This window comes from Burkholderia aenigmatica, assembly GCF_902499175.1.
Classification (GTDB): Bacteria; Pseudomonadota; Gammaproteobacteria; order Burkholderiales; family Burkholderiaceae; genus Burkholderia; species Burkholderia aenigmatica.
In genome coordinates this window covers 1-48,393 of the sequence record NZ_CABVQC010000070.1, presented here as the reverse complement: position 1 = coordinate 48,393, position 48,393 = coordinate 1, and the positions used below count along the sequence as shown (strand labels likewise).

Sequence of the window (48,393 nt, the reverse complement as noted above, 5' to 3'; positions counted from 1 at the left end):
CGCGCGACATCTTGCAGAAGGTCATTCGCGCCAACAGTCGCTTAAGTTCCAAACAGAACGGAACACTGCACTAGGCGGCAAGAACAAGCTCGCGTTCCAGTACGGCGCCGGTCCGGGCACGGGCCTCGGCTACACGGGAACGCTGACCAACGACAACCGCTACAAGAGCCTGCGCGTCCTCGACGCGTTCGACTGGCAGGCGACGCGAGACTTCGGCGGACAGGTGGTCGGCATCTACCAGCGCGACATCGCGCCGTCGGGCGGGTCGCAGACCTGGGTATCGGTGGGCGTGCGGCCGGTGTATGCGTTCACGCAGCACATCAAGCTGCAGGGCGACCTCGGGCACGATCGCGTGACGCCGTCCGGCGGCCCGACGCGCACGCTGCTGAAGGCGAGCGTCGCGCTGACGCTCGCGATGGACCGCTCGTTCTGGTCGCGGCCCGAATTCCGCGTGTTCTACACGTATGCGCGCTGGAACCAGGCCGCGCAGGATGCGGCGGCGCCCGGGGATCCGCTGTCGACGACGGGTATCTTCGGCACGTCGCGTACGGGTTCGACGGTCGGTGCGCAGGTCGAATGGTGGTGGTGAGCGCGATGACGGAACGTTGTACGACGATATCGATGGGTGCCGATGCCGCGCCGTTCTCGCGCATCGTGTTCGGGATGTGGCGGATCGGCGACTGGGCGTTGTCGGTCTGCGAGCGTCGCGCGCTGATCGAGGCAGCGCTGGAACTCGGCGTGACGAGTTTCGACCATGCGGACATCTATGGCGACTATACGGCCGAGGGCCTGTTCGGCGACGTGCTGGCCGATGCGCCGCACCTGCGCGAACGGATGCGGATCATCACGAAGTGCGGGATCCGGCTCGTGTCCGCGCGCCGGCCCACGCACGGGATCAAGCACTACGACACGCGGGCCGCGCATGTCGTCGCGTCGGTCGAGCAGTCGCTGCGCGCGCTGCGCACCGACCGGCTCGACTTGCTGCTGCTGCATCGTCCCGATCCGCTGATGGATGCCGACGAAGTCGCGACGACCTTTGCCGCGCTCCGGCGTGACGGAAAGGTGAGGGAATTCGGGATATCGAACTTTACGGCGGCACAGGCAGCGTTGCTGCAGGACCGGATGGCGGCGCACGGGATGTCGCTCGCGACGAACCAGGTCGAATGTTCGCTGCTGCATCTCGCGCCGCTCGACGACGGCACGTTCGATCAGGCGCAACGCTGGCGCTGTCCGCCGATGCTGTGGTCGCCGCTCGCGGGCGGACGCCTGTTGACCGATGCATCGCCCGTCGCGACGCGCGTGCGCGCGACCGCGGCGCGGATCGGCGACGCGCTTGGCGTGTCCGCGACGACGGTGCTGTTCGCGTGGCTGCTCGCGCTGCCATGCCGGCCGTTACCGATCGTCGGGTCGGGCCGGATCGCGGCGCTGCGCGAAGCGGTGGAGGCAACCCGCATCCCGCTCGGGCGAGAGCAGTGGTTCGAGCTGCTAAGCGCGGCGCGCGGCGTAGAGGTGCCATGACCGTTGCGATCGACACACGATGACAACTCGGGAGATACGATGAGCGAAGCGATCATGAATGGCCATCCGGTTGAGCCGGGCGGCGTGCGCGCCGACGAACCCCGCTTGCTGGCGGACATCGGCGGCACGCACGCGCGCTTCGCGCTGGAGACCGCGCTCGGCGGGATCGGCGACGTGCGCGTCTATCGATGCCGCGCCCATGCAGGTGTGGACGACGCGGTGCGCGCGTTCCTGCGCGACGCGGGTGGCGTGCGGGTGCGCGACGCGGCGATCGCGATCGCCAATCCCGTGGACGGCGACATGGTCAGCATGACCAATCATGACTGGCGTTTCTCGATCGACGCGACGCGCCGCGCGCTCGGATTCGACACGCTGCGCGTCTTCAACGACTTCGCGGCGCTGGCGATGGCCGTGCCGCATCTGTCCGCGGGACAACGGCGGCAGGTCGGCGGCGGGCACGCGGCGCCCGCGGGTACGATCGGCGTGCTCGGCGCCGGAACGGGGCTGGGCGTCTCGGCACTCGTGCGCGCGGGCGACGCATGGGTGCCGTTGTCCGGCGAGGGCGGGCATGTGTCGTTTGCGCCTGCCGACGCACGCGAGGCCGACGTGCTGCACTACGCGCGGGCGCGCTGGCCGCACGTATCGTTCGAGCGGCTGGTCGCCGGGCCTGGCATCGCGGTGATTCACGCGGCGCTCGCGGCGCGCGACGGCTACGACGCGCCCGGGGCCGACGCGACCGATACGGCCGCCATCATCGATCGTGCGCTCGACGGCGACGCACGCAGCGTGGCGACGCTCGAGTGCTTCTGCGGCATGCTCGGTACGTTCGCGGGCAATTTGGCTCTGACCCTCGGCGCGACCGGCGGCATTCATATCGGTGGAGGCGTCGTGCCGCGCCTCGGTGCATGGTTCGATGCGTCGCCGTTTCGTGACCGCTTCGAGGCGAAGGGGCGCTTTGCCGGTTATCTCGCGAAGATTCCGACCTTCGTGATCACCGCACCGCATCCGGCCTTCGTCGGCGTGTCGCGCCTGCTCGCCCGCGCGTTGGGCGAGGCCGGCTGACGCGTTGCACGGGCCGCCGAGCTTTGCGCGAAGGTTGCCTTCCCGACGCCCATCGATCGGATGGACGCGCGCGTTGCCACGCATGCTCGTCCTGTTGCACGTCGATCGACCGTGCCACCGCCGCGGGCAACACGCGCGTGCCGTGGCCGCACCGTCATGTCCGGCCTGTGTTGCTGTCACTCGACTGTCTGAAACGTGTCGGTGTGCTGAAAGCAATCCCGCCGCGCGCGACGCCGGCTTATGGAATACGCCGACTGGAACTTGTCCCGGAACTCATTTACTTTTAGAACAGTGTCGCCTATGCGTCGGGCGTTCCGGAGGAGTCGTGACCGCATTTCAGAAAGTGTGGCAGTTGCTCGTCGGAAAGCCGCTCGACCCGCTCGATCCGCGCACGCGGCATGCGATCGCCGTGACGCCGCTGCTCGCCTGGGTCGGGCTCGGTGCCGACGGCCTGTCGTCGTCGTGCTACGGCCCGGAAGAAGCGTTCCTCGCGCTGGCGCACCACACGCCGCTCGCGCTGTTCCTCGCGCTCGCGACGGCGGCGACCGTGTTCATCATCGCGCTCGGCTACAACCAGGTGATCGAGCTGTTCCCGACGGGCGGCGGCGGCTACCGCGTCGCGACTTCGTTGCTCGGGTCGAAGCCGGGGCTCGTGTCGGGCGCGGCGCTGCTGGTCGACTACGTGCTGACCGTGGCGACCTCGCTCGCAAGCGGTGTCGACGCGTTCTTCAGCCTGCTGCCGGTGAGCGCGCAGGCGTTCAAGCTCACGACCGAGATCGTGCTGATCCTGATGATGACGGGGCTCAATTTCCGCGGGATGCGCGAATCGATCATGGTGCTGCTGCCGATCTTCATCGGCTTCGTGATCCTGCACTTCGCGCTGATCGTGTATGGCGTCGCCGTGCACGGCAGCAACCTCGCGATGATCGTGCCCGATGCGGTGCACGAGGCGCACGGCATGTCGCAGTCGCTCGGCGTATTCGTAATGCTCGCATTGCTGATGCGCGCGTTCTCGCTCGGCGGCGGCACCTATACGGGCCTCGAGGCCGTGTCGAATAACGTGAACATGCTCGCCGATCCGCGCGTGCCGAACGGCAAGGTGACGATGTGGTACATGTCGACGTCGCTCGCGTTCACGGCCGGCGGCATCATCCTGCTGTACATGCTGTGGCATGCGCGGCCCGTCGAAGGCGAGACGCTGAACGCGGTCGTGTTCGGCAGCGTGATCGACCATCTCGGACTCGGTTCGGCGTTCGCGCGCCACGCGTTGCTCGCGGCCGTGCTCGCGTTCGAGGCCGGGCTGCTGCTGGTCGGCGCGCAGACGGGCTTCCTCGACGGCCCGGCCGTGCTGTCGAACATGGCGTCGGATTCGTGGGTGCCGCGCCATTTTCGCGACCTGTCGGGGCGCCTCGTGCGGCAGAACGGCATCATCGTCGTCGGGCTGTCGAGCCTGCTGATCCTGTTGTGGACGCACGGCAACGTCGACGTGCTCGTCGTGCTGTACAGCATCAACGTGTTCCTCACGTTCAGCATGTCGCTGCTCGGGCTGTGCACTTACTGGTGGCATCATCGCAGCCAGCAGGGCTGGTTCAAGCATTTCTTCCTGTCGGCGCTCGGGTTGAGCGTGACGGCGACCGTGCTCGTCATCACGCTGATCGAGAAGTTCACGGCGGGCGGCTGGCTCACGGTGCTCGTGACGAGCGCGGTGATCGCGCTGTGCTTCATGATCAACCGCCACTACGCCTATACGCGCGTGCAGCTCGCCAAGGAGGACGAACTGTTCTCGGGCAAGGCGCCCGAAATTGACGAGGCCACCGCGCCGGGCAAGCCCGATCCTTCGCAGCCGACCGCCGTGCTGCTGGTCGGCAAGCATCGCGGCGCGAGCATGCACGCGCTGCTGTGGGTCAACCGGCTGTTTCCCGGGCACTTCCGCAACGTGATCTTCCTCGCGGTCGGCGAAGTGGACGCGAAGGCGTACGACGGTCACGAGCATCTCGAGCGGCTGCGCCACGCGATCACCGAATCGCTCGACTACTATGTCGCGCACTGCCGCCGCAACGGCATCGCGGCCGACTACCGGATCGCGTTCGGTACGAACCCTGTCGTCGAATTCATGAACCTCGCGTCGTCGACGCTCGACGAGTATCCGAACTCGGTGTGCTTCGCGAGCAAACTGATCTTCCGGCGCGTGAATTTCCTCACGGCCTGGCTGCACAACCAGACGCCCGTCGAGCTGCAGGCGCGCCTGCATGTCGAAGGCAAGCAGATGGTGTTGTTGCCGATGAACGTCGGGTAGCGGCGCACGTCGCGCGCGGTCATCGCATCGCCGCGCGATGATGTGCGATTCAGGGCCCGTACGCTTGAATACATCACAATGTGATATAAAATCAAATCAGGCCTACGTGCCATCCGGCCTCCACGCCACCAACGAACCCGGCCGCGCGACGCGCGCATCGTGCCGGGCGAACGTCCGGTTCAGAAGAACGGGCGGCGCTCACGCGCAGCGGGATGGCCACGGGGCCTCGCCGCGACCGGCGGCACGATGCGCCGTACGGTTCGCGGCGACGACATGGGGAAATGACGATGCTGATCACGTTTCGCTCCTCCGCCGCACCCGACATCGTGATGTTGCGCGATCTGGCGCAGTATCTGCTGGGGCTGGTCGGCAAGGGGCTCGACGTCCGCGGCGTGATTTCCACCGACGAGCTGCCGGGTGCGATCGCGCGGCTCGAACAGGCCATCAGGGACGATGCGGCGCGCGAGCGCGCCCACGAGCATTCGACGCAGGCGCTGCGCGACGACGTGTCGCCGCATGCGGGCGGGCTCGCGCAGCGCGCGTGGCCGTTGCTGGACATGATGCGTGCGGCCCGCGAACAGGGCCGGCACGTGATGTGGGGCGTGTAGGCGCCATCGCGCGTGCCGCCCGCGGTACCGGACCTCCGCTGGAAGGCCGGCAGCAAGCGCGTCGTTCGACGCGCGGCCGCCGGCCGATTTTTTTGCGCGGCGCGCCAACGCGACTACGGATGATGATGCGTATGCGAGCGTGACGAGCGTCGCGCGGGCCGGTGCAGCAGCCTGTCGCGCGTGCGGTCGCGGCCGCGCCCGGCCGTGAAGAACAGCACCGCGAACACGAGGAGCGCGAGCAGCAAGAGCGCCTGGACGAGACCGTTTTCCATGTCGCCTCCAGCATGACGAGGGATCAAGGGCGCCGCGACCGGCCGTCAGCCGGCAGGCATGAACGGGCCGGCGAGCATCGTGTCGATGAAGCGCTTGGCCAGCGCGATCGAGATCCTGACCGCATCCGCGTCGTTGCGGAATACGTGATGCTTCGGGTCGAGCAGGTGCGCCTCATGGCATCCGCGGGCGTCGTGCCAGACCACGACGGCGAGCGGCTCGTACAGCGCGCCGAGTTCGAGCCCTTCGCCGGCTACCGGGTCGACGAGCGCGATCGCGCGAATCCCGCACTGACGATAGGTCAGGCAGAGCGGCGAAGCCATGACGGCCTCCGTGGCAGACGCCGGTCGTTCCGACCCCGCGCGGCGCGTGATCGGACGAATGGGCGCCGCGCCGTATTCACGTCAGCATCGGTATCGCTTCGATCAGCGCGATGCCGAGCAACGCACCGATCGCGGCACCGACCAGTCTCGGATGCCACCGTAGATGTAGCGCCGTCAGCAGTGCGCCAAACAGGACCAGGCCCAGCAGCGTGAACGCGATCACGAGGTAACCCATCTCGAAGTCGCTATTGATGATTGGCATGATGCCTCCTTCCCCATGTCGGCGTGTCGTGTCCGGCAGCGTGTCATTCCGTCGACGTCGCACGCATGGAGGATCTACTAAATTATATGTCGCACCGTGATACAAAAAAGCCCTCTCGTCCGGGACAGCGCGCACGGGGGCGGCATACCGGCGTGGCGAAGCGGGCGATGCACGCGCGGCCGGCTCGCCGCCGCGCGGCTTGACGCTCGCCGGCACGTCACCCACACTGGTTCGCACGACGGGCACGCGGCGCGCGAGCCGTCATGTGCGCGTCATGCGGATCGAACCGTCCGCGCCGGCGCGTGACCCTGGCGCCCGGCAACGAACGCGCGGAGAGCTTCGACGTGGTGCTTTTTCCTTCCCGCTGGACCGGCCGCCTGCTTGCCTGCGCGATCGCGATCGGCGCCGGCGCAGGCGCTGCCGTGGCCGATGTACGCGACCCAGGCAACGCACTCGATACGGGCACCGACGCGCCCGTCACGATCGTCAGCGATGTCCACGAATTCGTGATCCAGCACGACGGTTCGCTCGACGAGCACGACGACTCGACGCTGCGCGCGAACAACGCGAGCGGCATCGACGCGGTCGCGCAGCGCTACGTGTGGTTCGACAAGAATCTCGAGAAGGTGGACCTGCTGGCGGCCGAGACGATCGACCGCGACGGTGTCGCGCATCCGGTCGGCGCGGACGGCATCCGCGACGTGCAGGAACCGCGCTCGGCCGGCGCGCCGACGTTCCAGGACGGGCTGTTGCGCACCGTCGTGTTCCCCGGCGTCGAAGCCGGGTCCAGCACGCGCGTGGCGTTCCGCAAGACCCGCACGAAGCCGGTCAACCGCGGCTACTTCGGCTACACCGTCGAGCCGTCGCGCGAGCCGGTCGGCAGCCAGCGGCTGATCTTCGACGTGCCGGCCGACATGCCGCTGTACGCGGATGCGCGCGGCTACGTCGCGCTGCCGCCGGTCACTGCGAACGGCCGCACGCGCTACGAATTCGACTACCGGCACGGCCCGTACGACCGCATCGAGAACGGCGCGGTCGGCTACGCGACCTACGGCGACCGGCTCGTCGTGTCGACGCTGCCCGACTATGCGGCGTTCGCCGTGCGCTACCGAAACGCGGCCGTCGATCCGGGCACGGACGATCCGGCCGTCGCGCAACTGGCGCATACGCTTACCGCGGATGCCGCCGATCCGCGCGACAAGGCGCGCATCCTGTACGACTGGGTGCAGGCGAACATCCGCTACGTCGGGCTGTTTCTCGGCGAAACGGCCGCCGCGCCGCATCGCGTCACGGACATCCTGCGCAATCGCTACGGCGACTGCAAGGATCATGTCGCGCTGTTCGGCGCGCTGCTCGCGGCGGTCGGCATCCGCAGCGAACCGGTGCTGCTCAATCTCGGGTCGGTCTACACGCTGCCGTCGGTACCCGGTTACGGCAGCGGCGCGATCAACCACGCGATCACGTGGCTGCCCGATCTCGCACTGTATGCGGACACGACGACGGCCGGCATCGCGTTCGGCTATCTGCCGCCGATCGTGATGGATCGTCCCGCGTTGCTCGTCGACACGGGCGTGCTGTCGCGCACGCCGGCCACGCAGCCGCGCGGCCGCATCGCGCGGGTCGAGATCGATGCGGCCGGGCCCGGCGCCACGCGTTTTCATGCGTACGTCGAAGACGACGGCTGGACGGCCGAACTCGAACGCAACCTGTTTCGCCGCGCGACGCCCGACCTCATCGCGCAGCTCGCGAACGACCGCCTGCGGCAAAGCGGCTTGCGCGGCCGCGCGCAACTGTCGACCAGCGACCGGCGCGTGACCGACGGGCCGTTCGACGTGACGGTCTCGGGCACCCTCGATCATTTCGTGTGGCCCGACGGCACGACCGCGTTGCCCGCGCTGTCGAGCCTGACGGGCGGCATCGCGACGCAGGTCGAGCGCTGGCTGGCCGAACCGGTGCGCACGCAACCGTGGGGCTGCATCGGCGGCACGTTCGACGAAACCGGTCAGATCGCGCTGCCGGCCGACGTCGCGGTGACCGACCTGCCGGCCGATACGGCCGTGCACGACCGCTTCATCGACTTCACGTCGCATTACGTATTCGACGCGGCCGCGCGCGTCGTGCAGGTCACGCGGCGGATGACCGCGGATTTCGGCCGTCAGGTGTGTACGCCGGACGAATTCACGGCGCTGCGCGCGTCGCTCGAACACATCGAACGCGACACGCAGGCGCAGATCGTCGTGCGGGCGAAAGGGCGTTGAACGGGCAGGGGACGTGCGCGCGTCGAGGCCATCGATCGACGTGCAGGAGGGACATCATGACGGAACGGGACTACGAGATCGCCGATCTCTCGAAAGATTTGCTGGGCCGGATCGTGCAGGGTACCGTCGCGAGCGGCGCAGTCGTGGATGCGGAGCAGTGCGCGGCGCTTGCGGTGCAGTGCGCGACGGCGCTGGTCGACCGGCTGGAAGCGCGCAGCGGCTGACGGCTGCCATCATGCGCGGCGGTGACTTGAGCGACGCCTAGCGGCCGCCGCGAGCCTCACGCGCGACGCATTACGCTTCGACACGCACCTCGCCGTCCGCGCGCACCGCGCCCGGCGGCTTGCCCACCACGCGCTTGAACGCGCGGCTGAACGCGGCGAGCGAGCCGTAGCCGAGCCGGTATGCGACGGCCTCGATCGCCTCGTGATCGCGCGTGATCCATTGCGCGGCGAGCCGCATCCGCAGTTCGGTCAGGTAGCGCACGGGCGTCATCCCGGTGGCCGCGAGAAAGCGCTCGGCGAACACCGAGCGTGACACGCCTGCTTCGGTGGCGAGTTCCGCCACGCTCCAGTTGCGGCCCGGGTCGCGATGCAGCGCGACGATCGCGCGGCCGAGCTTCGGCTCGCGCAGCGCCTGCACCCAGCCCGTCGCGTCGCCACATCCGCACTCGACCCAGCCGCGCACGATGAAGGCTGCGACCACGTCCGCGAGCCGCGCGAGGATGCCCGCGAAGCCCGCGCGCGCCGAGCATGCTTCGCGTTCCATCGCGTCGAGCATCGGGCGGATTTCCGGGTAGCGCGCGAGCAGCGTGCCGACGTGCATGAACTCGGGCATCGTGCCGACCAGCGGCTGCATGCCGCCGAGGTCGAGCTCCATGCACGCGCTGAAGATCAGCGCATCGCCGGCGCCCGGCTCGGTCGTCGCGCAACTGGCCGGCGACACGCCGGCCGACGCGACCGACGCCACCGTATCGCAGATCTTCGCGACCTCGAAACCGTTGATCTCGCGGCACGGTGCATCGGGGTCCGACACCAGCGCGTGCATGCCGCCATGCGGCAGCAGGATTGCGTCGCCGGCCTCGAGCCGCATCGTGTTGCCCGACGCGTCGCGCAGCAGCACCGGCCCGCGCCCGACGAAATGGAACTGCGCGCGGCCCGTCACATGGCCGAAATTCAGCCCGAACGGCCGCGCGACCTGGATGCGGCGGTACTGCACGCCGCTCAGGCGCATCCCCAGCAGCAGCTCGCTGACGAGGTCGTGCACGTCGGGGATGGGTGGCAGCAGGGGCTCGGACATTTCGAGATTCGGACGATCGATCAACAAGAGCGGATTGTATGTCATAGACCGTCCTGGCGTGGTTCCTTACGATACGCCCTCATCAGTACTTTCCCTAACCGACACGGAACCACGCATGAATCCCGGAATCTCCACGGCCGCCTCGACGGCGGCCCCCCGCGAACCGGCCTGGGGCGCGGTATTCTCGATGACGCTCGGCGTCTTCGGGCTCGTCACGGCCGAATTCCTGCCCGCCAGTCTGCTGACGCCGATGGCCGACAGCCTTGGCGTGACCGAAGGCGTGGCCGGGCAGGCCGTTACGGCCACCGCAACGGTCGCGCTCGTCACGAGCCTCTTGATCTCGGCGCTGACGCGCACGATCGACCGGCGGCGCGTGCTGCTCGTGTTCTCGGTGCTGCTCGTCGCATCGAACCTGGCGGTCGCGTTCGCGCCGAACCTGGCGATGCTGCTGGTCGGCCGCGTCGTGCTCGGCATCGCGCTCGGCGGCTTCTGGACGATGGCGACGGCCACCGCGATGCGGCTCGTGCCGACCGCGATGGTGCCGCGCGCGCTGTCGATCATCTTCAGCGGCGTGGCGGTCGCGACGATCGCGTCCGCGCCGATGGGCAGCTACTTCGGTCACCTGATCGGCTGGCGCAACGTGTTCCTGATCGCCGCCGTGCTCGGCGCCGTTTCGTTCGTGTCGCAGGTCATCACGCTGCCGTCGATGCCGCCGAGCGGCACGACGCGGCTGCGCACGCTGATCGACGTGCTGCGCCGGCCGACCGTCGGCCTTGGGATGTTCGCGACGATCCTCGTGTTCACTGGGCACTTTGCGTTCTTCACGTACCTGCGGCCGTTCCTCGAACAGGTCGCGGGCGTCGGCGTGAACGGGCTGTCGGCGATCCTGCTCGGCTACGGCATCGCGAACTTCGTCGGCACGTCGCTTGCCGGCCGCGTGCTCGAACACCGGTTGCGGCCGATGCTGATCGGGATGCCTGCGTTGATGGTCGTGCTCGGCGTCGCGCTCGTCGCGCTGGGCCGTGCGCCGATGATCGACGCGGTGCTCGTCGCGTTGTGGGGGATGGCGTTCGGCGGCGTGCCCGTCGCCTGGTCGACGTGGGTCACGCGTACCGTGCCCGATGAGGCCGAGAGCGCAGGCGGGCTGATCGTCGCGGCGATCCAGCTTGCGATCGCGACGGGCGCGGCAGCCGGCGGTGTCGTATTCGACGCGAACGGCGCGGCCGGCGTGTTCGTTGCGGCAGCCGTCGTGCTGGCCGTCGCGGTTGCGACGATCGTGACCGGCGTGCCGAAGCGCGTCGGCGTGGTGTCCGTGCCGCTGGCGGAGTGAGTCGCACCGGCGGGCCGCTCGGCCCGCCGCTCAGCGCACCGGTGCGTGCGCGTCGAGCAACTGCCGGTGGCGCGCTTCGGTCGCGTCGTCGGCGGGGAACATGCACTCCATGCGCAGTTCCTGCGCGGCGGCGCTTTGGGGCGTACCCACCGTCGTGACCAGCGAGAAGTAACGCAGCACGACGCCTTCGTGCACGAAGCCGATCGGGATGACCGGCAGCGACGGCGCGGCGGCTGGCGCCAGCGGTGTTTTCCAGTCGCGCGGCGCATCGGGGCTGGCGAGCAGGTCGTCGAGCAGCCGCCGTGTGTCGTCGTCGATCACGCGGCCGACCGATTCGCGCTGCACGCGCTGCAGCAGGCTGCGCGACACGGTATCCCAGTCGGCCAGGAACGGCCGCATGCCGTGCGGATCGAACATCAGGCGCAGCAGGTTGCGCGGGCCGTCGCGCGCGGCCATGTCGATGAAGCAGCCGAAAAAGCGCGGCGCCGCGTCGTTGGTCATCAGCACGTTCCAGTGACGGTCCATCACGATCGCCGGAAACGGATCGTGCTGGCGCACGACCCGTTCCAGCGCGCCGATCACGCCCTGCATCTCCTGCGCGTCCCACGGCGCTTCCGAATATACGGGCGCATAGCCGGCCGCGAGCAGCAGCGCGTTGCGCTCGCGCAGCGGCACGTCCAGCGTCTGCGCGAGCGTCAGCAGCGTGTCGCGGCCCGGCACGCTGCGCCCGCTTTCGATGAAACTGATCTGGCGCTGCGAAATGCCCGCATCGAGCGACAGGTCGAGCTGGCTCACGCCGCGCACGTCGCGCCAGTAGCGCAGCAACTGGCCCAGTTCATGCGGCGGCGCGTGCCGATCGCGACGGCTGGCGTGCATCGTGCCTCCCTCGGCATTCCATGAGCGACCGATCGACTATATCGGACTCACGCGGCGTTCGCATGCCACGCGAATGCGTCGAACGGCGCTTCGAGCATGGGCCGCGTGACGCTGCCGACGTAGTTCGTGATCGTCGAGGCGGCGACTACCGCGATCACTTCCAGCAACTGTTCGGCGCTGAAGCCGGCGTCGAGGAACGACTGCCGGTCGGCATCGGCCAGGCGGCCGCGGGTGTCGATCAGCTTGCGCGCCAGGGCCGACAGCGCGGCCAGTGTCGCGTCGCCGGGCAGGCCGCCGCGGCGGATCGCATCGACGTCGGCGTGGGTCACACCCTGTTTCAGCGCAAGCGCGGTATGGAAGGCGACCGGCCACTCGCTCGCGTTCGTGACCGCGTTGGTGAGCAGGAGCGTCTGGATCTGCGGCTCGGTGAGGCTGCTGGCGTGCACGCGCTCGAACAGGCCGATGAAGCCGTTGATCAGCACCGGCGATGCGGCCATGGCCGCCGCGATGTTCGGGACGATGCCGAAGGTTTGCTGGAGCTGCTGGAGGACGGGCTTCGATTCGGCCGGCGCGGAGTCGATGGTGTGAAGCGGATAGGCGGACATGATGTCTCCCGGGCGATGAGCGCCGCCGGAATGGCGGCGCGACACCCGAAGCGTAGGAGCGGTCGTGTCGTGCGCCAATTACATGCGATGTAATCACCCGGCGTGATGGGGCGGCGAACGGCGCGCATCGATCGCGCGGCACACCCGGGTCCAGCGGGCCGATTCGCGTGGCGCGCGCATGCGATCGTATGATGTGCGAGCATCCGTGGCGCGATGCTGGCGCCGGTGGCCGGAAAGGGCGGGCGATCGTTGGCCGGTGCTGGGGGAGGGCGCGGTCGCGTTGGCCGTTCGCATGCGCGGCGTGATGGGCTTCCCGGATTTTTCCACGCAACAACTGCATTCTTGAAGCGCTTGGCTCAATGAAGACGGTAATCAACTTCAACTATCTGTCGCCGCTGTACACGTGCTTGTTCATCATGACCGATGACGAGCTGGACGATTTCACCATCAACTCCGATGACGGGCGGGCGTGGCTGCTCCAGCAGATGAAGACCCGATTCGAGCGATACGGTGCCGAATCCCGGTCCCGCGTCGTCGACGCACTGGAGTATGTGCTGGTGTCGGGTTCATGGCTGGCGCACTGGCGTGGCATCGTGCCGCACGAGATTCCGCTGGACGACGTGACCGACAAGGAGAAATATGTTCGCGATGTTTTTCACGTGCTGGCCGGCAGGGCACCCGATCCCGCATTCGACGTTCGCGAGATCGAATTCGACCACACCGTCGGGCGCGACGGTATCGACGTCCGGAAATAGCGAGGCAATCGACGCATGCGCGCGACGGAACGCGAGATGAAGAAGGATAACGAAACGATCGAACTGTCCGGTGAGGAGGCATTGCGTGTGCTCGCGGAGATCGAGTACATCCTCATCTCGTTGCGCAATATCGGCCGCTACTATCACGCTGGCCCGGCAGCCGCTGCCGGCCCGGATCCGGACTATGCGCAGGAAACCAACCGGTTCATCGACGAGGGCCGCGTGACCCGGCGGCTGGCGGAGGTGAGAAAGATCATCACCGCAAAATTCGATCGGTCGCTCGGCGCCGACGACATGGACGACGTCGAGCGGGCAATGGAGCACGTCAAGGTCTGGGAGAGGCCGGGCGATCTGTGACGGCCGGTGCGGCGTGCGGCCGGCATCGCGATGCCGGCCGGCCCTGGATCACGATGAAACGCGCGTCAGCCGCCTTGCCTGACCATCTCCGCCAGCGTCTTCATCGCCTGCAGGTACGGATACGGCCCGTGGCTGATGCGGGCCACGCCGTATGCCGCGAATTCGGCGAGCGTCGGCGTGGCCGTGACGCGCATCACGTTCACCGGCAGCGGCGAGGCGGCCGTCAGCGCACGAATGAGCGCCGGCGAGCGCAGCCCCGGCACGAACAGCCCGTCGGCACCGGCCGCTGCGTACGCGCGTGCGCGGGCCAGCGTGGCATCGAGCAGGCGCTCGTCGTGCGTGTCGGCCGGCGCCTTGAAGAACACGTCGGTACGCGCGTTGATGAAGTAGTCGGCGCCCGCGCGATCCGCAGCCTGGCGAGCCGCCGCGAGACGGGTCGCCGCCGCATCGACGTCACGCAATTCACCCGTTGCCGGGAAGCTGTCCTCGAGGTTGCAGCCGATCGCGCCGGCTTTGATGCTGAGCGCGATCGTTTCGGCGACATCGTCCGGCCGCTCGCCGTACCCGCTTTCGAGATCGACGGTGACGGGCAGGTCCGTCGCACGCGTGATCCGCTCGAGCACCTCCATCATCAGCGCACGCGGCATCTGCTCGCCGTCGACGAAACCGTTGGCCGCCGCGACCGACCAGCTGCCGGTTGCCAGCGCGACAGCGCCCGCGTCGGCCGCCGTGCGCGCGCTGCCGGCGTCCCATACGTTGAACAGCGCCAGCGGCTGGCCCGCGCGGTGAAGCGAACGGAAATATGCGCCTTTCTCATTGCTGCTCATGCCTGTGTCTCCTTGTGGAAAACCGGGTCGGTTGTCGTGCCGAACGATACTGCCACCGAATCGAGCGTCGCGAGAAAATCGCGCGCGTCGAACAGCTCGCCGAGACTACGCACGCCGCCTGACGTCACGGTGTCGCCAGCGATCAGGCGCACGGCTGCCTCGACGATGATCGGTGCGCTGACCGCGTAGATGTCGCGGCCGGACGCCGTCGCGCGGTGCGTCGTGCTGCCCTGCACGACGATTGCGTCCATCGCGAACTGCTGTGCCGAGCGGCCGAGTGAGTCGGTCGCCTCGGGCGGCGGCGTGGCGGCATCGCGCACGTCGCGCAGCGCGAGGGTGGCGAGCCACGATTCGATCGTATCGATGCGAAGGTGACGCGACAGCGTCATCACTTCCGAAAACGGCAGCAGCGTCACGTCGACGCGGCCGATCGGCGGCGGGAACGGCCATGCGCGTTCGCGCGCGGTCGACGGCACCGGCGTCGGCTTGCCGGCCTTCTGCACGAGCCGCACCGCGCGATTGCGTTCGCCGGTCACGCGCGTACCGCGCGTCGGGTGCCAGCGGTCGAGCCCGGTTGCGATGTCGACGCGCTCGATCGGCTGGTTCTTGTCCACGACGGCCGTGACGAGCAGGTCGGCCAGGCCACCGTAGAACGCCGCGGCCGGCACGACGGTCACGCCTGCGGCGCGCGCCCGCGCATCGCAGTGTTCGGCCAGTAGCCGCACCGACGGCTGCTCGGCGGTCAGGTCGAGATAGGGGATGCCGGCCCGCAGCGCGGCATCGGCCAGCGGCAGCGCGGTATCGAGGTACGGGCCCGCGCAGTTGATCACCGCGGCCGCGCCGCGCAATGCGGCGTCGAGCGCGACCGGATCGTCGATCGCGGCGACGCGCGCGAGCGTCGTGTCGCCGCCGTCTTCGGCGAGCCGCGCGGCATCGCGGCCGATGCGGATCGCGCGCAGGCCCCGCCGCGCCAGTTCGGCGACCACAAACCGCCCGGTATGACCCGTGGCGCCATAGACTGCAACCGTCATTCGATCGTCCATGATCAACTCCGCTACAGAACGGTCTGTTTTATAGTACAGACCTGTAGCGTCGTCAAGCGCGCGGTGCTATGATCCGATCACTGTTGCGGTAGGGGCGGCCAGCACGGCCGGGTCGGGATGAAAAAGGAAACAGGGTCATCAGCGAACGCGCCCGATACGCGCGAGCGCATTCTGCAAACGGCCAGTGAGCTGTTCTACCGGGAGGGCACGCGCGCGGTCGGCGTGGACCTGATCGTCGCGCAGGCAGGCGTCGCGAAGACGAGCCTCTATCGCCACTTCGCGACGAAGGACGATTTGATCGAAGCGTTCCTGCTGCGCGAGGACGCCGATTTCTGGGCGCATTGGGATGCGGTGGCCGCGCAATACCGGCGCACGCCGCGCGAGGAACTGGATGCGCAGCTGCAATGGCTCGGTGAACGCATTGCGCGCCCCGGTTATCGCGGCTGCCCGCAGATCAACATCGCCGCCGAATATGCGGACGGCAACCATCCGGCCCGCAAGGTGGCCGTCGCGCACAAGCAGGAGCTACGGCGCCGGCTGACCGAGCTGGCGGGGGCGATCGGCGTCGGCGAACCGGAAACTTTCGCATTGCGGCTCGCGACCGTCATCGACGGTGCGCTGAGCAGCGGGCAGGCGCTGCATGCGCACGGGCCCGTGGCCTTTCTGCAGGAGTTCGCGCAACTGCTGCTGCCGAAGAAGGGCCGGAAGTAAGCGTCCTTGCCGCAGCGATCCGCGCGCCGGTTCGGTTCAGTCGCGCGCGGCCGGATCGACCGACAGCGTGCGCAACTGGCCGCGCAACTGATCGACTTCCTCCGGCGCGAACGGCCGTTCGATCTCGGTGTGCGCTTGCTGCCACAGCGGAAACGCTTCGGCCAGCAGGTCGTTCCCGGCCGACGTCAGTTCGAGCAGGCGGCTGCGCCGGTCGTCCGGATCCTGCGCGATCGTGACGAGGCCGCGCCGCTCGAGCGGCTTGAGCGCGGCCGTGAGCGTGGTGCGGTCCATCGCAAGCAGCGACGCGACCGATTTCATCGGCGCCGGCTGGGGCCGGTTCAGCGACATCAGCAGCGAAAACTGGCCGTTGGTGAGATCCAGCGGGCGCAGCACATCGTCGAAAATCCGCGCAAGATTACGCGCCGCGCGCTGCATGTGCAGGCACAGGCAGCAATCGCGCACCATCAGCGTCGTTTCGAAAGGGAGCTTTTCTTTTCGTGCCATGTTGCAATTGTGTTGATATCAACCTATCTTGTCAAGGTCGAGGCGCGGCAGCCCGTCGCGTCCGTCACCGGAGGAGACAGCATGAGTGCTCAACAGCAGTTGTATCTCGCGGTATTTCTCGGGACCAAGGATAGCCCGGCCATGAAGGCCTGGATGGCGCTGCCGGAGGACGCGCGGCGCACGCGCGAGCGCGACGGCATCGCCGCATGGCATGCGTGGGTCGACCGGCATCGCGACGCGATCGTCGAGATGGGCGGGCCGCTCGGCAAGACCAAGACCGTCGATGCGGCCGGCGTCGCGGACACGGTGAACGCGATGAGCGGCTTCACCATCGTGCGGGCCGCGTCGCACGACGCCGCGGCCGCGCTGTTCGAAGGCCATCCGCATTTCACGCTGTTCCCGGGCGTGGCGATCGACGTGATGCCGGTGCTGGCGATTCCCGGCGCGTGAACGACGGGCGAGGCCGCGCATCGCGTATCGGCGATGCGCCGTGGCCGGCAAGTGGAGATTTTCCCGACATTCTGGATGGAGACTGGCGATGAAGCTTTACGGATTTGCCGGCACCCGCTCGCAACGCGCGCTGTGGGGGCTGAAAGAACTGGATGCCGATTTCGAGTTCATCTCGGTGAACCTGCTCCAGGGCGAGCACAAGCGGCCCGAATTCCTGCGCCTCAATCCGGCCGGCAAGGTGCCCGTGCTGGTGGACGGCGACCTCGTGATTCCCGAGTCGGCCGCGATCGTGCTGTATCTCGCGGACAAGTACCCGGAGAAGGCGCTGCTGCCGGTCGATCCGGCGCTGCGGGCCGAGGCTTACCGGTGGGTGATGTTCGCGGTGACGGAGCTCGAGCAGCCGCTGTGGCGGATCACGCGGCATTCGTTCATCTATCCGCCGGAGAAGCGCTCGCCGGCCGATATCGAACTGGCGCGCGAGGATTTCAAGACGATGGCCGCGATCCTCGACAAGCATCTCGAAGGGCGCGCGTTCATCGTCGGGGACACGCTGACGGTGGCCGATTGCGTGACGGCCTACCTGATCGATTGGGCCGGCGAGTGCAACCTGATCGAATCGTTCCCGCAGCTGCGCGCGTATCTCGAACGGCTGTATGCGCGGCCGAAGGCGCCGCAACGGATCGCGGACGCGCGCAAGGCGGCGTGAATGGGCGGCGGCCGGTCATGCGCCGCATCGGCGTGGCCGGTCGTTCCATTTGCGTCATCGGTGAACGGTGGTCAGCCGCGTGTCATGGCGGGGAAGCGTGCGTCGCGAGTGTGACGCACGCAGGCGCTCACGCTACGGTGTCAGGCCCGCCGAGCGCGCGACACAGCATCGACAGGTCGCTGAGTGTGAGGTGCGGCGTCGCGGCCTGCTGCCGAACACGCTCCGTTTCCGGATGCGTATCGCGCACCACCCACGCTGCCTGAAGTCCCGCGTTCAATGCGCCGACGATATCGAGGTGATAGTCGTCGCCGACATGCAGCAATTCCGCCGGCCGCACATCGAGCGTTTGCGCCGCCGCATGGAAGATCCCGGGCTCCGGCTTCGCGACTCCGAACGCCTGCGCGCTGAGCGTCGTACGAAAGAATTCGCCGCCGCCGGTCAGCTGAAGATCCGCGTTGCCGTTGGTCACCGCGATCAACGGGAAGCGCGCGCTCAACCACGCGAGTGCCGGCAGCGCATCTTCATAGAATTCGACCCGGTTGCGTGCGGCATAGAAGGCGGCGTACGCATGCTCGGTGAGCGCGATATCTTCGTTCGCACGCTCCAGCGCCAGCCTGATCGAGCCGATTCTCATCGCGCGGAAGTCGCCGGCGAGCCCGGGGCACAATCGTTCGTATTCCTCACGTAGCGCGCTCAGCGCCTGCTGCGTGGTCAGCACGCTTGCGGTACCGGGCGCATGCTCGATCAGCCACGCGCGGAGGGCGGCTTCGGCCCGTACGACGGCCGGCCCGAACGGCCACAGGGTGTCGTCCAGGTCGAACGAGAGGGCGGAAACTTGGGTGAGACGCATGGCGATTGACGGGGAATTTCGTTTACCAGGGCCACGGAATGGCGATTCCGGTGCCGTTTTCGAGGGCCTGCTGATACAGGAAGCGTGCGACGGTCAGGTCCTGAAGCGCGAGCCCGGTCATGTCGAAGACGGTGATCTCGTGCGGTGCGCGCTCGACCGACGCGGTTCCGGTGAGGATGTCACCGATTTCCGTGCATGGCAAATCCGGCGCCCACTGGCATTCGCCAATGCTGCGCGCCTGATCGTGATCGTCCACGACGATGCGCGCGCGTGCCAGCACGCCTGCCGGAAGCTCGCGCTTGCCGGCGGTGTCGGTGCCCACGCAGGTCAGGTGGGTGCCCGGCTGAACCGCATCCGCATCGAACAGCGCGCCGCCGCCCGGCGTTGCCGTGATGACCACGTCGCTGTCGGCCACCGCGTCGTTTTGGTCGCGGGCCACGCCGATCGTGCATCGTTCCCGGAAGGCCGATTCGAACACCGGATCCGGTTCGCCGCTGACGTTCACGTACTGCACCGTGCACCGTTGCGGCAGCAGCGCGAGCGCGTAGTCGAGCTGGACCCGTGCCTGCACGCCCGTGCCGAACACGCAGATTCGCGTGCTGTCGCGACGCGCAAGCAGTTGCAGCCCGAGGCCGCCGGCCGCACCGGTTCGCGCGGTGGTGATCGCATTGCCGTCCATGATGCATAGCGGGCGGCCCGTGGCCGGGTCGAACAGCGCGACGGTGGCCTGATGCGGTTCGCCGCCGAGCGCCCGGTTGCCGGGCCAGAACCCGGCCGCCTTGAAACCGAGCAGATCCTGGCACGCGACGTCGCCCGACTTGATGCCGAACACGCCGCCGGTGTGCAGCTTCTCGCGAACCACCGGGAACACGCGTCCGGCCCGTTGACTGTGCAGCACGAAGGCTTCGCGAACCGCCGCCGTTACTTGCGGGGCCTGGAGGGCGGGTTCGACGGCGTCGCGGTCGAGAAGCAGGAGTCGGGCGTCTGTCGGCATGTCGGGTTGGCCTTTCCGGTGCAAGGCGAATCGGGGAGGGAGGTTTAAATTTTGTCCAGATTTGGATAAATAGTCAATTAATCGGTGGCACCGCGTGGACGCGCGGTTGGATTCACCACCCATAGAAGCGCGGCCACGTCTGCGCGCCGCCGTCTTCGCCGATGGCCTGATACTCGGGATGTTGCGCGCCGGTGGCGCACGCGTGATTCGGCAGGATGCGCAGGCGGGTGCCGATCGGAAATCGTTGCGCGATGCCGGAGTCGGGCGAGCCCGCGCGCGACACGATCCCGTGCTCCTGGTTGGCGGCGCTCATCACGTAGTCGCCGAGCACGTCGCCGTGTTCGGTGCAGACCTGCCCGTAGCCGAAATCGCGCGCCTGGCGCTGCGTGCCGCGGTCGCGGCTCATCGCCATCCAGCCCGCGTCGACGATCGCCCAGCCTTTCTCTTCCTGGTGCCCGATGACGGTGGTCAGCACCGACAGCGCAATGTCGGCCAGGTCGCACACGCCGATGTTGTGCATCACGAGGTCGAACATCACGTACACGCCGGCGCGCACCTCGGTGACGCCGTCGAGGTGTTGCGCCGCGAGGGCGGTGGGTGTCGAGCCGATGCTCACGACCGGGCAGGGCAGCCCGGCGGCCCGGAGGCGCTCCGCCGCCCCCACGGTGCGGCTGCGTTCCTGCTCGGCGATTGCCGCCAGCGCTTCGGGCGTGTCGTATTCATAGCTGGAGCCCGCGTGCGCCAGCACCCCGCCGAGCGCCATCCCGCCGTCGACCAGCGCGCGGCCCACGTCGATCAGCAGGTCGGCCTCGGGCGGAATCCCGGAGCGGTGGCCGTCGACGTCGACTTCGATCCATACGTCGAAGCGCTCGCCGTGCGCATGCCCGAACTCGGCGATCGCGTGCGCGGCCGGCAGGCTGTCGGCGACCAGCTTCAGGTCGCAACCTTGCCGGCGCAGCGCGAGCGCCTGGCCCAGCTTCGCGGGCACGATGCCGACCGCGTAGACGATGTCCCGGATGCCGTGCGCGAAAAACTGTTCGGCTTCCTTGAGCGTCGACACCGTGATGCCCTGCGCGCCCGCTGCGATCTGCGCATCAACGACGTGCGCGCATTTGGTGGTCTTGACGTGCGGCCGGAACCTGACGCCGAGCGCGTCCAGATGCGCCTGCATGCGGCCGATGTTGTGACGCATTCGGCTGACGTCGATCAGGGCGGCCGGCGTGTTGAGGGTTTGAAGGTCCACGATGCGTTGCCTCGGAGGGGTGCCGATGCGGACACTGTAGGGGCGTCGACGGGCCCCGTGTTTAACGCGTGGCTAATCCGGCATTAAACGCTGCTTAATCGGTCGAATCGTGCGGGGCGTGGCGCGGCTCACGCCTTGCCGCGCCACGGCGGCGGGCTCAGAAACCGCGTCGCGGCTTCGAGAAACACCCGTTGCCGCGCGGAGCGGCCGGTGCGCGACGGCAGCAGCGCCGTCACCGGCGCGGGCGGCAGATGCCAGTCGGGCAGCAAGCGGACGAGCCTGCCGTTCGCCAGCAGCGGGGCGACGTCCCACTCGGAGCGTTCGACGATCCCGAGGCCGGCCAGCGCCCGTTCCGTGATGACGGTGCCGTCGTTGGAGGACAGCGCGCCGGTGACGCGGATCACGGCGGACCGCCTCGGCTCGCCCTTGACGTCGCCGCCTTGCGAGAAGCGCCATCGCGGGATGTCCTCGTCGTTCTCGCGCAGGCACAGGCAGTCGTAGCGGGCCAGGTCGGACGGATGGTTCAGTTCCTTGAGGCGGCGTGCATAGGCCGGGCTCGCGCACAGAAAGCGCGCGTTGGGCGCGAGCGGATACCCGATCCACGACGACGACTTGAGGCTGCCGACGTGAACGACCACGTCGGCCCCCGACGCGCCGGTCAACGGGCTCTCCGACAGGTGGAGCGCGATGTCGAGCTTCGGATGCGCGCGTTGCACGTCGCGCACGATCCGCGCGACGTACTTTCGCCCGAAGCCGAGCGGGGCGACGACACGCAGCGTGCCGCGCACGTCGCCGTGGTCGCCCGAGATGCTGACCGGCAGCGCCTCCACGCGCTCGAGAATGTCGACGGCCTCCTGGTACAGCCGTTGCCCTTCGTCGGTCAACGCGATCCCTTTCGGCTGCCGCACGGCGAGCCGTGCGTTCAAGCGCGCTTCCATCCGCTGCAGGCGAATCGTGACCGCGGGCGGCGTGAGATCGAGCAGCCGCGCGGCCGAGGCCAGCGAGCGCGACGTGCCGATTGCGCGCACGAGTCGAAGGTCGTCGAGGTCGAGCATTTCATGTCTCTTAATGCTGGATGTGCCGAGCATTAAACCGCACATCGCGACGCGAATCCATCGATGGGGATGCGGATCGCGTCGCCGCTTCGAACGATACAGCCCGCGGCGCCACGCACCGTTACCGGTCGAGGCCGAAAATCAGCGACCGGTGCGCGGCGACCCCGGCCATCACACCGGACGCCGACGCGAACGTCGCGTTGGACATCGGTGTCGATGCGTCGCCCGCCACGAATACGCCGGAGACGCTCGCCTGCTTCCCCGCATCGACGCGAACGACCGGGCCGAGCGGCCCGTCGTCGAATGCGCAGCCGAGCTGCTGCGCGAGATCGCTCGCCATGGCCGTGCGCGCACCGACGAACAGCGCATCGATCGGCACGACCTGCCCGTCGGCGAGCCGCAATGCTTCGATACGCGGCGCATCGCCCAGGATTTCAACGACCGGCGACCGCTCGATGCGTACGCTGCGCGCCTCGAGCAACACGGTCTCTTCTTCGTTCGCTTCGGCCACGCCCTGCGTGAACCACGTCGTCGGGCCCCAATCCGGAATCAGGATCGCCTGATGCACGGACAGCGGATGCGTGGCGAGCACGCCGAGCCGCTGGCCGCTCACCTCGTACCCATGGCAATACGGGCAATGCAGCACGCTGACGCCCCAGCGTTCCGTGAGCCCCGGCAGCGCCGGCAGTTCGTCGCGGATGCCGGTTGCGAGGATCAACCGGTCGGCGCTCGCACGGCTGCCGTCGGCCAGCGTCACGTGAAAGCGGCCGTCCGCAGCGCGCCCGGCCGTGCGTACGTCGCCCGCGATGCGCCGCACGGTCGGATACGTGGCGAGTTGCGCGGCGGCTTCGTCGACGATCTGCGCGGGCGGTTTGCCGTCCTGCCCGAAAAAGCCGTGCGCGTGCGCGGCAAAGCGGTTGCGCGGCCGGCCGGCGTCGATCACGAGCACGCGGCGGCGCGCCCGCGCAAGCTGCATCGCGGCCGACAGCCCCGCAAAGCTGCCGCCGATCACGATCACTTCATGACGGTCATGCATGCACCTTCTCCTTTCCTGAACCTGCGTGAATGACGGACGTGTTCCGATCACGGCCAACCCAACTCATGAAACACGAGAAGTTGCATGATAGGGCGATGGTATCATTCACGCAACTTCAAAAGTTTCGAGAGAGGGGAGCGCCGCTTGTGAGAACCGACAGTCGCTTGTCGCGCATGCTGCATGCGCTGATCCACATGGACCAGGTCGACGGCCCGATGACGTCCGAAGCGATCGCGACGATGCTGTGCACGAATCCGGTGGTCGTGCGGCGCTTGCTCGGCGGCTTGCGCGACCGCGGCTACGTGCAGTCGGAGAAGGGGCACGGCGGCGGATGGGTGCTGAGTGTCGCGCTCGACGACATCACGCTGCTCGACGTCTATCGCGCGGTGGGTGAGCCGCCGCTGTTCTCCGATCTCGTCACCGACGACGAGGCCGAATGCCTGGTCGAGCAGGCCGTCAACGCACACCTGTCGGCGACGCTGAAAGATGCCGAGACGACGCTGCTGGCCCGCTTCGGCGAAGTCACGCTCGGCATGCTGTCGCGCGAATTCGAAGCGAAGGCGGCCCGGCGGCGCAAGCCGCGCTGACGCGCCGCAGCATCGCGGCCGAGCGTGGCCGACGTGCGATCCGGCACGGCCGAAACCGCTGCGTCGCAACGTTCTGTCCCCCAACTTCTGCCCGGTTCGCCCGCCACAGGGCAAAATACGGGTTTTCCGCACCCGCGAGGGCGCGACCGAATCACGCGCCGGGCGGCGGCAGTTCGCAATCCGCACGCCACCGCCGGGCGCCCAGGCAAGATCGCTCGCCATGTCGCGAGCCCACAGGAGTCCAGACCTCATGCCCGAATCCAACCTGTCCTTCTTCGGCCGGCTGTCGCTTGCCGTCGGGACGTTCTTCTCCGTGCTCGGCAACCGCGAGTTTGCGGCCGGCGTGCTGCGCGTGCGCGATGGCGCGCCGGCACCCGTCGCGCCGGCACCCGCTGCCGCCCCGGCCCCGGCGCCTGCCGCCGCGCCCGTGAAGGCGCCGGCACCCGAGCTGCGCGAAGCGACCCCGCAGGCCGCCCTGCAACTGCTCGGCCTGCTGCAGCGCGATGCGCGCTTCATCGACTTCGTCGAGGAAGACATCGCCGGCTACGCGGACGCCGACATCGGCGCGGCCGCGCGCCTCGTGCACGACGGCTGCCGTGCCGCGTTGCGCGAACACTTCACGATCGTGCCGGTGCGCGACGAAGCCGAAGGCAGCCGCGTGACGCTGCCGGCCGGTTTCGACGCGACGGCCGTGCGCGTGACGGGCAACGTGGTCGGCTCCGCGCCGTTCACGGGCACGGTCAGCCATCGTGGCTGGCGGGTGGCCGACGTGCGCCTGCCGAAGCTGACGGGCAGCCACGACGCATCGGTCGTCGCACCGGCGGAGGTGGAACTGTGAGCGATCCGCGCTATTCGATCGGTATCGATCTCGGTACGACCCACTGCGCGCTGTCGTATGTCGACAGCGCCGCGAGCGACGGCGAAACCATCACGCAGCAGGTGCTGCCGATCGCGCAGCTCACCGCGCCCGGCGCGCTGGAGTCGCGCGACCTGCTGCCGTCGTTCCTCTACCTGCCGCATGAAAGCGAACTGACGCAGGGCGACCTGACGCTGCCATGGACGGCCTCGCGCGCCTTCGCGGTCGGCGAGATGGCGCGCACCCGCGGCGCCGGCACGCCGATCCGCCTCGTGTCGAGCGCGAAGAGCTGGCTGTGCCACCCGGGCGTCGACCGCCGCGCGGCGATCCTGCCGAGCGATGCGCCGCCGGAAGTGTCGCGCGTGTCGCCGCTGGAAAGCTCGATCCGCTACCTGACGCACCTGCGCGAAGCGTGGGACCACACGCATCCCGACGCGCCGTTCGCCGACCAGGACGTGACGGTCACGATCCCCGCATCGTTCGACCCGGCCGCGCGCGAACTGACGGCCGAGGCCGCCCGCGCCGCCGGCTACTCGCGGATGACGCTGCTCGAAGAGCCGCAGGCCGCGCTGTACAGCTGGATCCAGAAGAGCCAGGGCGGCTGGCGCAAGCAGGTGCAGGTCGGCGACCTGATCCTGTGCGTCGACGTCGGCGGCGGCACGACCGACCTGTCGCTGATCGCGGTGGTCGAGCGCGAAGGCAATCTCGAGTTGCATCGTGTGGCGGTCGGCGAGCACATCCTGCTCGGCGGCGACAACATGGACCTCGCGCTTGCGCATATCGTTGCGCGCAAGCTCGCGCAGCAGGGCACGCAGGCCGATCCGTGGCAACTGCGCGCGCTCACGTACGCGTGTCGTTCCGCGAAGGAAACGCTGCTGTCCGACCCGACGACCGACGCGGTGCCGCTCGTCGTGCCGAGCCGCGGCTCGAAACTGATCGGCGGCTCGATCCGCACGGAGCTGACGCGCGCGGAACTCACGCAGACGATCCTCGAAGGCTTCTTCCCGCAGGTGGACGCAGCCGCGCGCCCGGTGAGCCGCGCGCGCGTCGGCCTGACGCAGCTCGGCCTGCCGTACGCACAGGACGCGGGCATCACGCGCCATCTCGCGGCGTTCCTCGGCCGCCAGGTTGCGGCGCTCGACTCGCTCGAAGGCGTGCAGCGCACGCTGCCGCCGGGCGCGACGTTCCTGCATCCGACCGCCGTGCTGTTCAACGGCGGCGTGTTCAAGTCGACGCTGCTCACGCAGCGCGTGCTCGATACGCTCAACAGCTGGCTCGCCGCTGAAGGCGCGCCGCCGGCCCGCCTGCTGGAAGGCGCGGATCTCGATCTCGCGGTCGCACGCGGCGCGGCGTACTACGGCTTCGTGAAGCGCGGCCGTGGCGTGCGCATTCGCGGCGGCACGGCGCGCGCGTACTACGTCGCGATCGAATCGGCGATGCCCGCGGTGCCGGGGCTCGAACCGCCGGTGCAGGCGCTGTGCGTCGCACCGTTCGGGATGGAGGAGGGCTCGGACGCGGCGCTGCCGCCGCAGGAGTTCGGCCTCGTCGTCGGCGAACCGGTGCAGTTCCGCTTCTTCGGTTCGTCGGTGCGCCGCCAGGATCAGGTCGGCACGCTGCTCGACTACTGGTCGCCGGAAGAGCTGCAGGAGCTGGAGGAAATCCAGGCGACGCTGCCCGCCGAAGGGCGCACGGTCGGTGAGGTCGTGCCGGTGAAGCTGCATGCGCGCGTGACCGAAGCCGGCACGCTCGAACTCGAGGCGATCCCGAGCGGCACGAACGAGCGCTGGAAGGTCGAGTTCGACGTGCGCGGCGCCGCCTGAGCGCGATGAAGCGCTATACGGTCGGGATCGACCTCGGCACCAGCAATACGGTCGTCGCGTACGTCGAGGTCGGTTCCGACGCGATCCGCGTGTTCGACGTCGAGCAGCTGGTCGGCCCCGGCGCGGTGGCCGCGCAGCCGCTGCTGCCGTCGGTGCGCTATCACCCGGCGGCGGGCGAGCTGCCGCCGGAGACGCTGCGGCTGCCGTGGGCCGCCCACGCGAAAGCGAACGCGGCCGGTGCGACGCCGGCCGTGATCGGCCGCTACGCGCGCACGCTCGGCGCGCAGGTGCCGGGCCGGCTCGTCACGAGCGCGAAGAGCTGGCTGTCGCACGCGTCGGTCGACCGGCTCGCGGCGATCCTGCCGTGGGGCGCGGCCGACGGCGTCGACAAGGTGTCGCCGGTCGATGCCAGCGCGAGCTATCTCGCACACGTGCGCGACGCGTGGGACGCACGTTTTCCCGATGCGCCGCTCGCGAAGCAGGACGTGATCCTGACGGTGCCCGCGTCGTTCGACGACGGCGCGCGCGCACTGACGGTCGAGGCCGCGCGACGCGCGAAGCTGCCCGCGCTGCGGCTGCTGGAAGAGCCGCAGGCCGCGTTCTACGACTGGCTGTACGGCCAGCGCGAGACGTTGCGCGACACGTTTGCCGCCGCGCGGCGCGTGCTGATCTGCGACGTCGGCGGCGGCACGACCGACCTCACGCTCGTCGATGTCGCGCCGGGCGACGATGGCGAGCCGACCTTCACGCGCGTCGGCGTCGGCAATCACCTGATGCTCGGCGGCGACAACATGGACCTCGCGCTCGCGCGGCTGGTCGAGTCGCGGCTGACCGAGCCCGGCACGCGGCTGTCCGCCGCGAGCCTGTCGCAGCTCGTCGAGCGTTGCCGTGCAGCGAAGGAGCGGCTGCTCGGCGACGATGCCCCCGAATCCGTCAACGTCACGCTGCTCGGCGCGGGCAGCAAGCTCGTCGGCGGCGCGCGTTCGGCCGAGCTGACACGGCAGGAAGTCGAGCAGATCGTCGTCGATGGCTTTTTTCCGCGGGTCGAAGCCGGCGAACTGCCGCGCCGTGCGCGCGCCGCGATCGTTGAATTCGGGCTGCCGTATGCGAGCGACGCGGCCGTGACGCGCCACGTCGCCGCGTTCCTGAATCGTCATGCGGAAGGCCCGCTGCCCGACACGCTGCTGCTCAACGGCGGCGTGTTCCGTGCGGGCGCGCTCGCCGGCCGTCTCGCGCAGACGCTCGGCGCGTGGCGCGGCGCGCCGCTCGACGTGCTGCACAACGCGCATCCGGATGTGGCGGTCGCGCGCGGCGCGGTGGCCTATGGGCTCGCGCGCGCCGGGCATGCGCCGCGTATCGGCGGCGGCTCCGCGCGCAGCTATTTCCTCGTACTCGACGATGGCGCCGCAGACACGGCCGCGCGCGGCGTCTGCCTGCTGCCGCGCGGCACGGAAGAGGGCCACGAGATCCGGCTCGACGATCGTACGTTCGCGCTGCAACTCGGGCAGCCGGTGCGTTTCCACCTCGTGTCGACAGTGGCCGAGACGGCGTACCGGCCCGGCGATCTCGTCGATCTCGACGGCGGCGATTTCGTGCGGCTGCCGCCGATTGCGACGGTCGTCGACGCAAAAGCGGGCGGCGATGCGCGCGAAACGCCGGTGAAGCTCACCGCGTCGCTGACCGAGGTCGGCACGCTCGAAATGCACTGCATCGCGACCGACGATGCGGCGCGCCGCTGGCGGCTCGAATTCCAGTTGCGTGGCGATGCGCCCGCGCAGGGTGATGACGCTGCACTCGCGCGGCATCCGCGGCTTGACCAGGCAATCGAACTGATCGAGCGCTCGTTCGGCAGCAAGGCCGCCGGCGTCACGCCGAAAGACACGCGCCGGCTGCGCGCGCAGCTCGAACAGGTGCTCGGTGCGCGCGAAGACTGGGATGTCGCGCTCGCGCGCGAATTGTTCGACGCGTTGCTCGCGCGCGCACGGCGGCGGCGGCGCTCGGCCGATCACGAACGTGCGTGGCTGAATCTTGCCGGCTATTGCCTGCGTCCGGGCTTAGGCCATCCGCTCGACGCGTGGCGGATCGAGCAGCTGTGGCCGTTGTTCGACGACGGGATTCAATACGTGACCGACGGGCAGGTGTGGTCGGAGTGGTGGACGCTGTGGCGGCGCGTGGCCGGCGGCCTCGACGACGATGCGCAGACGCAGGTGCGCGACGCAATCGCGTTCCTCGAACCGACCGATGACAAGCGGCGCAAGCTGCCGTTCGATCCGGGCAAGGTCGGGCCGGCCGACATGACGCGGTTGTCCGCGTCGCTTGAGCGACTGCCGGTCGAGCGCAAGGTCGAGCTGGCTGAGCGGCTGATCGCGCAGTTGCAGAAGCCGGGCGAGCGTGCGCTGTGTGCGTGGGCGCTCGGGCGCATCGGCGCGCGGCGGCCGTTCTACGGGAGCGCGCACAGTGTCGTGCCGGCGGAAGCCGCGAAGGGTTGGCTCGATGCGCTGTTCACGCTCGACTGGAAGCAGGTCGAACCGGCCGCGTTCGCGGCCGCACAGATTGCGCGGATGACCGGAGACCGTTCGCGCGACCTGCCGGACGACACACGCGAGGCCGTGATCAAGCGCTTGTCGGCCGCGAATGCGTCGACGGCGTGGATCGACATGGTGCGCGAAGCGATCGCGTTCGACGAAGCCGACACGGTGCGCGTGTTCGGCGAAACGCTGCCGGCGGGGTTGAAGCTGCTGGCTGGGTGAGCCTGCCAGCGGACGGCGGCGGCGCGCGCGGGCTCAACGGAAGATGAAGGCGACGACGCTCTCGCAGTGCGCGTCGATCGCCTTTTCATCGAGTGCGTCGATGCCGTGCGCATAGCGCATTTCGGCCGTCAGCAGATAGGGCACCTGCGCGATGGCCGTGATCATGTACAGCAACTGGACCGGCTCGATCGACGCGAGCCCCCGGGTCGTTTCGCTGACGTAGCGGATCAGCGGGACCGAGCGGTCGTGGCGCGGCCGCACGAACGTTTCGGCCATCCATTTCAGCCGCTCCGAATCGCGATTCGCTTCCTGCATCATCAGCCGCGCGTGTTCGGGGTGCGCCGCGCAATAACGCACGTAGTTGCGGATGTACTGCTTGACGGCATCCATCGAAAACGTGTCCGACGCCGGGTCCGGCAACGCGACGCCGTCCATGAACCGGTCGAACAGCTGCGTCACGCTGGCGCGCCACAGGTTCTCCTTGTTGCCGAAGTAGTAGCGGATCATCGCGTGATTCACGCCGGCCGCATCGGCGATGTCCCGCACGCTGACCGCATCGAAACCGCGCGTCGAGAACTGCTCGAGCGCGATGCCCAGAATCTCCGAGCGGGTTTGCTCGCTGCGTTCCTGTTGTGCCTGACGGGCAATCTGCATGTTTCCTTTCCTCGATCGAACCCGTCGATTGTGCCGTCCGGCCGCATCGGCCGCAACGGGCCGTGTTCCCGCACTTCATTCGGCGTCGATACGGTGTCTCCGGCGCGTACCGGGGTCCGGGAAAACCCCGCGCCGCTTTTCATGGCGATCGCTTGACAGCGCAGGTCATTCCAAAAAATAATTATCCACTCGGATAATTATTGGATGTCCGCGATTTCGCGGAGACGATCGAAGCCACGCCATGTCGATACCCACCAGCCTGTCTCACGAACGCATCGCGTCGCCCGACGCCGGTCTCACGGAGCCGCACGGCGCGCCCGACGCGTCAGCCTGCCCCGACGCGCGTGCGCGGGAGACCGAAGCCCGGATGACCGACGACGAGCGCTTTTCGCTGCTCTACAGCCTGATGATCCGGGTGTTCGGCCGCAGCGGCCGCGAGCCGCGCGTGCCGGCCGATCTGCCGGTGATCGCGGGCTACGTGCCGGGCGTGCCGCGGCTCGGCGTGCCGGCGCTGAAGCTCGCCGACGCGAGCCTCGGCCTGCGGCACACCGAAACGCCGGGCGAGCGCGCGACCGCGTTCCCGGCCGGCCTCGCGCTTGGCGCGACCTTCAACCCGGCGCTGGCGCGCCGCATGGGCGAGGCGGTCGGCCGCGAAGCGCGCGCGCGCGGCTTCAACGTCGCGCTCGGCGGCGGCATCAACCTGGTGCGCGACGTCCGCAACGGCCGCAACTTCGAGTACGTGTCGGAGGACCCGCTGCTGTCCGGCCGGATCGGCGCGAACGTCGTCGACGGCACGCAGCGCGAGGGTGTGATTGCGCTGCTCAAGCACGTGTCGCTCAATGCGACCGAGACCAACAAGTTCTTCCTGAACGCCGTCATCGATCCCGACGCGCATCGCGAGAGCGATCTGCTCGCGTTCCAGCTCGCGATCGAGGGCGGCCGGCCCGGCGCGCTGATGGCGGCCTACAACCTTGTGAACGGCGAATACGCGAGCGGCAACCGGGCGTTGCTGCAGGACGTCGTCAAGGACGCGATGGCATTCCGGGGCTGGATCATGTCCGACTGGCGCGCGGTGTACGGCTGGGAGTTCGCGCTCGCGGGCCTCGATCAGCACTCGGGCGCGCAGCTCGACGAGGCCGAATGGTTCAACGAGCCGCTGCGGCGCGCGTACGACGCCGGCAAGGTGCCGCGCGAGCGCATCGCCGAGATGGTCCGGCGCATCCTGCGTTCGTGCTACGCGATCGGGATCGATCGCGAACGGGCGCCGGAGCCGGTCGATTTCGACGCGCATGGCGCGGTTGCGCTGCAGATCGCGCGCGAAGGCATCGTGCTGCTGAAGAACGAGCGCGTACTGCCGCTCGCGCCCGAGCGTCGGCGGATCGCCGTGATCGGCGGTTTCGCGCAGGCGGGCGTGGTATCCGGGTCCGGCTCCAGCCAGGTCATGCCGGCCGGCGGCTACGCCGCGGTGGTGCCGATGCGCAGCCATCCGCTGCTCGGTCCGACCGCGCTCTGCATCGGCGGCGCCTCGCCGCTGGGCGCGCTGCGCGCCATGCTGCCGGACGCGGTCATCGAGTTCGACAGCGGCGCGCACGTCGCCGACGCCGTCGCGCTCGCGCGCCGCGCCGACGTCGTGATCGTCCACGCGATCCGTCACGAAGGCGAGCGCTTCGACTGTCCCGACATGTCGCTGCCGTTCGGGCAGGATGCGCTGATCGAAGCGGTGGCGGGCGCGAACCGGAACGTCGTCGTCGTGCTGCAGACGGGCAACCCGGTCGCGATGCCGTGGGCCGGCGACGTGGCCGCGATCGTGCAGGCGTGGTATCCGGGGCAGGCGGGCGCGCGGGCGCTGGCCGAGATCCTGACCGGCCGCGTCAATCCGTCGGGGCGCCTGCCCGTCACGTTCCCGGCGGACATCGCGCATACGCCGCATCCGGCTTTGCCGGGCGCGGACGTCGAGCTCGGCACGCCGATCGACGTGCATTACCACGAGGGTGCGGAGGTCGGCTATCGCTGGTTCGCGAAGACGGGCGAGCCGCCGCGCTTCGGTTTCGGCTTCGGGCTCGGCTACACGACGTTCGCGTACGACGATCTGCGGCTGACGGGCGGCGACACCGTGCGGGCCCGTTTCCGCGTGACGAACGTCGGCGCGCGCGACGGGGACGACGTGCCGCAGATCTACCTGACCCATGCCTGCGGCATGGGCCACATGCGCCTGCTTGGTTTCGAGCGCGTGACGTTGCGCGCGGGCGAATCGGCGGAACTGGCGATGACGGTCGATCCGCGGCTGCTTGCGCGGTTCGACGGCCGCATCGGGCAGTGGCGCATCGACGACGGCACGTATCGCGTCGTGCTCGCCCGGGCGGCCACCGATCCGGTGCTGGTCGGCGACGTGCGGCTCGACGCGCGTGCGTTCGGCCGCTGAAGCGCGGCACCACGGCGGCGCGCGCACATCACAGTGAACGGAGACGAGATGGACGATTGCATGGCCGCGGCGAGCGGCAAACGGAGCAGCAGGTACCTCGGCGTGACGCTGACGATCGCGTTCGTCGGCATCTGGCTTGCGCTGCTGCCGTATCCGATGGTGATCCTGCCGATGATGGCCGAGCGCATCGCGCCGGCCGACAAGGCGAGCGTGCTGGCGCACGCGCTCGGCATCGGCGCGATCGCCGGGCTCGTCGCGCAGCCGGTGTTCGGCGTGCTGAGCGACCATACGCGCAGCCGCTGGGGGATGCGCAAGCCGTGGATCCTGGGCGGGATGGTGGCCGGCATCGCGGCGATGGCCGTGATCGTCGGTGCGCGCACGCCGTGGCAGCTCGCGCTCGGCTGGGCGCTGACGGCGCTCGCGTTCAATGCGACGCTGAGCGGCCTGAACGCGGTGATTCCGGATCAGGTGCCGCGCGAAAAGCTCGGCTTCTATTCGTCGATCGTCGGCTTCACGCCGCCCGTCGGCATCCTGGTCGGCATGTGGATCACGCGCCGCTTCGCGCCGGATCTCGTCACCGTCGCGTGGGTGCAGGGCGCGTTCGTCGCGGCGACCGTGCTCGGCTTCGTCGTGTTCGCGGACGACCGGCGGCTCGCGGCGGGGCGCGTGACCCGGCCCGACTGGCGGATGCTGGTGTCGAGTTTCTGGACCAACCCGGTGCGCCATCCGGATTTCGGGTTCGCGTGGCTGTCGCGCGCGCTGGTGCTGTTCGGCGTGACGAGCCTGCAGACCTATCTGCTGTTCTTTCTGCGGGACCGGCTCGGACTCTCGCAGCAGGATGCGCCGCACGCGATGTTCGTCAGCCTGCTCGTCGCGACTGCGACGATGACGCTCAGCGCGCTTGCGTTCGGCCGGTTGTCCGACCGGTTGCGGCGCCGCAAGCCGTTCGTGATCGGCGCGGGCATGGGGCTCGCGCTCGGCCTGCCGACGTTGCTGGCCTGCGATTCGTTTGCGCAGTTCATCGCGGTGGTGGCCTGGATCGGCATTGCGCAGGGCGCGTATCTGTCGGTCGACCTCGCCCTCGTGACCGAAGTCCTGCCGGATCGCGATGCCGCCGCAAAGGACATGGGCGTCTTCCACCTGGCCAACGTCGTGCCGCAGATCATCCTGCCGCTGTGCACGCCGTGGCTGACCGCGAGCGGCGGCGCGATCCGCTACGACGCGCTGTTCGTGGCGGCCGGCGTCGTGACCGCACTCGGTGCGCTCGCGATCGCGTTCGTGAAATCCGTTCGATAACTTCCTGACGATCCTCTCATCATGCAACCCCGTCCGAATTTCATCATCTTCGTCGCCGATCAGTTGCGGGCCGACTGCGTACACGCGATCGAGCCGGACACGATCGTGCAGACGCCGAACCTCGACCGGCTCGCGGCCGACGGCGTCGCCTTCGTCAACGCGTTCGGGCAGCACAGCGTGTGCTCGCCGTCGCGCGTGTCGTTTCTGTCCGGCTGGTATCCGCACGTCGCCGGGCACCGCACGCTCGAATATCTGCTCGGCCCCGACGAACCGAGCTTTCTGCGCGTGTTCAAGGACAACGGCTATCACGTCGCGATGGCGGGCGGTCGAGGCGATTCGTTCGCGGCGGGCGCGACCGAGCTGTCGATGCACGAGCACGGTTTCCTACCCGAGGAAACGCGCAGCAGCGCGGCCGAATTCCTGCGCAGCAAGGCGGCGGGCGACCCGTCGGACCCGATGACGCGCGCGTTCTATCGCGGCGAGCGGACGGCCGACGCGGCCGCGGTCGAGTACGACGAAGTCGTCGTGCGCACGGCCGAACGCTGGCTTGAGAATCCGCCGCAGGGGCCGTGGGTGCTCTATGTGCCGCTGTTCGCGCCGCATCCGCCGTTCGAGGTCGAGGCGCCGTGGTTCTCGATGGTCGATCGCGATGCGGTGCCGCCGCCGCTCGCCGCGCACGGCGCGCAGCCGGCATTCGTCGACGCGCTCGCGCGCGCGCACGGCTGGGACCGGCTGACCGGGCGCCAGTGGCGGGAGCTGCGCGCCGTGTACTACGGGATGGTGTCCCGTCTCGATCATCACGTCGGCCGCGTGATGGACGCCGCGCAGCGGGTGGCCGAGCCGGGCAGCCTGGTGACGACGTTCTTCTCGGATCACGGCGAATATCTCGGCGATTTCGGGCTCGCGGAGAAGTGGCCGTCGGGCGTCAATGAATGCCTGCTGCGCATTCCGCTGATCGTGTCGGGTGCGGGCGGTGTACGAGGCGAGCGCTCGGATGCGATGGTCGAGATGATCGACGTGTTCCCGACGCTGCTCCAGCTGGCCGGGCTGCAGGCGCCGCATGCGCACTTCGGCAAAAGCTTTGCGCGGTGCCTGACGGAATCCGGCGCGGCGCATCGCGAGTACGCGTTCAGCGAAGGCGGTTTTCGGGTCGATGAGGCCGAGTATTTCGAGCGGGCGGCGTTTCCGTACGACGTCAAGGCGGCCCTTCAGAAAGCGCAGCCGGAATCGGTGGGCAAGGCGGCGGTCGTGCGCACGCACGACTGGACTTACGTGTGGCGTTTGTATGAAAGCCCCGAACTCTATCGTCGCGGCGACGATCCGCACGAAATGAACAATCTCGCCGGCGCGCCCGAGCACGCGGCGATCGAGGCGGCGCTCGCCGCTCGCCTGCTGCGCTGGATGGTGGAGACGGCCGACGTGCTGCCGTCGGCCAAGGGCGTGCGGTTTCCGGTCGTGAATCTGCCGCGTCCCGGCGACGTGCGCGAATAGTCGCCTGCCTCCGGTTCGCTCGCGAGGCGAACCGGATCGGCGAATCCGGCAAGCCGGGCATCGCGACGCGGCGATGCATGCCGGGCGATACGTCGCGGAGTGCTCGACGACGTGTCGCGATCCGGTTCGATACGGCTCGAACCGGATCAATCAATCAGTAGTGCAAATATAACGGAGGAGACGTGAAGAAAGCTGCAATGATCGGTGTCGCGATGACGATCGCCATCGCCGGCGGGGCACACGCGCAGTCCAGCGTGATGTTGTTCGGCACCATCGGCGCCGGGGTACGGTGGGTCGACGGCGTGAAGGGTGGGCATCAGATGGGTTTCGACAACAACACGGTGTCCGGAAACTACTTCGGCATACGCGGCACCGAGGATATCGGCGGCGGGCTGAAGGCCGTATTCGTGTTGCAGAGTGCGTTTTCTTCGGGCAATGGCGCGCTGGTGTCGAGCAGCACCTTCTTTACCAAGAACGCATACGTCGGGCTGTCGGGCGGCTTCGGGCGCCTGACGCTCGGGCGCCAGTTGAACGCGGCCGAGGACGTCGGCGTCACGCTCGACCCGAATTCCGCGCAGGGCCCGTCGCTGGCGGCCGTGCCGGGCATTGTCTGGGGCGGCAACTTCTTCACGCTCGATGCGCGTTTCAACAATACGATCAAGTATGTCGGCCGGTTCGGCGGCTTCACGCTGCGCGGCAGCTATTCGCCGGGCGGCGTCGCGGGCAGTTCGCGCGCGAACATGAACTATGCGCTCGCCGCGAGCTATCAGTATCAGACGCTCGTGTTCGCGACCGCGTTTCAGCGGACCTACAACGCATCGGCGTCGCAGTGGGCGCAATCGACGATCAACGGCGCGACCTGGCAGATCGGGCCGGCGCGTGCCTACCTCAGCTACAGCACGCTCGCGGTGAGTGCAGCCTCCGCCGGCGGCCCCGAGCGGCGCGACCGGATTCCGTCGCTGGGGCTCGTCTATCAGATCACGCCGTTCCTCCAGTTCACCGGCGCCGGCTACTACGACTTCGCCAGCAACCTGAAGAACGTGTCCGGCGCCGACGGCCGCAAGCTGACCACCTACGCGATGCTCGAATATTTCCTGTCGAAGCGCACGGAGCTCTATCTGGAGTTCGACCGCAACGGCTTTTCGGGCGCGTACAAGCGCGACCCGACCAACGTGTCCGGGCTGAGCCTGACGCCCGACGGGCGAACGGTGACCGGCGTGTCGATCGGCATGATCACGCAGTTCTGACGGGGCGCTCGACGCGGGGCGGCCGTCGCGTCGCCCGCGCCGAAGCGTCCATTGATTCACTTCCATTCAGGAGCGCGCAATGAGCGTTCGTCGTATTCCCGTTCGCCGCACGATTGCGGCACTGGCCGGTATGTTCGTGATGGCCGCCGCGGCGGCGCAGACGCCTGCCGATGACGCAGGCGCGTCGACCGCGGCGCCGGTGTCGCCGCCGGATGCCGCGACGGCCGGAAAGGCAACGAAGGCGGCCAAGGCCGCCGACCGCCAGTTGATGAAGCGCGTCGCACGCGTGCTGAGCCGGGTGGCCGGGCTCGACTCGAGCCGGATGCTCGTGCGCGCGCGCGACGGCGCCGTGACGTTGTCCGGGACCGTGCGGGACAACGTCCAGGTGTCGCTCGCGGTGGCGGCCGCGCAGGCGGTGCCGGGCGTGCGCGTGGTGTATAACCGGTTGCGGCTCAGCACCCAGCGCGGCTGACGCACGCGGACCGGCGCTGCCGGGCATGGCGGCCGTGCGGGTCGTTCAGCCCGGCAGCGCCGGTTCGTATCGCGGTTCGCCCGGCGTGATGTCGTGTGCGTCGTGTGCGCCCGCGCGCCGCGCGAGATGAATCCCCGCCAGCATGCAGCGCACCGATCCACCGGCCAGTTCGATCGTCGGCACGTCGAGCGGCAGCAGGCGTGCGGAACGCTCGATCGTCGCGCGCTGCACTGGCGTGAGGCAGTCGTACGCGCGCCGCGACAGCGCGAGTACACGCCCCTCCTTGCCGGACAATTCCAGCGTATTACCTGCGAAATTCGCGATCTGCGACGCATCGAGCGCGATCACCGTGCGCCCCGTTTCGGCCAGCCGTTGTGCGATCTCGTCGCGACGGCGGCTGTCGGCGATGAGGTCGAGGCCGACCATCGCGAACTCGGTCGCGACGCTCATCATCACGTTCGTGTGATAGATCGGCCGCCCGTCGGCGTCGGCCGTATCGAAGCAGATCGGTTCGAAATTGAAGTTCGTGCAGAAGCGTTCGAGCGCGACCGGATCGGCGCGGCGCGAACGCGCGGTGTACGCGATCCGCGCCACGTGGTCGAGCACCATTGCACCCGTGCCTTCGAGGAACACGTCGTCGTATTCGAGCCCGGAATAATCGATCACGTCCTGCACGCGATACTCGGCCTTCAGCATCTCGACGATATCGGCGCGCCGTTCACGACGCCGGTTCGCGCTGAACATCGGATACAGCGCAACGTGGCCGCCCGGATGCGTCGAGAACCAGTTGTTCGGGAACACGGAATCGGGCGTGTCGCGTTCGCCGTGATCGTCGAACACGTGCACGCGCACGCCGGCGTCGGCGAGCGTCTGCGCGGCGGCCGTGACTTCGTCGCGCGCGGCGGCGGACACGGATGCCGCGCCGTGCGTGCCGTCGGCGGCGGCCGTGCGCTGGAACGCGTTGTCGGCCGCGGTCTGCGGGTTCGGCAGGAAGCGGTGCGGCCGGATCATCACGACGGCGGCCGGCGCCTGGATCGATACGAGATTCATGGAAGGCAAGGACGAAAGGCTGGAAACCGGGCGGCGTGCGTGCCGCCCGGGCATCGCGGTCAGCGCGCGAACGCGGCGACGGCTTCGGTGACGTACGCCGCGTGACCCTGCGCGATCGCGGCCGGGTCGTCGATCAGTGCGAACAGGTTCTTCGGGTCGACGGCCGGCGGAATCAGCGCGATCTCGACGCCCGCGTTGTGCTGCTGGGCGAGCGCATACAGGTAGCGCAGCGCCGAGTAGTCTTCGAGCGCGAAGCCGACCGAGTCGAACACCGTGACTTCGTCCGCACGTTCGCGGCCGGTCGTCTCGCCCTGCAGCACGCGCCACAGCTCGGTGACGGGGAAGTCGGCCGGCATCTGCTGGATCTCGCCCTCGATGCGCGATTGCGGCTCGAATTCGACGAACACGCGGCCCGCATGCAGCACGCCCGCTTCGAGTTCGGTCTTGCCCGGGCAATCGCCGCCCACGGCGTTCAGGTGCATGCCGGGCTCGATCATGTCGGCCGTGACGATCGTCGCGTACGCCTTGTCGGCGGTGACGGTTGTCACGATGTCGGCGCCGCGCACGGCGTCGGCGGTCGACGCGGCGCGCACGACGCGCAGCGCCGGGTACGCGGCGAGGTTCTGCACGAGCTTGTCGGTCGCGCGCGGATCGACGTCGAACACGCGGATTTCGTCGATGCCGAGCAGCGTGTGGAACGCGATCGCCTGGAATTCGCTCTGCGCGCCGTTGCCGATCAGCGCCATCGTGCGCGAGTCGGGACGTGCGAGCGCCTGCGCGGCGAGCACCGACGTGGCGGCCGTGCGCAGCGCGGTGGTCAGCGTGAGTTCGGCAAGCAGCAGCGGGTAGCCGGTATCGACTTCGGCGAGCGCGCCGAATGCCATCACCGTGTGCATGCCGCGCGCGGCGTTGACGGGGTGGCCGTTCACGTACTTGAACGCGAACAGCGATGCGTTCGCGACAGGCATCAGCTCGATCACGCCGTCGCGCGAGTGGCACGCGACGCGCGGCGATTTGTCGAAGTCGGCCCAGTGCAGGTAATCGGCGCGCAGCGTGTCGACGAGCTCGCGGAGGAACGTCGTGACGCCGGTCCTGGCGATCAGTCGGGCGGTGGCGGGAACGTCGAGGAAGCGGGTCATGCGTTTGTCTCCAGTATTCTCAGTGCCGGTACGGGTGTCCCTGGCGTTCTGGTCGACCGGGCTGTGCTTCGGCTCGGGCTGCCTGTAAAGCGGCGGCACGGCCGGTTTGGCCGGTCGAGAACGTCATTATTTCCGTGAGTCGAGCCAACAAAAAGACGGCAAAAGTGGCAGATTTATCGATAGACTTGCCAAAATGCTGGTCCGATCCGGCAATTTGACTAAGTCACGGTGGCCAGAATGCACAGCCTCCGGCACGCTGGCGGCCGGTTCACGCTCAACAGGAAAGCCCGCTCATGATCACGCTCGACGACGTCGACCGGCAGCTCATCGCACTGCTGCGCGACAACGCGCGACTGCCCGTCGTCGCGCTGGCGAAGGAATTGCGCGTCGCGCGCGCGACCGTGCAGAACCGGCTGACGCGGCTGGAGAAAAACGGCGTGATCGTCGGCTATACGGTGCGGCTCAAGCCGGCGGCGGAACGGCACCGGATCCGCGCGCTGATGTCGATCGCCGTGCAGGGCAATCGCGGCGCGGAAGTGGTGAAGGTGCTGCGCGGGCATCCGAACGTCGCGTCGATCCACAGCACGAACGGGCGCTGGGATCTCGTCGCCGAGCTGCATGCCGATTCGCTCGAGCACTTCGATCGCGTGCTCGGCGCGATCCGGCTGATCGACGGGATCGCCAATACCGAGACGAGCATTCTGCTGTCGACGCACAAGGCGTGACGAGGGGCGGGGCCGCGTTGGTCCGGTTGCTGCCGGGAGGCTCGATCGTGGATGGATCGGCCACGTCGCAGCGGCGAAGCAAAGGAACCCGCGCGAAATGTGCTGCGTCGCACCCTTGTCCGGTTGCCACGTCGACTACGCAACGGATGGCCTGCATCCGGACCCATTTTCCCGGGGGTACAAGCCAATCGTTGGCCGGGCGGTGGAGCGGATTTCGTCCGCGTGCAGACCGATACGCGCCACGAACGGGTGGGCGGACGGGCGCACCTCGTCGCTTCGGCATCGCCATTCGACCGATGCACTCGGGAATTACACCAATCAACGTCGGAAAGTTAAAACTTTGGCACTCGCCAATGGGGCGGGCATGCTAGCCTGAAGCGGCAATATTAAAAAAGCCCTCAATAAATGACAAATCAATAACATGAAACAGGCGATAGAAGATGCAGGGGGGCGGGGAGCGTGCTCGCAAAGTACGCCAACAGTGCACGCCGCAGCTGCGGGAAGGGAATCGGAGCCGATCAGTCTGATCGAGCTTGGCGCTCGCGTGTCGTCGGTGACGGTGCTGGGCGTGTTTGCTTATATGCTCTTTCTGCAGTGGCGACTGGATACGAGCCGGATCACGCTGATCCTGCTGTTGGTCTCCTCCGTTCTGACCGTTGGCTTGTCGGCGTTTGCGAACTTGCCGAGGCGGCGCGACTGGCATCCCGTCGCGGTGTTTTTTACGCTTGGCGGTTCGTTCTATTGCCTCGCCTATCAGCTGACCGCCAGTACGCAACTGATTCCGGAGTGGGCCGGGGGCACCTGGCAAATTGCCGGGATCGCATTGCAATTGTTCGCCAAGCTGTCGTTGGGGCGCTCGTTCGGTCTGCTGCCGGCGAATCGGGGCGTCGTCTCGACCGGTGCGTACCGCTTCGTGCGTCACCCGATCTACGCCGGTTATCTGCTGTCTGAAATCGGTTTCCTGCTCGCCAACTTCAGTACCCGAAACCTGGTCACGATCAGTGTCTGGATGGTGTTGCAGATCGGGAGAATCATGCTGGAGGAGCGCCTGTTGTCGGACGACGCGGATTATCGTGCGTACCGGGCCCGGGTTCGGTACCGGCTGATTCCGGGCGTGTTCTGACGGACATGCCGAACGCTCGCCATGCCTGATCGTGGATGAGCGCCATGAGCGTGGGGCCGGCGCAGCGTCGTGCGCCGGTTTCCGTCGAATCGGGTGGCGAATCGCGCGGCAGGGTCAGGCGTGGGCCGCCGGCTCCGGAAACACCGGCTCGCCCAGCGTCAGCATCAACCGGTTTGCCCACGCGAAGATCGCGACCGCGTGCGACAGGTCGAGAATCTCCTCATGTGTCAGCCCTTCGGCTTCCAGCGCGGCGATATCGCGCGCGTCGACCGTATCGGGCCGCTCCGTCAGCGCGATCGCGTAACGGATGATCGCGCGCTCGCGCGCCGTCGTGCCGGCCGTCGCCGGATCGTCGAACACCTGCTCGATCGCGTCGGTGCGTTTCGCGAGTTGTGCGAAGCGCTGCGCATGCACGGAAGCGCAATACACGCAGCCGTTCACGCGCGACACGGCCGTGCTGGCCAGTTCGCGCTCCGCGCGCGACAACCCGCCGGGGCCGTACATGATCGCGTTGAACACGCCCGAGCGTTGCCGCAGGATCTCGGGAAGATGGACGAGCAGCAGGTAATAGTCGGACGTCTTCGCGTGCGGGTGGCTCGCTTCGAGCACGGCAAGCTGGTCGGGCGTCGCGGCATCGAGCGAAACGGTGTCGAGCCAGGCACGCCAGCCGAGCGTGTCGGACGTGAAGCCGTGGGTGGTCGTCGTCATGCGGCCTCCGTGGCGGCACGTGCCTGAAGCGCTTGCGCGGCAACGGCGACACGCAACTGATACGCGACGAATGCCACGAGCTGCGACAGCGCGACGATCGCGGGCGTCGTGAGTCCGGCCGACTTCAGCGCGTCGAGATCCGACGGGCGCGCATCGACAGGGGCGAGCGTCAGCAGTCGAGCATGCGCAAGGATCGCGCCGATGCGTCGAGGCAGCAGGTCAAACGCATCGGCGTCCGCGCGTGCGATATCGTCGAGCGTGCCGCCTGCGTCGACCAGTCGTGCGCGATAGGTGTCTGCCAGCACACGTGCGTTCGATTTTTCCGCGACATAGCGTGCGGCATGCAATCGTTCGATTAACGAAAGATCCGGCAGCGCGGGATCGAACAGCGCAGCTTCGCTCAGCCGCGTATGCAGCAGCACCTTGTCGCGCGCGCGGCGTAGTGCAGCGACCGCGTCGCCGTCGCGCAGGCCGGCGATCGCGTCGATCGTGTCCGGCGCATCGGCCGGCGTGATGGATTCAGTCATCGTTTCGGGTCCCTTCGTCGTCAATGTGATCGATGGATGCGCGCTTACGCATCGGCGTCGCGCCATTCGTCGCCTTGCAGTTCCGCATTGGCATACGCGACGAGCGCGTCGTAGTGGCGGTCGCGGTCGGCGTCGAACAACCGGCTCGCGATGCCGCGCGCAAGCCGCTGCGCGCCCGCACTGATGGCCGGGATATCGCCGGACAGCTTGCCGTGGCTCAGGCTCGCCGCATGGTTGAAGCAGTGGATCCGCGTGATGGCCGCGCACGTGCCGGGCTCGCGCTCCTGGAACGCGAACGCGGGGCCGAGATCGGGCGACTCGGCGAGCTCGTCGAGCCACGTGCCCGGTTCCGCTCGATAGCGATCCTTCCAGCGCCGCACCTGCGCGCCGAACGACGCGAATTCCGCGCGGGTCGTCCAGTCCGAATGAAAGCCGGTCGCGAAGATCAGGAAGTCGACGGTGTAACGCCCTCGCGGTGTCGTCACATCGAGGCCGTCCGCGTGTTCGGCGAGCGTCTCGATCGGGCTGCCCGCATGAAAATGCGCGTGTGCGTGGCGCGACACGCGCAGCACGCTGTCTCGTGGCGGCGGCGTCTGCGATGTCAGCGCGTAGTGCATGAAGCGCCACTTCGTCGCGTCGTCGAGATCGGCGTAGCCGTGCACGAGGCCCGGGCTGCCGATGCCCGTCAGCTTGTTGATGCGCGGAATGTCCGCGCGGCGGAAGAACAGGTCGACGCGCGCGGCACCGGCTTCGAGCGCGGTGCCCGCATTGTCGAACGCGGATGCGCCCGCGCCGACCACGCCGATGCGCTTGCCCGCGAGCGCCGCGAAGTCGATCGGCTCGGACGAATGGGCCCAGCGCGTGCGCGGCGCACGTTGCGCGACGGGCGGGACATACGGGCCGCCGAGCCCGTCGCGGCCGGTCGCGAGTACCACGTGCCGCGCGAGCAGCGTCTGCGCTTCGCCGTTGCCGCGCACATCGAGCGCGAGCAGGCCGTCGTCGCGCGGACGTAGCGCGACGAGCGTGGTGTCGTTGCGCACCTGCAGGTCGAGCACGCGCCGGTACCAGCGCAGGTAGTCCATCCATTGCGTGCGCGGAATCTTGTAGAGCGCGTCCCATGCGTCGCGGCCGCATTGCGCTTCGAACCAGGCGCGGAACGTCAGCGCGGGCAGGCCGAGCGCGGGGCCCGCGAGTTGCTTCGGCGAGCGTAGCGTGTCCATCCGCGCGAACGTGACCCACGGGCCTTCGTAGCCGGCCGGCGCGCGGTCGATCACGCACTGGTTGTCGATGCCGAGCAGGCGCAGTTCGGCGGAAGCGGCGAGCCCGGCCATGCCGCCGCCGACGATCGCGACGTCGAGCACGCGTGTGCCGTCCGCGTCGCGCGGCGGCACCCACGACGGCGCAGGCAGGTCGAGCCAGCGCAGGTCTTGCGCGAGCCGGGCTTCGAGTGCGTGGAGTGCGTCGAGTGGCGTCGTCATGCGGCCTCCGGGCGTGTGCGGCGCGACCGTGTCGTGCGTGTCGTACGTGACGGGCGTGGCGGGCGCTCGGTGCGCAGCCGGTCGCCGCGCAGCAGCGCGTCGTGCGCGGCGGCTTCGTGAAAGGTCACGTCGTCGAGCAGTGCGCGCGTCGTGCGGTGCAGCGTGTCGAGCAGCGCATCGATGGCCGCCGTGCGCGCCTTGCCGGCCGGCGTCGCGACGCCGAACGCGAACGGGATGTCGACGTCGAGCGGGCGTGCGACGACACCGTCCACCGGCAGCGCGACGCCCGTCGCCGGATCGACGATGCCGATCCCGATGCCTGCGCGTGCGGCCATGACCGCGTTCAACGACGCATTGGTTTCGATGAACACGCGTGCGTCGACTCGTGCGGCCGCGAATGCCGCGTCGATCCGCTGACGCAGCCGGTGCCGGTTCGCGACCGTCACGATGCGGCGGCGCGCGAGATCGCGCAGCGCGATGCGCGGCTGCGCCGCGAGCGGGTCGCCGGCGGGCAGCACGGCGACGCACGGCGTCTGCGCGATCCAGTGCACGTCGAGCCCCGCATGCGCCATCGGCAGTGTGACGACGCCGACATCGGCCGTGCCGGCCAGCACCTCGTGCACGACATGCTCGGCCGATTCGCTGCGCAACTGATAGTGCGGCGCCTGCGCGCCGTCGGGCAATGCGGCGAGCGCGGCCGGCACGAGCGTGGCCGCAAGCGAAGGCGTCGCCGCGATGCGGACGGGTTCGGCGGTTGCATCGCCGAGCGCCCGTGCGCGCGCCTCGATCGCACGCAGGCCGACCAGCGAGCGTTCGACTTCCTCATAGAGCAGGAACGCGCGCCGTGTCGGCGTGACGCGCGGGCCGTGCCGGTCGAACAGCGCGTAGCCGAGATCGGCTTCGAGCTCCTGGATCTGCCGCGTGACGGCCGGCTGCGAGCGGCCGAGCAGCTCGCCCGCGCCGGTCACGCTGCCGGCCGACATGACCGCGGAAAAGGCTTCGAGTTGATGCAGCTCCATGACGCGTTCCGATGATGCGATTTGCGCATTGTAGGAGGGCGAGCATGCGCGATTCATATAATGATTTTTGCTATCGACAGCGTGAAAACTTCGAAGCGCCCGATCGTCGCGATAGCCGGTTGTGCGTGCGTCCGCGTGGGTGGCGGCAGGTGACGCGAACTAAACGCCAATCGAATCAAAGTGATGCGTTGTGTGCGGATACATCGCGCGGTGCAGCACGTGCGGGTGGCCGTTCGCGACTCTCATCCGCTTCGCGCCGCGCACGATATCGATATGCGCAAAACTTCGTTGGATCGTCCTGAACCGGATGGTTACATGCCCTCACTCTTTTCGACTGACTGAAGCTGGGGGACGCATGAACGTTTCGGGGAACGACGCACGCGGCGCATGGCGGCGCGTGTTGGGCACGGTGGCGGCGTTCGCTGCCGCATGGGGCTTGTCGACGGGCGGCGCGCTCGCGGCGGGCGTGTCGGGCGAGCCGGTGGTGATCGGCGTGAGCGGGCCGCTCACGGGCCAGGATGCGCAGTACGGCGAACAATGGAAGCGCGGCTTCGATCTCGCGCTCGACGAGATCAACGGCAGCGGCGGCATTCACGGCCGGCCGCTCGCGGTCGACTTCCAGGACAGCCGCAGCGACCCGCGCCAGGCGGTGGCGATCGCACAGAAGTTCGTCGCCGATCCGCGCATCGCGATCGAACTCGGCGACTTCTCCAGCGCGACGTCGATGGCCGCGTCGCCGATCTACCAGCGCGGGCAACTGATCCAGTTCGGCTTCACGAACTCGCATCCGGACTTCACGAAGGGCGGCGACTATCTGTGGAGCACCGCGCTGAGCCAGGCCGAGGAGCAGCCGCTGCTCGCACGCTACGCGGTGAAGGAACTCGGCTTCAAGCGGATCGCGGTGCTGTACCTGAACACGGACTGGGGCCGCACCAGCAAGGACATCTTCGCGAAGGCGGTGGCCGGGCTCGGCGCGCAGGTCGTCGCGGCCGAAGGTTATCAGCCGACGGAGAAGGATTTCCGTTCGACGCTCGTGCGGATCGGCGCATCGAAGCCCGATTCGATCGTGCTGATCTCGTACTACGCGGACGGCGCGCAGATCGTGCGGCAGGCGCGCACGTCGGGCGTCACGCTGCCGATCGCGGCGGTCGGCTCGGTGTACTCGCCGAAATTCCTCGAGCTGGGCGGCGCGGCCGTCGATGGCGTCTATACCGAATCGAATTTCTTCCCGGCCGAGCCGCGCCCCGAGGTGCAGGCGTTCGTGCAGCGCTATCGCGCGAAATTCCATGCCGATCCCGATTCGTTCGTCGCGCGGGCGTACGACGCGCTGATCCTGTCGGCCGAGGTGCTGCGCCGCTACGGCACGACGCGCCAGGCCGCGCACGACGGTTTCGCGAAAATCAGCGACGTGCCGAGCGTGATCTTCGGCAGGGTGCGCTTCGATCCGCAGACGCGTCGCGTCGCGGGCGCGCGCACCGTGTATCTGGTCGTGAAGCAGGGGCAGTGGGCGCTGTGGGATGGCGCGAAACCGCAGCTCGCCGCGCGTTGAACCCGGCCCTGAACAGCATGCACGTAACGGACGCATCGTGATGGCTTCCTGGCTCGACTACACGCTCAACGGCCTCATCGTCGGCAACATCTACGCGCTGCTCGCGGTCGGGCTCGCGCTGATCTTCGGCGTGTCGCACCTGATCAACTTCGCGCACGGCTCGGTCTACATGGTCGGCGCATTCATCGGCTGGCTGTGCCTGACGCGCTTCGGGCTGCCGCTGCCGGTCGCGCTCGCGGCGGTCGTGGTCGGCTGCGGCGCGCTCGGCGTCGCAATCGAACGGATCGGGCTGCGGCCGCTGCGCCACGCGGCACGCATCGCGCCGCTGCTCGCGACGATCGGCATCAGCTTCATCCTCGACCAGCTCGCGCAGCTCGCATTCGGCGCGGACCCGCGCGCGGTGCCGACGCCGCTGCCCGATTGGCATCTGCGGATCGCCGGCGCGACGCTCGGCTCGCTGGACCTGCTGATCGCGGGCATCGGCATCGCGGCGGCCGCGCTGCTGTACGGCTTCCTGCGTTTCACGCGGCTCGGCTGGGCCGTGCGCGCGACCGCGCAGGATCGCGACGCGGCGCTGCAGATGGGGGTCGACGTCGACCGCGTGAACCAGACCGTGTTCGCGATCGCGTGCGCGCTCGGCGGTGTGAGCGGGCTGCTGGTCGGCATGTACTACAACAGCATCGACCCGGCGATGGGTTTCCAGGCCACGCTGAAGGGCGTGGTCGCGCTGCTGATCGGCGGGCTCGGCAATGTGCCGGGCGCGATCGCCGGCAGCCTGCTTCTCGGTCTCGTCGAAAGCTACGGCGTCGCGCTGTTCGGCACGAGCTACCGCGACCTGTTCGCATTCGGACTGCTGATCGTGTTCCTCGTGTGGCGGCCGAACGGGCTGTTCAGCGCGAACCGCGCGCTGCCGCCCGAGCCGATGACGGGCACCTTCCTCGCGGCTGCGAAGGCCGTGCGTGTGCCGCGCCCGGTACTCATCGCGCTGACCGTGCTGGCGGCCGTGCTGCCATGGCTCGGTGCGTCGCCGTACGTGTTGCAGACGCTGACCAATGCGTGGCTGTACGGGCTGCTCGCGCTGAGCCTCACGCTGGTGGCGGGCACGGTCGGGCAGATCTCGCTCGGCCACGCGGCGCTGCTCGTGATCGGCGCGTATGCGTCGGCGCTGCTGTCGTCGGATCTCGGCTGGTCGCCGGCCGTGACGATTCCGTGCGCGGGCGTGATCACTGCCGCGCTCGGCACGCTGCTCGTCTATCCGGCGTTTCGGTTGCGCGGTCACTACGTGTCGATCGCGACGCTCGGCATCGGTGAAGTGGTGAGCCTCGTGATCCTGAACTGGGACGGCCTCACGCGCGGCCCGCTCGGCATCACCGGCATCGCGCCGCTGCCATGGGCGACGACCGCGCGTGCCGCGTACTGGTTCACGTTCGCGGTGCTCGTCGTGTTCGCGCTCGTGCAGGTGCGGCTGCTGCGCTCGCATCTCGGCCGCACGCTGCGCGCGGTGCGCGAGGATGACGTTGCCGCGCGCGCACACGGCATCGCGCCGAATCGCTACAAGGCGATCGCGTTCGCGGTCGGCGGCGTCGCGGCCGGTGTGAGCGGCGGGATCGCCGCGCACCTGTACAGCTACATCAATCACCAGACCTTCGATTCGCAGGTGTCGATCCTCGCGTTGACGATGGTGATTCTCGGTGGGCTCGGCAACGTGCTCGGCGGCATCGCCGGCGCGATCGCGCTGATCGGGCTGCCCGAACTGTTCCGCTGGGCGGCCGATTACCGGATGCTGATCTATGGCCTCGTGCTGCTGCTGCTCGTCCGGTTCCGGCCGCAGGGCCTGCTCGGCACGGTGTGAGGAGACCTGCGATGACCACCCATCGACCCTTGCTCGACGTGCAGGGCCTGACGCGCCGCTTCGACGGCGTGACCGCCCTCGACGGTGCGAGCCTGACGCTCGCCGACGGCGAGCTGCTGAGCGTGATCGGGCCGAACGGCGCAGGCAAGTCGACGCTGTTCAACCTGATCGCGGGCGCCGACCGGCCCGATGCGGGCCGTGTGACGTTCGACGGCCGCGACATCACGGGCACGGCGCCCGAACGCCTCGCGGCGCTCGGCATCGCGCGCACGTTCCAGCACGGCCGCGTGTTCGGCAACCTGAGCGTGCTCGACAACGTGCTGATCGGCGCGCATGCGCGGCTGCGCGCGGCGCGGCCGGGCTGGCCCGCGCTCGGCGTGGCGGCCGAGG

The 48,393-nt window shown here is 68.6% G+C and carries 47 protein-coding genes and 1 pseudogene; 27 read left to right on the top strand and 21 right to left on the bottom strand.

All coding sequences use genetic code 11. From position 1 onward, the window contains the following. The 5 genes and pseudogenes from BDO18943_RS34720 to BDO18943_RS34700 all read left to right on the top strand — a co-directional run. Positions 1 to 589, top strand: a 589-nt coding sequence (locus BDO18943_RS34720; protein WP_235996270.1) for a carbohydrate porin, incomplete at its 5' end; no start/stop codon positions are given. Next, on the top strand, positions 577 to 1,518 hold the full coding sequence (locus BDO18943_RS34715) for an aldo/keto reductase (RefSeq protein WP_175025817.1): 942 nt from the start codon (positions 577 to 579) through the stop codon (positions 1,516 to 1,518). The genes BDO18943_RS34720 and BDO18943_RS34715, both read left to right, overlap by 13 nt. 54 nt (positions 1,519 to 1,572) lie before the next feature. Next, a pseudogene (locus BDO18943_RS34710) lies at positions 1,573 to 2,565 on the top strand (glucokinase); the annotation flags it as partial. Positions 2,566 to 2,905: 340 nt separating this feature from the next. After that, entirely contained in the window at positions 2,906 to 4,876 is a 1,971-nt protein-coding gene (locus BDO18943_RS34705) for an APC family permease (protein ID WP_175025815.1), read from the top strand. Positions 4,877 to 5,163: 287 nt separating this feature from the next. Further along, complete coding sequence (locus tag BDO18943_RS34700) at positions 5,164 to 5,484, top strand: DUF1840 domain-containing protein (protein WP_059240809.1); 321 nt, start codon at positions 5,164 to 5,166, stop codon at positions 5,482 to 5,484. Positions 5,485 to 5,597: 113 nt separating this feature from the next. Here BDO18943_RS34700 and BDO18943_RS34695 read toward each other — a convergent pair whose 3' ends face one another. The 3 genes from BDO18943_RS34695 to BDO18943_RS34685 all read right to left on the bottom strand — a co-directional run bounded on the left by BDO18943_RS34695 (position 5,598) and on the right by BDO18943_RS34685 (position 6,339). Next, positions 5,598 to 5,756: a hypothetical protein gene (locus tag BDO18943_RS34695; protein WP_175025814.1), complete on the bottom strand. Its 159-nt coding sequence runs from the start codon at positions 5,754 to 5,756 to the stop codon at positions 5,598 to 5,600. 45 nt (positions 5,757 to 5,801) lie between these two features. Then, positions 5,802 to 6,077, bottom strand: coding sequence for a hypothetical protein (locus BDO18943_RS34690; protein ID WP_043178377.1), 276 nt, complete (start codon positions 6,075 to 6,077; stop codon positions 5,802 to 5,804). 76 nt (positions 6,078 to 6,153) lie between these two features. Beyond that, the gene (locus BDO18943_RS34685; protein WP_043178375.1) at positions 6,154 to 6,339 is read right to left on the bottom strand and encodes a hypothetical protein; all 186 of its coding nucleotides are present in this window, start codon (positions 6,337 to 6,339) and stop codon (positions 6,154 to 6,156) included. A gap of 344 nt (positions 6,340 to 6,683) precedes the next feature. Between BDO18943_RS34685 and BDO18943_RS34680 the strand changes: the two genes are divergently transcribed. Together BDO18943_RS34680 and BDO18943_RS34675 are read left to right on the top strand one after the other, a co-directional pair. Continuing rightward, positions 6,684 to 8,597 (top strand): DUF3857 domain-containing transglutaminase family protein, encoded by a 1,914-nt coding sequence (locus BDO18943_RS34680; RefSeq protein ID WP_175025821.1) that lies wholly within the window; start codon positions 6,684 to 6,686, stop codon positions 8,595 to 8,597. A 56-nt stretch (positions 8,598 to 8,653) separates the two neighbouring features. Then, complete coding sequence (locus tag BDO18943_RS34675; RefSeq protein WP_175025813.1) at positions 8,654 to 8,821, top strand: hypothetical protein; 168 nt, start codon at positions 8,654 to 8,656, stop codon at positions 8,819 to 8,821. 70 nt (positions 8,822 to 8,891) lie between these two features. Here BDO18943_RS34675 and BDO18943_RS34670 read toward each other — a convergent pair whose 3' ends face one another. Then, positions 8,892 to 9,941, bottom strand: a complete 1,050-nt coding sequence (locus BDO18943_RS34670) for an AraC family transcriptional regulator (protein WP_175025812.1) — start codon at positions 9,939 to 9,941, stop codon at positions 8,892 to 8,894. A gap of 70 nt (positions 9,942 to 10,011) precedes the next feature. Between BDO18943_RS34670 and BDO18943_RS34665 the strand changes: the two genes are divergently transcribed. Beyond that, positions 10,012 to 11,226 (top strand): MFS transporter, encoded by a 1,215-nt coding sequence (locus tag BDO18943_RS34665; protein WP_175025811.1) that lies wholly within the window; start codon positions 10,012 to 10,014, stop codon positions 11,224 to 11,226. 30 nt (positions 11,227 to 11,256) lie between these two features. Here the strand turns inward: BDO18943_RS34665 and BDO18943_RS34660 are convergent, their stop codons facing one another. Both BDO18943_RS34660 and BDO18943_RS34655 read right to left on the bottom strand, forming a co-directional pair. After that, a complete protein-coding gene (locus tag BDO18943_RS34660; RefSeq protein WP_043178360.1) occupies positions 11,257 to 12,102 on the bottom strand; it encodes a helix-turn-helix domain-containing protein in 846 nt (281 codons plus the stop codon). A 47-nt stretch (positions 12,103 to 12,149) separates the two neighbouring features. Then, positions 12,150 to 12,707 (bottom strand): carboxymuconolactone decarboxylase family protein, encoded by a 558-nt coding sequence (locus tag BDO18943_RS34655; protein WP_175025810.1) that lies wholly within the window; start codon positions 12,705 to 12,707, stop codon positions 12,150 to 12,152. Positions 12,708 to 13,123: 416 nt separating this feature from the next. On the opposite strand from BDO18943_RS34655, the gene BDO18943_RS34650 reads away from it, so the two are divergent. Continuing rightward, a complete protein-coding gene (locus BDO18943_RS34650) occupies positions 13,124 to 13,462 on the top strand; it encodes a hypothetical protein (protein WP_175025809.1) in 339 nt (112 codons plus the stop codon). Positions 13,463 to 13,498: 36 nt separating this feature from the next. Next, entirely contained in the window at positions 13,499 to 13,819 is a 321-nt protein-coding gene (locus BDO18943_RS34645; RefSeq protein WP_175025808.1) for a hypothetical protein, read from the top strand. A gap of 65 nt (positions 13,820 to 13,884) precedes the next feature. Here BDO18943_RS34645 and BDO18943_RS34640 read toward each other — a convergent pair whose 3' ends face one another. Together BDO18943_RS34640 and BDO18943_RS34635 are read right to left on the bottom strand one after the other, a co-directional pair. Further along, a complete protein-coding gene (locus BDO18943_RS34640) occupies positions 13,885 to 14,646 on the bottom strand; it encodes an isocitrate lyase/PEP mutase family protein (protein ID WP_175025807.1) in 762 nt (253 codons plus the stop codon). Further along, the gene (locus tag BDO18943_RS34635; RefSeq protein WP_175025806.1) at positions 14,643 to 15,689 is read right to left on the bottom strand and encodes a saccharopine dehydrogenase family protein; all 1,047 of its coding nucleotides are present in this window, start codon (positions 15,687 to 15,689) and stop codon (positions 14,643 to 14,645) included. Before BDO18943_RS34635 ends, BDO18943_RS34640 begins: the two co-directional genes overlap by 4 nt. 117 nt (positions 15,690 to 15,806) lie before the next feature. On the opposite strand from BDO18943_RS34635, the gene BDO18943_RS34630 reads away from it, so the two are divergent. Next, entirely contained in the window at positions 15,807 to 16,400 is a 594-nt protein-coding gene (locus BDO18943_RS34630; RefSeq protein ID WP_175025805.1) for a TetR/AcrR family transcriptional regulator, read from the top strand. Positions 16,401 to 16,436: 36 nt separating this feature from the next. Here BDO18943_RS34630 and BDO18943_RS34625 read toward each other — a convergent pair whose 3' ends face one another. Then, positions 16,437 to 16,904 (bottom strand): MarR family winged helix-turn-helix transcriptional regulator, encoded by a 468-nt coding sequence (locus BDO18943_RS34625; RefSeq protein WP_175025804.1) that lies wholly within the window; start codon positions 16,902 to 16,904, stop codon positions 16,437 to 16,439. A gap of 81 nt (positions 16,905 to 16,985) precedes the next feature. Between BDO18943_RS34625 and BDO18943_RS34620 the strand changes: the two genes are divergently transcribed. Next, entirely contained in the window at positions 16,986 to 17,354 is a 369-nt protein-coding gene (locus BDO18943_RS34620; RefSeq protein ID WP_175025803.1) for a hypothetical protein, read from the top strand. 88 nt (positions 17,355 to 17,442) lie between these two features. Then, entirely contained in the window at positions 17,443 to 18,060 is a 618-nt protein-coding gene (locus BDO18943_RS34615; protein ID WP_043178344.1) for a glutathione S-transferase family protein, read from the top strand. Between the two features lie 127 nt (positions 18,061 to 18,187). On the opposite strand, the gene BDO18943_RS34610 is transcribed toward BDO18943_RS34615, so the two are convergent. The 5 genes from BDO18943_RS34610 to BDO18943_RS34590 all read right to left on the bottom strand — a co-directional run bounded on the left by BDO18943_RS34610 (position 18,188) and on the right by BDO18943_RS34590 (position 23,238). Beyond that, positions 18,188 to 18,910 carry an HAD family hydrolase gene (locus BDO18943_RS34610; protein ID WP_175025802.1) on the bottom strand — a complete coding sequence of 241 codons (723 nt, stop codon included), beginning with the start codon at positions 18,908 to 18,910 and terminating at the stop codon, positions 18,188 to 18,190. A 22-nt stretch (positions 18,911 to 18,932) separates the two neighbouring features. Continuing rightward, positions 18,933 to 19,904 carry an ornithine cyclodeaminase family protein gene (locus tag BDO18943_RS34605; protein ID WP_175025820.1) on the bottom strand — a complete coding sequence of 324 codons (972 nt, stop codon included), beginning with the start codon at positions 19,902 to 19,904 and terminating at the stop codon, positions 18,933 to 18,935. 112 nt (positions 19,905 to 20,016) lie between these two features. Further along, a complete protein-coding gene (locus tag BDO18943_RS34600; protein WP_175025801.1) occupies positions 20,017 to 21,147 on the bottom strand; it encodes a DSD1 family PLP-dependent enzyme in 1,131 nt (376 codons plus the stop codon). A 128-nt stretch (positions 21,148 to 21,275) separates the two neighbouring features. Beyond that, entirely contained in the window at positions 21,276 to 22,202 is a 927-nt protein-coding gene (locus BDO18943_RS34595; protein ID WP_374101868.1) for a LysR family transcriptional regulator, read from the bottom strand. A 121-nt stretch (positions 22,203 to 22,323) separates the two neighbouring features. Continuing rightward, positions 22,324 to 23,238, bottom strand: coding sequence for an NAD(P)/FAD-dependent oxidoreductase (locus tag BDO18943_RS34590; protein ID WP_175025799.1), 915 nt, complete (start codon positions 23,236 to 23,238; stop codon positions 22,324 to 22,326). Between the two features lie 146 nt (positions 23,239 to 23,384). On the opposite strand from BDO18943_RS34590, the gene BDO18943_RS34585 reads away from it, so the two are divergent. The 4 genes from BDO18943_RS34585 (at position 23,385) to BDO18943_RS34570 (ending at position 29,251) form a co-directional block, all read left to right on the top strand. Then, positions 23,385 to 23,825 carry an Rrf2 family transcriptional regulator gene (locus BDO18943_RS34585; protein ID WP_175025798.1) on the top strand — a complete coding sequence of 147 codons (441 nt, stop codon included), beginning with the start codon at positions 23,385 to 23,387 and terminating at the stop codon, positions 23,823 to 23,825. 250 nt (positions 23,826 to 24,075) lie between these two features. After that, a complete protein-coding gene (locus BDO18943_RS34580; RefSeq protein ID WP_043178329.1) occupies positions 24,076 to 24,663 on the top strand; it encodes a DUF2760 domain-containing protein in 588 nt (195 codons plus the stop codon). After that, positions 24,660 to 26,501: an Hsp70 family protein gene (locus BDO18943_RS34575; protein ID WP_043178326.1), complete on the top strand. Its 1,842-nt coding sequence runs from the start codon at positions 24,660 to 24,662 to the stop codon at positions 26,499 to 26,501. The genes BDO18943_RS34580 and BDO18943_RS34575 overlap by 4 nt, the downstream gene beginning before the upstream one ends. A 5-nt stretch (positions 26,502 to 26,506) precedes the next feature. Further along, entirely contained in the window at positions 26,507 to 29,251 is a 2,745-nt protein-coding gene (locus tag BDO18943_RS34570; RefSeq protein ID WP_175025797.1) for an Hsp70 family protein, read from the top strand. Positions 29,252 to 29,284: 33 nt separating this feature from the next. Here BDO18943_RS34570 and BDO18943_RS34565 read toward each other — a convergent pair whose 3' ends face one another. Then, the gene (locus BDO18943_RS34565; RefSeq protein ID WP_175025796.1) at positions 29,285 to 29,905 is read right to left on the bottom strand and encodes a TetR/AcrR family transcriptional regulator; all 621 of its coding nucleotides are present in this window, start codon (positions 29,903 to 29,905) and stop codon (positions 29,285 to 29,287) included. Positions 29,906 to 30,146: 241 nt separating this feature from the next. On the opposite strand from BDO18943_RS34565, the gene BDO18943_RS34560 reads away from it, so the two are divergent. The 5 genes from BDO18943_RS34560 to BDO18943_RS34540 all read left to right on the top strand — a co-directional run bounded on the left by BDO18943_RS34560 (position 30,147) and on the right by BDO18943_RS34540 (position 36,833). Then, positions 30,147 to 32,327, top strand: a complete 2,181-nt coding sequence (locus tag BDO18943_RS34560; RefSeq protein WP_175025795.1) for a beta-glucosidase family protein — start codon at positions 30,147 to 30,149, stop codon at positions 32,325 to 32,327. A gap of 48 nt (positions 32,328 to 32,375) precedes the next feature. Beyond that, a complete protein-coding gene (locus tag BDO18943_RS34555) occupies positions 32,376 to 33,623 on the top strand; it encodes an MFS transporter (RefSeq protein ID WP_175025794.1) in 1,248 nt (415 codons plus the stop codon). 21 nt (positions 33,624 to 33,644) lie between these two features. After that, the gene (locus BDO18943_RS34550; protein WP_175025793.1) at positions 33,645 to 35,114 is read left to right on the top strand and encodes a sulfatase-like hydrolase/transferase; all 1,470 of its coding nucleotides are present in this window, start codon (positions 33,645 to 33,647) and stop codon (positions 35,112 to 35,114) included. Positions 35,115 to 35,311: 197 nt separating this feature from the next. Beyond that, positions 35,312 to 36,361 carry a porin gene (locus BDO18943_RS34545; protein WP_175025819.1) on the top strand — a complete coding sequence of 350 codons (1,050 nt, stop codon included), beginning with the start codon at positions 35,312 to 35,314 and terminating at the stop codon, positions 36,359 to 36,361. Positions 36,362 to 36,440: 79 nt separating this feature from the next. Further along, a complete protein-coding gene (locus BDO18943_RS34540; RefSeq protein ID WP_235996267.1) occupies positions 36,441 to 36,833 on the top strand; it encodes a BON domain-containing protein in 393 nt (130 codons plus the stop codon). Positions 36,834 to 36,878: 45 nt separating this feature from the next. Here BDO18943_RS34540 and ctlX read toward each other — a convergent pair whose 3' ends face one another. Both ctlX and BDO18943_RS34530 read right to left on the bottom strand, forming a co-directional pair. Further along, positions 36,879 to 37,883, bottom strand: coding sequence for a citrulline utilization hydrolase CtlX (gene ctlX / locus BDO18943_RS34535; protein WP_175025792.1), 1,005 nt, complete (start codon positions 37,881 to 37,883; stop codon positions 36,879 to 36,881). Between the two features lie 59 nt (positions 37,884 to 37,942). Further along, entirely contained in the window at positions 37,943 to 39,022 is a 1,080-nt protein-coding gene (locus BDO18943_RS34530; protein ID WP_175025791.1) for an ornithine cyclodeaminase, read from the bottom strand. Between the two features lie 293 nt (positions 39,023 to 39,315). On the opposite strand from BDO18943_RS34530, the gene BDO18943_RS34525 reads away from it, so the two are divergent. Together BDO18943_RS34525 and BDO18943_RS34520 are read left to right on the top strand one after the other, a co-directional pair. Further along, a complete protein-coding gene (locus BDO18943_RS34525; protein ID WP_006479718.1) occupies positions 39,316 to 39,747 on the top strand; it encodes an Lrp/AsnC family transcriptional regulator in 432 nt (143 codons plus the stop codon). 421 nt (positions 39,748 to 40,168) lie between these two features. Continuing rightward, a complete protein-coding gene (locus tag BDO18943_RS34520; protein ID WP_175025790.1) occupies positions 40,169 to 40,870 on the top strand; it encodes a methyltransferase family protein in 702 nt (233 codons plus the stop codon). A 114-nt stretch (positions 40,871 to 40,984) separates the two neighbouring features. Here BDO18943_RS34520 and BDO18943_RS34515 read toward each other — a convergent pair whose 3' ends face one another. From BDO18943_RS34515 to BDO18943_RS34500, 4 genes are read right to left on the bottom strand one after another with little or no spacing between them, the layout of a single operon-like run. Then, positions 40,985 to 41,578, bottom strand: a complete 594-nt coding sequence (locus BDO18943_RS34515; RefSeq protein ID WP_175025789.1) for a peroxidase-related enzyme — start codon at positions 41,576 to 41,578, stop codon at positions 40,985 to 40,987. After that, the gene (locus BDO18943_RS34510) at positions 41,575 to 42,105 is read right to left on the bottom strand and encodes a CMD domain-containing protein (RefSeq protein ID WP_043178316.1); all 531 of its coding nucleotides are present in this window, start codon (positions 42,103 to 42,105) and stop codon (positions 41,575 to 41,577) included. The genes BDO18943_RS34515 and BDO18943_RS34510 overlap by 4 nt, the downstream gene beginning before the upstream one ends. Before the next feature lie 44 nt (positions 42,106 to 42,149). Further along, complete coding sequence (locus tag BDO18943_RS34505; protein WP_175025788.1) at positions 42,150 to 43,583, bottom strand: NAD(P)-binding domain-containing protein; 1,434 nt, start codon at positions 43,581 to 43,583, stop codon at positions 42,150 to 42,152. After that, positions 43,580 to 44,602: a LysR family transcriptional regulator gene (locus BDO18943_RS34500; RefSeq protein WP_043178314.1), complete on the bottom strand. Its 1,023-nt coding sequence runs from the start codon at positions 44,600 to 44,602 to the stop codon at positions 43,580 to 43,582. The genes BDO18943_RS34505 and BDO18943_RS34500 overlap by 4 nt, the downstream gene beginning before the upstream one ends. Positions 44,603 to 44,957: 355 nt before the next feature. On the opposite strand from BDO18943_RS34500, the gene BDO18943_RS34495 reads away from it, so the two are divergent. The 3 genes from BDO18943_RS34495 to BDO18943_RS34485 all read left to right on the top strand — a co-directional run. Beyond that, positions 44,958 to 46,151: an ABC transporter substrate-binding protein gene (locus BDO18943_RS34495; protein WP_175025787.1), complete on the top strand. Its 1,194-nt coding sequence runs from the start codon at positions 44,958 to 44,960 to the stop codon at positions 46,149 to 46,151. Positions 46,152 to 46,191: 40 nt separating this feature from the next. Next, the gene (locus BDO18943_RS34490) at positions 46,192 to 48,003 is read left to right on the top strand and encodes an ABC transporter permease (protein ID WP_175025786.1); all 1,812 of its coding nucleotides are present in this window, start codon (positions 46,192 to 46,194) and stop codon (positions 48,001 to 48,003) included. Positions 48,004 to 48,014: 11 nt separating this feature from the next. Next, on the top strand, positions 48,015 to 48,393 hold a 379-nt coding region (locus tag BDO18943_RS34485), incomplete at its 3' end, for an ATP-binding cassette domain-containing protein (protein WP_175025785.1).

Excerpts from the sequence above, each read along its gene's own strand:
- BDO18943_RS34605 (WP_175025820.1), bottom strand. The coding sequence starts at position 19,904 with ATGCCGACAGACGCCCGACTCCTGCTTCTCGACCGCGACGCCGTCGAA.
- BDO18943_RS34505 (WP_175025788.1), bottom strand. The coding sequence starts at position 43,583 with ATGACGACGCCACTCGACGCACTCCACGCACTCGAAGCCCGGCTCGCG.
- BDO18943_RS34715 (WP_175025817.1), top strand. The coding sequence starts at position 577 with ATGGTGGTGGTGAGCGCGATGACGGAACGTTGTACGACGATATCGATG.
- BDO18943_RS34545 (WP_175025819.1), top strand. The coding sequence starts at position 35,312 with ATGATCGGTGTCGCGATGACGATCGCCATCGCCGGCGGGGCACACGCG.
- BDO18943_RS34640 (WP_175025807.1), bottom strand. The coding sequence starts at position 14,646 with ATGAGCAGCAATGAGAAAGGCGCATATTTCCGTTCGCTTCACCGCGCG.
- BDO18943_RS34525 (WP_006479718.1), top strand. The coding sequence starts at position 39,316 with ATGATCACGCTCGACGACGTCGACCGGCAGCTCATCGCACTGCTGCGC.
- BDO18943_RS34530 (WP_175025791.1), bottom strand. The coding sequence starts at position 39,022 with ATGACCCGCTTCCTCGACGTTCCCGCCACCGCCCGACTGATCGCCAGG.
- BDO18943_RS34490 (WP_175025786.1), top strand. The coding sequence starts at position 46,192 with ATGGCTTCCTGGCTCGACTACACGCTCAACGGCCTCATCGTCGGCAAC.
- BDO18943_RS34690 (WP_043178377.1), bottom strand. The coding sequence starts at position 6,077 with ATGGCTTCGCCGCTCTGCCTGACCTATCGTCAGTGCGGGATTCGCGCG.
- BDO18943_RS34695 (WP_175025814.1), bottom strand. The coding sequence starts at position 5,756 with ATGGAAAACGGTCTCGTCCAGGCGCTCTTGCTGCTCGCGCTCCTCGTG.
- BDO18943_RS34570 (WP_175025797.1), top strand. The coding sequence starts at position 26,507 with ATGAAGCGCTATACGGTCGGGATCGACCTCGGCACCAGCAATACGGTC.
- BDO18943_RS34580 (WP_043178329.1), top strand. The coding sequence starts at position 24,076 with ATGCCCGAATCCAACCTGTCCTTCTTCGGCCGGCTGTCGCTTGCCGTC.
- BDO18943_RS34510 (WP_043178316.1), bottom strand. The coding sequence starts at position 42,105 with ATGACTGAATCCATCACGCCGGCCGATGCGCCGGACACGATCGACGCG.
- BDO18943_RS34625 (WP_175025804.1), bottom strand. The coding sequence starts at position 16,904 with ATGGCACGAAAAGAAAAGCTCCCTTTCGAAACGACGCTGATGGTGCGC.
- BDO18943_RS34665 (WP_175025811.1), top strand. The coding sequence starts at position 10,012 with ATGAATCCCGGAATCTCCACGGCCGCCTCGACGGCGGCCCCCCGCGAA.
- BDO18943_RS34560 (WP_175025795.1), top strand. The coding sequence starts at position 30,147 with ATGTCGATACCCACCAGCCTGTCTCACGAACGCATCGCGTCGCCCGAC.
- BDO18943_RS34630 (WP_175025805.1), top strand. The coding sequence starts at position 15,807 with ATGAAAAAGGAAACAGGGTCATCAGCGAACGCGCCCGATACGCGCGAG.
- BDO18943_RS34540 (WP_235996267.1), top strand. The coding sequence starts at position 36,441 with ATGAGCGTTCGTCGTATTCCCGTTCGCCGCACGATTGCGGCACTGGCC.
- ctlX (WP_175025792.1), bottom strand. The coding sequence starts at position 37,883 with ATGAATCTCGTATCGATCCAGGCGCCGGCCGCCGTCGTGATGATCCGG.
- BDO18943_RS34660 (WP_043178360.1), bottom strand. The coding sequence starts at position 12,102 with ATGCACGCCAGCCGTCGCGATCGGCACGCGCCGCCGCATGAACTGGGC.
- BDO18943_RS34515 (WP_175025789.1), bottom strand. The coding sequence starts at position 41,578 with ATGACGACGACCACCCACGGCTTCACGTCCGACACGCTCGGCTGGCGT.
- BDO18943_RS34500 (WP_043178314.1), bottom strand. The coding sequence starts at position 44,602 with ATGGAGCTGCATCAACTCGAAGCCTTTTCCGCGGTCATGTCGGCCGGC.
- BDO18943_RS34590 (WP_175025799.1), bottom strand. The coding sequence starts at position 23,238 with ATGCATGACCGTCATGAAGTGATCGTGATCGGCGGCAGCTTTGCGGGG.
- BDO18943_RS34520 (WP_175025790.1), top strand. The coding sequence starts at position 40,169 with ATGAAACAGGCGATAGAAGATGCAGGGGGGCGGGGAGCGTGCTCGCAA.
- BDO18943_RS34685 (WP_043178375.1), bottom strand. The coding sequence starts at position 6,339 with ATGCCAATCATCAATAGCGACTTCGAGATGGGTTACCTCGTGATCGCG.
- BDO18943_RS34610 (WP_175025802.1), bottom strand. The coding sequence starts at position 18,910 with ATGCGTCTCACCCAAGTTTCCGCCCTCTCGTTCGACCTGGACGACACC.
- BDO18943_RS34670 (WP_175025812.1), bottom strand. The coding sequence starts at position 9,941 with ATGACATACAATCCGCTCTTGTTGATCGATCGTCCGAATCTCGAAATG.
- BDO18943_RS34650 (WP_175025809.1), top strand. The coding sequence starts at position 13,124 with ATGACCGATGACGAGCTGGACGATTTCACCATCAACTCCGATGACGGG.
- BDO18943_RS34595 (WP_374101868.1), bottom strand. The coding sequence starts at position 22,202 with ATGCTCGACCTCGACGACCTTCGACTCGTGCGCGCAATCGGCACGTCG.
- BDO18943_RS34635 (WP_175025806.1), bottom strand. The coding sequence starts at position 15,689 with ATGGACGATCGAATGACGGTTGCAGTCTATGGCGCCACGGGTCATACC.
- BDO18943_RS34555 (WP_175025794.1), top strand. The coding sequence starts at position 32,376 with ATGGACGATTGCATGGCCGCGGCGAGCGGCAAACGGAGCAGCAGGTAC.
- BDO18943_RS34655 (WP_175025810.1), bottom strand. The coding sequence starts at position 12,707 with ATGTCCGCCTATCCGCTTCACACCATCGACTCCGCGCCGGCCGAATCG.
- BDO18943_RS34495 (WP_175025787.1), top strand. The coding sequence starts at position 44,958 with ATGAACGTTTCGGGGAACGACGCACGCGGCGCATGGCGGCGCGTGTTG.
- BDO18943_RS34565 (WP_175025796.1), bottom strand. The coding sequence starts at position 29,905 with ATGCAGATTGCCCGTCAGGCACAACAGGAACGCAGCGAGCAAACCCGC.
- BDO18943_RS34615 (WP_043178344.1), top strand. The coding sequence starts at position 17,443 with ATGAAGCTTTACGGATTTGCCGGCACCCGCTCGCAACGCGCGCTGTGG.
- BDO18943_RS34620 (WP_175025803.1), top strand. The coding sequence starts at position 16,986 with ATGAGTGCTCAACAGCAGTTGTATCTCGCGGTATTTCTCGGGACCAAG.
- BDO18943_RS34700 (WP_059240809.1), top strand. The coding sequence starts at position 5,164 with ATGCTGATCACGTTTCGCTCCTCCGCCGCACCCGACATCGTGATGTTG.
- BDO18943_RS34645 (WP_175025808.1), top strand. The coding sequence starts at position 13,499 with ATGAAGAAGGATAACGAAACGATCGAACTGTCCGGTGAGGAGGCATTG.
- BDO18943_RS34675 (WP_175025813.1), top strand. The coding sequence starts at position 8,654 with ATGACGGAACGGGACTACGAGATCGCCGATCTCTCGAAAGATTTGCTG.
- BDO18943_RS34550 (WP_175025793.1), top strand. The coding sequence starts at position 33,645 with ATGCAACCCCGTCCGAATTTCATCATCTTCGTCGCCGATCAGTTGCGG.